The 57671-nt window shown below is 30.1% G+C and carries 60 protein-coding genes (1 of these 60 running past the window's edge); 22 read left to right on the forward strand and 38 right to left on the reverse strand.

The features are described 5' to 3' along the window. On the reverse strand, window positions 1-3550 hold a 3550-nt coding region (locus MHN29_RS06515; protein WP_235276251.1), incomplete at its 3' end, for an immunoglobulin-like domain-containing protein. A 184-nt stretch (window positions 3551-3734) separates the two neighbouring features. On the opposite strand from MHN29_RS06515, the gene MHN29_RS06520 reads away from it, so the two are divergent. Continuing rightward, window positions 3735-4382: a DUF937 domain-containing protein gene (locus tag MHN29_RS06520; protein ID WP_235273739.1), complete on the forward strand. Its 648-nt coding sequence runs from the start codon at window positions 3735-3737 to the stop codon at window positions 4380-4382. A gap of 58 nt (window positions 4383-4440) precedes the next feature. On the opposite strand, the gene MHN29_RS06525 is transcribed toward MHN29_RS06520, so the two are convergent. After that, window positions 4441-4866, reverse strand: coding sequence for a DUF3995 domain-containing protein (locus MHN29_RS06525; protein ID WP_235273740.1), 426 nt, complete (start codon window positions 4864-4866; stop codon window positions 4441-4443). Between the two features lie 50 nt (window positions 4867-4916). On the opposite strand from MHN29_RS06525, the gene hutI reads away from it, so the two are divergent. Both hutI and MHN29_RS06535 read left to right on the forward strand, forming a co-directional pair. Next, a complete protein-coding gene (gene hutI / locus MHN29_RS06530; RefSeq protein ID WP_235273741.1) occupies window positions 4917-6149 on the forward strand; it encodes an imidazolonepropionase in 1233 nt (410 codons plus the stop codon). 1 nt (window position 6150) lies between these two features. Next, window positions 6151-7158, forward strand: a complete 1008-nt coding sequence (locus MHN29_RS06535) for a formimidoylglutamase (protein WP_235273742.1) — start codon at window positions 6151-6153, stop codon at window positions 7156-7158. Between the two features lie 56 nt (window positions 7159-7214). Here the strand turns inward: MHN29_RS06535 and MHN29_RS06540 are convergent, their stop codons facing one another. From MHN29_RS06540 to MHN29_RS06575, 8 genes are read right to left on the reverse strand one after another with little or no spacing between them, the layout of a single operon-like run. Continuing rightward, entirely contained in the window at window positions 7215-7970 is a 756-nt protein-coding gene (locus MHN29_RS06540; RefSeq protein ID WP_235273743.1) for a LytTR family DNA-binding domain-containing protein, read from the reverse strand. Between the two features lie 9 nt (window positions 7971-7979). Further along, window positions 7980-8288, reverse strand: coding sequence for a 2TM domain-containing protein (locus MHN29_RS06545; RefSeq protein ID WP_150898881.1), 309 nt, complete (start codon window positions 8286-8288; stop codon window positions 7980-7982). Between the two features lie 6 nt (window positions 8289-8294). After that, window positions 8295-8606, reverse strand: a complete 312-nt coding sequence (locus MHN29_RS06550) for a 2TM domain-containing protein (protein ID WP_235273744.1) — start codon at window positions 8604-8606, stop codon at window positions 8295-8297. Then, a complete protein-coding gene (locus tag MHN29_RS06555) occupies window positions 8590-8919 on the reverse strand; it encodes a 2TM domain-containing protein (protein WP_235273745.1) in 330 nt (109 codons plus the stop codon). The genes MHN29_RS06550 and MHN29_RS06555 overlap by 17 nt, the downstream gene beginning before the upstream one ends. A 1-nt stretch (window position 8920) precedes the next feature. Beyond that, complete coding sequence (locus MHN29_RS06560; protein WP_235273746.1) at window positions 8921-9208, reverse strand: 2TM domain-containing protein; 288 nt, start codon at window positions 9206-9208, stop codon at window positions 8921-8923. 2 nt (window positions 9209-9210) lie between these two features. Beyond that, window positions 9211-9519 (reverse strand): 2TM domain-containing protein, encoded by a 309-nt coding sequence (locus MHN29_RS06565; RefSeq protein ID WP_235273747.1) that lies wholly within the window; start codon window positions 9517-9519, stop codon window positions 9211-9213. Next, the gene (locus tag MHN29_RS06570) at window positions 9500-10861 is read right to left on the reverse strand and encodes a 2TM domain-containing protein (RefSeq protein WP_235273748.1); all 1362 of its coding nucleotides are present in this window, start codon (window positions 10859-10861) and stop codon (window positions 9500-9502) included. The genes MHN29_RS06565 and MHN29_RS06570 overlap by 20 nt, the downstream gene beginning before the upstream one ends. 23 nt (window positions 10862-10884) lie before the next feature. Then, on the reverse strand, window positions 10885-11301 hold the full coding sequence (locus tag MHN29_RS06575) for a DUF2141 domain-containing protein (RefSeq protein WP_235273749.1): 417 nt from the start codon (window positions 11299-11301) through the stop codon (window positions 10885-10887). A 150-nt stretch (window positions 11302-11451) separates the two neighbouring features. Between MHN29_RS06575 and MHN29_RS06580 the strand changes: the two genes are divergently transcribed. Further along, window positions 11452-11946 carry an RNA polymerase sigma factor gene (locus tag MHN29_RS06580; RefSeq protein WP_235273750.1) on the forward strand — a complete coding sequence of 165 codons (495 nt, stop codon included), beginning with the start codon at window positions 11452-11454 and terminating at the stop codon, window positions 11944-11946. 6 nt (window positions 11947-11952) lie between these two features. After that, complete coding sequence (locus MHN29_RS06585) at window positions 11953-12603, forward strand: hypothetical protein (protein WP_235273751.1); 651 nt, start codon at window positions 11953-11955, stop codon at window positions 12601-12603. 35 nt (window positions 12604-12638) lie between these two features. On the opposite strand, the gene MHN29_RS06590 is transcribed toward MHN29_RS06585, so the two are convergent. Further along, complete coding sequence (locus MHN29_RS06590) at window positions 12639-13658, reverse strand: low specificity L-threonine aldolase (protein ID WP_235273752.1); 1020 nt, start codon at window positions 13656-13658, stop codon at window positions 12639-12641. Window positions 13659-13692: 34 nt separating this feature from the next. Here MHN29_RS06590 and prfB point away from each other — a divergent pair, with 34 nt between their 5' ends. The 3 genes from prfB to MHN29_RS06605 all read left to right on the forward strand — a co-directional run bounded on the left by prfB (window position 13693) and on the right by MHN29_RS06605 (window position 18070). Next, a complete protein-coding gene (prfB, locus tag MHN29_RS06595; RefSeq protein ID WP_150898890.1) occupies window positions 13693-14787 on the forward strand; it encodes a peptide chain release factor 2 in 1095 nt (364 codons plus the stop codon). Next, window positions 14787-15128 carry an arsenate reductase (glutaredoxin) gene (gene arsC / locus MHN29_RS06600; RefSeq protein ID WP_235273753.1) on the forward strand — a complete coding sequence of 114 codons (342 nt, stop codon included), beginning with the start codon at window positions 14787-14789 and terminating at the stop codon, window positions 15126-15128. Before prfB ends, arsC begins: the two co-directional genes overlap by 1 nt. A gap of 113 nt (window positions 15129-15241) precedes the next feature. Continuing rightward, window positions 15242-18070 carry a pitrilysin family protein gene (locus MHN29_RS06605; RefSeq protein ID WP_235273754.1) on the forward strand — a complete coding sequence of 943 codons (2829 nt, stop codon included), beginning with the start codon at window positions 15242-15244 and terminating at the stop codon, window positions 18068-18070. 47 nt (window positions 18071-18117) lie between these two features. Here MHN29_RS06605 and MHN29_RS06610 read toward each other — a convergent pair whose 3' ends face one another. The 4 genes from MHN29_RS06610 to recN all read right to left on the reverse strand — a co-directional run bounded on the left by MHN29_RS06610 (window position 18118) and on the right by recN (window position 22433). Next, complete coding sequence (locus MHN29_RS06610; RefSeq protein WP_235273755.1) at window positions 18118-19071, reverse strand: glycosyltransferase family 2 protein; 954 nt, start codon at window positions 19069-19071, stop codon at window positions 18118-18120. Next, the gene (locus tag MHN29_RS06615; protein WP_150898894.1) at window positions 19071-19850 is read right to left on the reverse strand and encodes a DUF3050 domain-containing protein; all 780 of its coding nucleotides are present in this window, start codon (window positions 19848-19850) and stop codon (window positions 19071-19073) included. Before MHN29_RS06615 ends, MHN29_RS06610 begins: the two co-directional genes overlap by 1 nt. A gap of 67 nt (window positions 19851-19917) precedes the next feature. Further along, window positions 19918-20730 (reverse strand): enoyl-ACP reductase, encoded by an 813-nt coding sequence (locus tag MHN29_RS06620; protein ID WP_150898895.1) that lies wholly within the window; start codon window positions 20728-20730, stop codon window positions 19918-19920. Between the two features lie 50 nt (window positions 20731-20780). Continuing rightward, window positions 20781-22433: a DNA repair protein RecN gene (gene recN, locus MHN29_RS06625; protein WP_235273756.1), complete on the reverse strand. Its 1653-nt coding sequence runs from the start codon at window positions 22431-22433 to the stop codon at window positions 20781-20783. A 287-nt stretch (window positions 22434-22720) separates the two neighbouring features. On the opposite strand from recN, the gene MHN29_RS06630 reads away from it, so the two are divergent. After that, window positions 22721-22930 carry a helix-turn-helix domain-containing protein gene (locus MHN29_RS06630; protein WP_235273757.1) on the forward strand — a complete coding sequence of 70 codons (210 nt, stop codon included), beginning with the start codon at window positions 22721-22723 and terminating at the stop codon, window positions 22928-22930. Between the two features lie 76 nt (window positions 22931-23006). Here the strand turns inward: MHN29_RS06630 and MHN29_RS06635 are convergent, their stop codons facing one another. The 8 genes from MHN29_RS06635 to MHN29_RS06670 form a co-directional block, all read right to left on the reverse strand. Further along, a complete protein-coding gene (locus MHN29_RS06635) occupies window positions 23007-23897 on the reverse strand; it encodes a DUF4835 family protein (RefSeq protein WP_150898905.1) in 891 nt (296 codons plus the stop codon). Further along, a complete protein-coding gene (gene coaBC / locus MHN29_RS06640; RefSeq protein ID WP_235274179.1) occupies window positions 23890-25101 on the reverse strand; it encodes a bifunctional phosphopantothenoylcysteine decarboxylase/phosphopantothenate--cysteine ligase CoaBC in 1212 nt (403 codons plus the stop codon). Before coaBC ends, MHN29_RS06635 begins: the two co-directional genes overlap by 8 nt. A gap of 1 nt (window position 25102) precedes the next feature. Next, on the reverse strand, window positions 25103-25423 hold the full coding sequence (locus tag MHN29_RS06645; protein WP_150898907.1) for a DNA-directed RNA polymerase subunit omega: 321 nt from the start codon (window positions 25421-25423) through the stop codon (window positions 25103-25105). A 3-nt stretch (window positions 25424-25426) separates the two neighbouring features. Beyond that, complete coding sequence (locus MHN29_RS06650; RefSeq protein ID WP_235273758.1) at window positions 25427-26248, reverse strand: outer membrane protein assembly factor BamD; 822 nt, start codon at window positions 26246-26248, stop codon at window positions 25427-25429. 121 nt (window positions 26249-26369) lie between these two features. Next, window positions 26370-26885 carry a ferritin gene (locus MHN29_RS06655; protein ID WP_235273759.1) on the reverse strand — a complete coding sequence of 172 codons (516 nt, stop codon included), beginning with the start codon at window positions 26883-26885 and terminating at the stop codon, window positions 26370-26372. A gap of 110 nt (window positions 26886-26995) precedes the next feature. Beyond that, on the reverse strand, window positions 26996-27871 hold the full coding sequence (gene dapA / locus MHN29_RS06660; protein ID WP_235273760.1) for a 4-hydroxy-tetrahydrodipicolinate synthase: 876 nt from the start codon (window positions 27869-27871) through the stop codon (window positions 26996-26998). Continuing rightward, window positions 27871-28383 carry a hypothetical protein gene (locus tag MHN29_RS06665; RefSeq protein WP_235273761.1) on the reverse strand — a complete coding sequence of 171 codons (513 nt, stop codon included), beginning with the start codon at window positions 28381-28383 and terminating at the stop codon, window positions 27871-27873. The genes dapA and MHN29_RS06665 overlap by 1 nt, the downstream gene beginning before the upstream one ends. Window positions 28384-28411: 28 nt before the next feature. Then, window positions 28412-29428, reverse strand: coding sequence for an esterase-like activity of phytase family protein (locus MHN29_RS06670; protein WP_235273762.1), 1017 nt, complete (start codon window positions 29426-29428; stop codon window positions 28412-28414). Between the two features lie 136 nt (window positions 29429-29564). On the opposite strand from MHN29_RS06670, the gene MHN29_RS06675 reads away from it, so the two are divergent. After that, the gene (locus MHN29_RS06675) at window positions 29565-29954 is read left to right on the forward strand and encodes a DoxX family membrane protein (protein ID WP_235273763.1); all 390 of its coding nucleotides are present in this window, start codon (window positions 29565-29567) and stop codon (window positions 29952-29954) included. A gap of 60 nt (window positions 29955-30014) precedes the next feature. Here the strand turns inward: MHN29_RS06675 and MHN29_RS06680 are convergent, their stop codons facing one another. From MHN29_RS06680 to MHN29_RS06725, 10 genes are all read right to left on the reverse strand, one after another. Next, window positions 30015-30356: a DUF1801 domain-containing protein gene (locus MHN29_RS06680; protein ID WP_235273764.1), complete on the reverse strand. Its 342-nt coding sequence runs from the start codon at window positions 30354-30356 to the stop codon at window positions 30015-30017. Continuing rightward, window positions 30357-30815, reverse strand: coding sequence for a GyrI-like domain-containing protein (locus MHN29_RS06685; protein ID WP_235273765.1), 459 nt, complete (start codon window positions 30813-30815; stop codon window positions 30357-30359). Between the two features lie 39 nt (window positions 30816-30854). Beyond that, the gene (locus MHN29_RS06690; RefSeq protein WP_235273766.1) at window positions 30855-31574 is read right to left on the reverse strand and encodes a YafY family protein; all 720 of its coding nucleotides are present in this window, start codon (window positions 31572-31574) and stop codon (window positions 30855-30857) included. Window positions 31575-31581: 7 nt separating this feature from the next. After that, on the reverse strand, window positions 31582-32238 hold the full coding sequence (locus MHN29_RS06695) for a lysoplasmalogenase (protein ID WP_235273767.1): 657 nt from the start codon (window positions 32236-32238) through the stop codon (window positions 31582-31584). 20 nt (window positions 32239-32258) lie between these two features. Then, window positions 32259-34256: an NAD-dependent DNA ligase LigA gene (ligA, locus tag MHN29_RS06700; RefSeq protein WP_235273768.1), complete on the reverse strand. Its 1998-nt coding sequence runs from the start codon at window positions 34254-34256 to the stop codon at window positions 32259-32261. Continuing rightward, entirely contained in the window at window positions 34256-34792 is a 537-nt protein-coding gene (locus tag MHN29_RS06705; RefSeq protein ID WP_235273769.1) for a hypothetical protein, read from the reverse strand. Before MHN29_RS06705 ends, ligA begins: the two co-directional genes overlap by 1 nt. Continuing rightward, window positions 34793-35371 carry a hypothetical protein gene (locus MHN29_RS06710; RefSeq protein WP_150898921.1) on the reverse strand — a complete coding sequence of 193 codons (579 nt, stop codon included), beginning with the start codon at window positions 35369-35371 and terminating at the stop codon, window positions 34793-34795. Between the two features lie 120 nt (window positions 35372-35491). Further along, window positions 35492-35875: a hypothetical protein gene (locus tag MHN29_RS06715; protein ID WP_235273770.1), complete on the reverse strand. Its 384-nt coding sequence runs from the start codon at window positions 35873-35875 to the stop codon at window positions 35492-35494. Window positions 35876-35968: 93 nt separating this feature from the next. Continuing rightward, window positions 35969-37411 (reverse strand): glyceraldehyde-3-phosphate dehydrogenase, encoded by a 1443-nt coding sequence (locus MHN29_RS06720; protein WP_235273771.1) that lies wholly within the window; start codon window positions 37409-37411, stop codon window positions 35969-35971. 135 nt (window positions 37412-37546) lie between these two features. Next, window positions 37547-38932 (reverse strand): trypsin-like peptidase domain-containing protein, encoded by a 1386-nt coding sequence (locus MHN29_RS06725; protein WP_235273772.1) that lies wholly within the window; start codon window positions 38930-38932, stop codon window positions 37547-37549. 133 nt (window positions 38933-39065) lie between these two features. On the opposite strand from MHN29_RS06725, the gene dapF reads away from it, so the two are divergent. The 3 genes from dapF to mltG are packed head-to-tail and all read left to right on the forward strand — an operon-like array spanning window position 39066 to window position 41384. Then, complete coding sequence (gene dapF / locus MHN29_RS06730) at window positions 39066-39839, forward strand: diaminopimelate epimerase (RefSeq protein ID WP_235273773.1); 774 nt, start codon at window positions 39066-39068, stop codon at window positions 39837-39839. After that, entirely contained in the window at window positions 39839-40363 is a 525-nt protein-coding gene (locus MHN29_RS06735; protein ID WP_235273774.1) for a GNAT family N-acetyltransferase, read from the forward strand. The genes dapF and MHN29_RS06735 overlap by 1 nt, the downstream gene beginning before the upstream one ends. Continuing rightward, complete coding sequence (gene mltG, locus MHN29_RS06740) at window positions 40356-41384, forward strand: endolytic transglycosylase MltG (RefSeq protein WP_235273775.1); 1029 nt, start codon at window positions 40356-40358, stop codon at window positions 41382-41384. The genes MHN29_RS06735 and mltG overlap by 8 nt, the downstream gene beginning before the upstream one ends. 849 nt (window positions 41385-42233) lie before the next feature. Here the strand turns inward: mltG and MHN29_RS06750 are convergent. Genes MHN29_RS06750 through dnaA form a run of 3 tightly spaced genes read right to left on the reverse strand, consistent with a single transcriptional unit; the run spans window position 42234 to window position 44827 of the window. Then, a complete protein-coding gene (locus tag MHN29_RS06750) occupies window positions 42234-42938 on the reverse strand; it encodes an SAM-dependent methyltransferase (RefSeq protein ID WP_235273776.1) in 705 nt (234 codons plus the stop codon). Further along, window positions 42938-43393 carry a low molecular weight protein-tyrosine-phosphatase gene (locus tag MHN29_RS06755; RefSeq protein WP_235273777.1) on the reverse strand — a complete coding sequence of 152 codons (456 nt, stop codon included), beginning with the start codon at window positions 43391-43393 and terminating at the stop codon, window positions 42938-42940. The genes MHN29_RS06750 and MHN29_RS06755 overlap by 1 nt, the downstream gene beginning before the upstream one ends. A 9-nt stretch (window positions 43394-43402) precedes the next feature. After that, window positions 43403-44827 carry a chromosomal replication initiator protein DnaA gene (dnaA, locus tag MHN29_RS06760; RefSeq protein WP_150898930.1) on the reverse strand — a complete coding sequence of 475 codons (1425 nt, stop codon included), beginning with the start codon at window positions 44825-44827 and terminating at the stop codon, window positions 43403-43405. A gap of 178 nt (window positions 44828-45005) precedes the next feature. On the opposite strand from dnaA, the gene MHN29_RS06765 reads away from it, so the two are divergent. From MHN29_RS06765 to MHN29_RS06790, 6 genes are all read left to right on the forward strand, one after another. Continuing rightward, window positions 45006-45419, forward strand: a complete 414-nt coding sequence (locus MHN29_RS06765; RefSeq protein ID WP_235273778.1) for a thioesterase family protein — start codon at window positions 45006-45008, stop codon at window positions 45417-45419. 10 nt (window positions 45420-45429) lie between these two features. Continuing rightward, window positions 45430-46002 carry a cob(I)yrinic acid a,c-diamide adenosyltransferase gene (locus tag MHN29_RS06770; RefSeq protein ID WP_235273779.1) on the forward strand — a complete coding sequence of 191 codons (573 nt, stop codon included), beginning with the start codon at window positions 45430-45432 and terminating at the stop codon, window positions 46000-46002. A 99-nt stretch (window positions 46003-46101) separates the two neighbouring features. Further along, window positions 46102-46323 carry a DUF2795 domain-containing protein gene (locus MHN29_RS06775; RefSeq protein WP_047789198.1) on the forward strand — a complete coding sequence of 74 codons (222 nt, stop codon included), beginning with the start codon at window positions 46102-46104 and terminating at the stop codon, window positions 46321-46323. Between the two features lie 124 nt (window positions 46324-46447). Continuing rightward, on the forward strand, window positions 46448-49798 hold the full coding sequence (secA, locus tag MHN29_RS06780; protein ID WP_235273780.1) for a preprotein translocase subunit SecA: 3351 nt from the start codon (window positions 46448-46450) through the stop codon (window positions 49796-49798). Between the two features lie 169 nt (window positions 49799-49967). Continuing rightward, window positions 49968-50840, forward strand: coding sequence for a UDP-2,3-diacylglucosamine diphosphatase (locus tag MHN29_RS06785; protein ID WP_235273781.1), 873 nt, complete (start codon window positions 49968-49970; stop codon window positions 50838-50840). A gap of 9 nt (window positions 50841-50849) precedes the next feature. Further along, window positions 50850-51866 carry a glycosyltransferase family protein gene (locus tag MHN29_RS06790; protein ID WP_235273782.1) on the forward strand — a complete coding sequence of 339 codons (1017 nt, stop codon included), beginning with the start codon at window positions 50850-50852 and terminating at the stop codon, window positions 51864-51866. Here the strand turns inward: MHN29_RS06790 and MHN29_RS06795 are convergent. Continuing rightward, window positions 51853-52518, reverse strand: a complete 666-nt coding sequence (locus tag MHN29_RS06795) for a uracil-DNA glycosylase (RefSeq protein WP_235273783.1) — start codon at window positions 52516-52518, stop codon at window positions 51853-51855. The two genes, MHN29_RS06790 and MHN29_RS06795, sit on opposite strands and share 14 nt — an antisense overlap. A gap of 37 nt (window positions 52519-52555) precedes the next feature. Between MHN29_RS06795 and MHN29_RS06800 the strand changes: the two genes are divergently transcribed. The 3 genes from MHN29_RS06800 to MHN29_RS06810 all read left to right on the forward strand — a co-directional run bounded on the left by MHN29_RS06800 (window position 52556) and on the right by MHN29_RS06810 (window position 56273). Continuing rightward, window positions 52556-54763, forward strand: coding sequence for a DNA mismatch repair protein MutS (locus MHN29_RS06800; protein ID WP_235273784.1), 2208 nt, complete (start codon window positions 52556-52558; stop codon window positions 54761-54763). Window positions 54764-54853: 90 nt separating this feature from the next. Further along, window positions 54854-55783, forward strand: coding sequence for an OmpA family protein (locus MHN29_RS06805; protein WP_235273785.1), 930 nt, complete (start codon window positions 54854-54856; stop codon window positions 55781-55783). 13 nt (window positions 55784-55796) lie between these two features. Then, on the forward strand, window positions 55797-56273 hold the full coding sequence (locus tag MHN29_RS06810; RefSeq protein WP_217701355.1) for a hypothetical protein: 477 nt from the start codon (window positions 55797-55799) through the stop codon (window positions 56271-56273). Between the two features lie 71 nt (window positions 56274-56344). Here the strand turns inward: MHN29_RS06810 and MHN29_RS06815 are convergent, their stop codons facing one another. Further along, window positions 56345-57671 carry the 3' portion of an acyl-CoA dehydrogenase family protein gene (locus tag MHN29_RS06815; RefSeq protein ID WP_235273786.1) on the reverse strand. The gene runs 458 nt beyond the window's last position, so 1327 of the gene's 1785 nt are visible here — the last part of the coding sequence; the start codon falls outside the window, past its right edge; its stop codon occupies window positions 56345-56347.

Consider the following 57671-nt stretch of genomic DNA (forward strand, 5'->3'; position numbering starts at 1 on the left):
CTCTAACTGTTCTAATGACTTCTATAGCATTATTCCCTGAACTATCAACTACATTATACCTTACTTGGTAATCTCCCAAAACTGATGTATCAACATTATTTACTGTTACAATTGCCCCTGTTAAATTTCCATCTATATTATCTATTGCTGTTGCTCCTGAATCATTATAAATGCTTCCTGCTTCAACTTCAACTAATACATTATTATTCAAGGTAATTACTGGAATCTGTGTATCAATAACTCTAACTGTTCTAATGACTTCTATAGCATTATTCCCTGAACTATCAACTACATTATACCTTACTTGGTAATCTCCCAAAACTGATGTATCAACATTATTTACTGTTACAATTGCCCCTGTTAAATTCCCATCTATATTATCTGTTGCTGTTGCTCCTGAATCATTATAAATACTTCCTGCTTCAACTTCAACTAATACATCATTATTCAAAGTAATTACTGGAATCTGTGTATCAATAACTCTAACTGTTCTAATGACTTCTATAGCATTATTCCCTGAGCTATCGACTACATTATATGTTACTTGATAATCTCCTAAAACTGATGTATCAACATTATTTACTGTTATAATTGCTCCTGTTAAATTTCCATCTATATTATCTATTGCTGTTGCTCCTAAATCATTATAAATGCTTCCTGCTTCAACTTCAACTAATACATTATTATTCAAGGTAATTACTGGAATCTGTGTATCAATAACCCTAACTATTCTAATGACTTCGATAGCATTATTCCCTGAACTATCGACTACATTATACCTTACTTGGTAATCTCCTAAAACTGATGTATCAACATTATTTACTGTTATAATTGCTCCTGTTAAATTCCCATCTATATTATCTATTGCTGTTGCTCCTGAATCATTATAAATACTTCCTGCTTCAACTTCAACTAATACATTACCTAATAAAGTAATTACAGGGATTTCGTTATCAACTACACTTGTAATATTAATTGCATAATCTTCTACTTCTCCTGCAAAAAAAGTTCCACAAGGACCAGTATTTCCCTCTACCATAGCCACTCGCATTTTTGCATATCCATCTGCTACAGTATTAGGAATCGTGAATTTTTCTGTAATACTATTATCTCTAATTCTGTCTGTTCTAATAACTCTTTCATTAGGGTCATTAAAATCACCATCTCTATTATAATCTATCCAAACTATGTATCTATATCTGGCAAAAAATGATCTTTTATTAGGTGTAATTTTAAGTTCTTGTTCTACTCCTTTCCTTAAATTAGTTGAAATATGATTGTAATTCGTGTAAATACTACTCCCTGATGAATTCGAAATAGTTCCTAACTCTAATTTTGAAATAAATCCTTCTCTTTCACTCTCACTCTCTAATGCACAATAATTATGAGTAGTTCTAAACCTTATTACATCTGTAAAGTCAGAATCTACATTACCCACTGCCCCTGTACATCTACTTTTAACCCTTACTTCATATTCTGTATTGGGTACTAAGTCAGTTAAACTCGTAGTATTAGATGTTATTGTTTTAATAAAAGAATCGCCTGTAGCAACTGATCTATATCTAACTCTAAATATTGCTCCTCCTATTTCGTCCCAATTAATTATAGCAGATGTTCCTTGAATATTAGATACATTAAAATTTGTAGGTTTGGATGCAACACAAATAACAGCTGGTTCTATAGAAAAATCTTTATTTGAGATATCAAAAAACACATTATTCGCTGCTTTTATCATTACTCTATTATTATTTCCTATTACATCTGGAACAATGATTCTTGCTCTACCATCATTTGCTACTCCAGTTGCTAACTCTATAGGATATGTATTTCCTCCGTCTGTTGAAAGTAATATATCTACATTAGCCTCATTTATTCCATTACCATCTGTTCCTGCAACATCCCATTCTATAATTTCAAAAGAACCTACATTCCACGTAATATTTTCACTATTTGGATAATTGACTACAAACGGCCCTGCAGCATCATTCACTCTAATTTCTGCATCATCACTATTGTTGGTACCTCTATTGTCTCTAACAGTTAACCTAAAATTATATGACCTTGAAACATTTGCTAAAGCTTCCCATTTCCAAGATATTTTTCCTTCCTTAATAGTAGAAAGGTTTGGGAAGTACCTTTTATTTTCTATAGTAGGTTCATACGACCTAAATGCTACTCCTCTAGTCCTAGTTGGAGAAGGATATGTACTTCCTCCTCTATTATCATCTATTTGCTCCCAACAATAGGTTAATATATCTCCAACATCAGCGTCATTTGCTTCTCCTGTTAATACAAAAGGGGTTCCTTTAGGAATTGTATAATTACCTCCAGCATTTACTACAGGAATATTATTACCTGTATTAACATCTACTTGGCACATTGTTCCTTTTACTACATTAGTAACTTGTCTTATCGACGCTGCATGAAAATACGGATCGCTATGTAATTGTACATTAGCATTTCCTCCAATACCTGCATACCCCATTATGGTAGAACCAGTTCCTGGTTCCATATGCACTCCTCTTCCTTCTGAGCCTCTATGTGACCATGTATGATTAGCTCCAAACTGATGACCTATTTCATGACTTACATAATCTATATCAAAATTATCACCTTCAGGGTTATTGTGTGATGAATAACCACTTCCTTTTCTTCCATCTTCACAAACACAACCAATGCAGCCAGCATTTCCATTATTACCTCCAGCTGTTAGTAAATGTCCTATATCATAATTATTCTCTCCTATTTCTGCTGTTAGTGTATCTTGTAAATCAGAATTATAATCCCATGCGTATGGGTCAGTATTTCTATCTAAATAAATTAGTCGATCATTATTAGCTATAAGCTGCATTCTTACATTAAAATCTTTTTCAAAAACTGCATTAACTCTAGTCATAGTAGCATTTATCGCAGCCATCGCCAATGCACGTGTTCCTCCATGATAATCTGTATATTCTCCAGTTACAGATACCGCCGCTCTGTATGTTCTTAAAATACCATCATTTGCATTTCTTCCATGAGTTTCATTCTTTTCTATTTTTTTATTTAGTTTATCTACCGTTTTACATTCAAAACTTTCTTTATTTCCTTTTCTATGATAAACTCTATAAACACTTTTTTTCTTTTTTACTGGTGTTATAAATATATCTTTAGCTCCATCTAGTAAAGTCATACTTTGCAATCCTTTAGGTGAAATACTAAAATAAACCTTATCTAATGGATTCTTTATGTTTATTCCTTTGTAAGATTTTATTTTTGGGTATTTTGCTGCCAATTTTGGATGCATTATATTATATTCATTTATTTTATAATAAAGAATATCTCCTTTAACATTAGGAAAACTGATTATTATATTACTTTTTCTTTTATTCTTGTTTAAAGTTTCTTTTAAATGTTTTTTAAATCCTTCTATGTTTAAATGGTAAAAAGATTCTTCATTATTATCAGATGTTCTTTTTACTACATCTATTTTATTCCAAAATATTTTATTTTGTGAGTAAGTGACTGTTGTTAAAAACAACAGAAAAAAGGGAAGTAATTTTATGTTCATATCAAACTTATTAAAGGGGGGGGGTTAATTTTGCTATTCTAAAACCAATAAATCATAGTTGTCCCTACTTTTTTTTCTTTTTTTTTAATTTCATAAAGAATAATTAAGAAAAGCATGTGACTTTTAATTTGTAACTTGTGTCTCAATTATTGAAAACTATTTACTAATCTTATTATAATAAAAAATGGCAGGAATTTTAGATTTATTAAACAGCGATTTAGGAAAAACAATTATATCTGGTGTAGCAGGTTCAACAGGTCAAGATACTAACAAAACTAGTAGCGTATTAACAATGGCTTTACCTGTATTAATGAAAGCAATGCAACGTAATTCAGCTACCTCTCAAGGAGCAGAGGGATTAATGGGAGCTTTAAATAAACACGATGGTGGTATTTTAGATAATTTAGGTGACTTATTCAAAGGAGGAGTTAATGCTGATGTTTTACAAGATGGTAGTAAAATTTTAGGACACGTGTTAGGAAGCAAGCAACAAGGTGTTGAACAAGTTATTGGACAAAAATCCGGAATGGATGCTGGCGCTGTTGGTGATATTTTAAAAACAGCTGCTCCTATCTTAATGGGAGTTTTAGGAAAACAATCTAGACAAAACAATGTAAGTAACTCTGGTGACCTTGGTGGTTTATTAGGAGGATTACTTGGTGGAAGTTCTGCTCAAAAAGAACAAAGCTTTTTAGAACAAATTTTAGATGCAGATGGAGATGGAAGTATTGTAGACGATGTTGCTGGAATGGTTTTGGGAGGCGGTAGTAGTCAACAAAAATCTGGTGGTTTACTTGGTGGGCTATTAGGTGGCATTTTCGGAAAAAAATAAACTTATTCCTCAATAATAACAAAAAGCGCAAAATATTAGTTTTGCGCTTTTTTTATATCTAATATACTTCTATTAATATAGCGATTACTCCTAAAAATAAACACAAAGGAGAAAAATATTTAGAATCGTTTTTTGCAAATTTTGTTTCAGTTACTTTCTTAAAAAAACCAACATACTTAAACTCTCCTACAGCACGTAATATAAAAGCACCAGAGACTATATATAATCCATACTTCAAAAACCATTTAGGAATCATTTCTATTTGAAAAAGATTTGCCTTAACAGCAAAGAGCATAGCAATAATTAATAAAAATACTCCAACAAATAAGCTATCAATCCATTTTGGCTTTAATACTACCTCTCCATTTAATTTTGTTGGTATTACTTGACTAAATCCCCATTTTCCTCCTACAAACCAATACAAATGAATTAGTGAAATAAATGTGAGTATTAAAAAGCTAATCAATCCTAAAAAATAAACCATAATTAATCGTTTTAGTGTAAATTTGTTTTAGCCAAATTTAAGAACAACATATGACAACATTATTGATAAATATCAAGGAATTAATTCAAGTGAGAGATCACTCTATAAAAAAAGTAAGCGGTAATGAAATGAAGAGTTTACCCACTATAAAAAATGCTTTTTTACTTTTAAAAGATGATAGAATTGTTGACTTTGGCTCTATGAATGAGTTATCTGTTTCTGCTGATGAAACTGTTGATTGTACTGGTAAAATGATACTTCCTACTTGGTGCGATTCTCATACACACATTGTATATGCAGGAAACAGAGAACAAGAGTTTGTTGATCGTATTAATGGTTTATCTTATGAAGAGATAGCTAATAACGGCGGAGGTATTTTAAATTCAGCAAAAAAGCTGCAAGAAACTTCTGAAGAAGAACTATATAAACAATCTTCTGTACGTTTAGAAGAAGTTATGAAACAAGGTACAGGTGCAGTTGAAATTAAATCTGGATATGGTTTAACTGTTGATGCTGAACTAAAAATGTTACGTGTTATAAAAAAATTAAGAGAAAATTATAACTTACCTATCAAAGCAACATTCTTAGGTGCTCATGCTTTTCCTTCTGAATATAAAGACAATAAAGAAGGATATATTGATTTAATTATTAATGAAATGCTTCCTAAAATAGCATCGGAAAATTTAGCTGAGTTTATAGACGCTTTTTGTGAAACTGGTTATTTCTCTGTTGAAGATACTGACAGAATTTTATCAGCTGGAAAACAATATGGTTTAACTCCAAAAGTACATGTAAATCAATTTACTACTATAGGTGGAGTTCAAGTAAGTGTTAAACACGACGCTTTATCTGTTGATCATTTAGAAGTTATGAATGCCGATGATATTGAAACATTAAAAGGTTCGGAAACAATGCCTGTTGCTTTACCTTCTTGTTCTTATTTTCTAAGTATTCCTTATACACCTGCTCGCGATATTATAAACGCTGGTTTACCATTAGCATTAGCTACAGACTTTAATCCTGGTTCTACTCCTTCTGGTAATATGAATTTTGTTGTAGCCACTGCATGTATTAAGATGAAGATGACTCCGGAAGAAGCTATTAATGCTGCTACTATAAATGGTGCTTATGCTATGAACCTTTCTGATGAAGTTGGGAGTATTACTAAAGGAAAAAAAGCAAACTTTATTATTACAAAAGAAATTTTAAGTTATGGAGCTATTCCTTATAATTTTGGATCAATATTAATTGACTCCGTTTTTATTAATGGAAAAGCTATTTAATATGTTACGTACATTTTCAGAACACGACATCAAAAATTTTGTTAGTCTTAGAAAAGGAGAAACTAAAATTGGTGAGTTAATACAAACCATATCTGATAATTCTAACATCATTGAAGAACTAAATAATTCATCTGCTAAATTTGTAATTCTTGGAGTACCTGAAGATATTGGTGTAAAAATGAATTATGGAAATGGTGGTGCTCATACAGCTTTTACTCCTGCTTTAAAAGCATTCTTAAGTACACAAGAAAATCAATTTATCAACGGAGAAAATATTTTTGTATTAGGATATTTAGACTATTTAGAAGATGTTTCTTACTTTGATAAAAGCGATCGAAATAAAGGTGATTTACTAGTAAAAGCTATTGATCAAAAACTTTCAGAAGTTATTAAATTGATTATTGAAGCTGATAAAATTCCAATTGTAATTGGCGGTGGACATAATAACTCTTACGGAAATTTAAAAGGTTTTTCTGAAGCGAAACAACAAGCTATTAATGTTATCAATTTAGATGCGCATACCGATTTACGTCAATTAGAAGAACGTCATAGTGGAAATGGATTTTCTTATGCTATAGAACGTAATTATCTAGATAAATACTTTATGTTCGGTTTGCATGAAAACTATACACCTCAGTATATTTTTGATTACATGCAAGACAAATCCAATATTGATTATAATACTTACGAAGAATTAGAGGTTTATAAAAGTCTTTCTTTTGAGAGTGAACTTGAACGTGCTTCAAATTTTATTCAAGACAAACCTTTTGGTATTGAAATAGACTTAGATTGTATTCAAAACTTTCCAAGTAGCGCTATGACTTCTAGTGGTTTTACTTCTTTACAAGCTAGACAATTTGTACATTTCTTTGCTAAAAACCCAAATGCTTCTTATATACATATTTGTGAAGGAGCACCTGCTGTAATGAATAATGAAACAGCTGCAGGACAAGTAGGTAAATTTATAAGTTATCTAATTTCCGACTTTATTAAAGCTAAAGGGAAATAACTCATCCTAAATTAAACTTAGTATTAGTCTGTTTTGCTCTAGTACTAAGTTTAAATTTAATCTATCCAATTTTTAAAATCTTTTACTCGCTCTCTACTAACGATTATTTCTGCTTCATTAAATGAATGTAGTACTAATTTTAAGCGTGAATTAGTATACGATATAATATCTTTTATAGCATTTATATGAATAATATAGGTTCTATTTACTCGAAAAAACTGCTCTGGATCCAGTTGTTCTTGCCAGTGTTCTAACGAGTGATCGATTAAATAATTTCTATTTGAATTCGTATGAATATAAGTTGATTTATTTTCTGAATAAAAGCACTCTATTTCATCTACATGTATAATTTTTATGTGTTGCCCTACTTTTATAGTAAAACGCTTTTTGAATTTCCTATCAACTGGATTGATTAATAACTTTCTAATATCATCAATATTAACTTGAACATCCGATTGCTTAGGCTGGTTTTCTTTAAATTTATCAACAGCAACTTTTAATTCGTCCTCATCAATTGGTTTTAATAAATAATCTATGGAGTTTAATTTAAACGCCTTTAACGCATATTCATCATAAGCCGTAGTAAAAATTATTGCCGATTTTACTTCTACTTCTTCAAAAATTTCGAATGATAAACCATCAGATAGTTGAATATCTAAAAAAATTAAATCAGGATGCTCATTCTTCTGAAACCAATTAATAGATTCTTCTACAGAATGCAACATTGTTTCTACTTCTATACCTAATTCAGCTAACATTCTATTTAACCTCCTAGCTGCTGGTTTTTCATCTTCAATTATTAATACTTTCATTATCAATTTTTAATTTTTATCCATGTATTCTTTAACTTTTCTTTCTTCCCACTCTTTATTAAAAAGTAAATCCTTTCCAAAAACACTAACTCCGTGTAATATTAAAATCACACCCCACCAAAAAAAGATTTTATAATTGCTAATATCTGTAAAAGCTTCTACAAAAGTGCTACCATAATCAATATCTTTAAAAATTCTATATCCTATGAAAACTAAATTTATTAAAATGTAGAATGTTAAATGCTTATAAAACTTTTTTATGTCTTCTACTCTTTTTCTAGCTTTTATATATTTATCCGATTGTTGTTTTGAGTCCATAGTTAGTTAATTTTCATTCATAATATCTTCTATCTTTTTCTTTTCCCAGTTTTCTATAATAGAAATCTTATTTTTAAATGCATAAATACCATGAATTAGGAGGCCAAATGCCCATAACAATGAATTTATCCAAATGTTAGCTCTTATCCATTTTAAAGTATTTTGATTAGAAATATGCTCTTCAAAAAAATTGAATATTGTATCTGAAAAAACAATAATTACAATCATCATTATGACAAACACCTGTAGGTGATTATAAAAATTCTTTTGCTTAGCTACTTTCTTCTGAGCCTGTAAATATTTATCTTCTTTTTTCATCGAACTCCTTTATATATTCTTCAATCTTCCTATTTTCCCAATCTTTATTAAAAAAGATATTTGTTCCGAATGTTCCTAGCCAATGAAAAAATAAACCTATTCCCCAAAAAAGCCAAGTTGCATACACTCCAAAATGAGTTATAGCATCTACAAAAGATTTATTCTCTTCTGTTATTAATCCTATAACGATAACTGTTGATATAAAAATATTTACCGCTATATACGCTGCTAAGTGCCAATAGAAACCTTTTATCTTTTCTACTTTCTTCTTAGCTAACATGTATTTATGTTCTTGTGTATAATCTCTTTCCATTTTATTTCTTTTTTTCTAAATATTCTTTGATTTTCTTATCCTCCCAATCTTTTCCAAATCCAAAAATTTCTTTTCCAAAAACAAGCATCCAATGAATAAATGTAGCAATACATATTCCTGCTACTGCAAACCAGAACCAGTGATAATAAGGAGAGAATATTAAATTTACTGCTACTATTATTATGATTGATAAAACATTCACAAAAAGATGAGCATAAAAGCCTTTAATTTCTTTAATTCTTTTTTTGGCTGCTAAGTATTGTTTTTCTTCAGTATATTTAGTGTCCATGATTACTTTTCTTCTTTTAAAAATTCTTTAATTTTTTGTTCTTCCCAATCTTTCCCAAATCCTATTCTTTCAAATCCAAAGACTCCCATCCAATGAAAAAATAATCCTGCTGACATCCCTATTATTGGATAATAAAACCAGTAATGATCAGGTACAAACTTTAAGTTGATAAAAATTAAGACTGGAATTATTAAAACTGTTACTATTAAATGAATATATAAACCTTTTATCTTTTCTACCTTCTTTTTTGCTCTAGCGTATCTGTATTGTTCAGTATGTTCTCTTTCCATCTTATCTATATTTTTCTTCATCTTTTAAAATCTCGTTGATCTTACGCTCCTCCCAATTTTTACCTAAGAATAAGTTGTAATTATTTACTTCTAAAAAATGGAAAACTAAACCTATTCCCCAACCAATCATTGGAAACCAAAACCACTGGAAACCTGAGTACGTCTTTAAATTGATAAATACTAAAAATGGTATTACTAAACAGTATGAAATTAAGTTCTGGTAAAATTCTTTTAACTTCTCTACCCTTTCAACTGCTTTTACATACTTACTATTTTCTAAATCACTTGTATTATAATTCATTGTATTTGATTTTGTTAACAGTGGTAAACTCACTGTAAATGTTTTATTATTATTTTTTATTTCAACAGCTCTGTTAGTTATTAAACCATAACGATCTGCTATATTCCTTAACCCTACTTTAGTACTTTTACCTATTGCTTCTTTAGGGTTTATATTATTTTGAATTTGTAAAAATCCATTCTCTTCAAATATTTTTATTTCTAGAGGTTTTGCTGAAGAAACTACATTATGTTTTACTGCATTCTCTAACAGCAACTGTAACGATAATGGAACTATTTTTAACTCTGGATTACTTATCTCACTTGGTATTGTAAATTTGACAGCATCTTCAAAACGCATTTGTAACAATTCCATATATGTTCTAGCAAATTGTAACTCTTCTTTTATTGGTACTAATTCTTTATTCCTTTGCTCTAAAACATATCGGTAAACTTTTGATAATTTAGTAGTAAACCTTTCAGCTTGTCTAGTATTTTCACCTATTAAAGAGGTTAATACATTTAAACTATTAAATAAAAAATGAGGGTCTAATTGACTTTTTAATGTTTCAAACTTCGCTGTTTCAGTCTTTGCTACTATTTCATGTTGTGTAGTTTCTTTATTTGCTGCTCTTTTCCACTCTAACATGAAACCTCTTGCATGTAAAAAAGCAGAAACTCCAAAAGAAAATTGTATCCAAAATAAGTGAATCCATAATAAAGGAGACTTAAAAAACAGTGCTATATCTCGACCTTGTATTATTATAAACAGTATATAATCTATTATTAAAATAGCTGGCACTGTATATAATATAGTAGCTATTATACCTACCCAAACACGAGTATTTGTTTTAGTAACCCAATCCCATCTCGTACTTAAATAATCATTTAAAAGTCCTTGCCCAAAACCTAATCCAAAAGAATATAAAGCAGATACACCTAACGACATTAGAAAACCTTTAACTGTATAACTCCCTCCTCCTATTAAGAAAAAGAATACTCCAAATATTAATGTAATTTTTAAAGCTAATAATATGCCTTTTTTTAATTCCTTTGGAGAGAATATTTCTGCTCTTGTTTTCATCTTTTGTTCTCTAAATATTGTGATTAAAATCTAATTTCTAAAGATACATTTTTATCATCAACTAAAAATTTGATTTGATCGTATTGTGGAGGTCCAAACCTATTTATATTATTAGTAGATACTCCATAATCTTCCATTGGCATACCGTTCGGTTCAAAGTCCATTTTATTGTTGTTATTCTTATCGTGGAAACAAATAAGTGCATACTCTCCTTCAGGTACATTTTCAAAAACTACGGTACTTTTTCCTTTAGTAATTTTTGACGTTTTTGCTAAAACTGGTTCTTTTCTAAAATTATCTTTAGTAAACAATGCATAACTTATTTTACCTTCATCAGTAGTGGCATTTGTTACAGTTGCTGTTACCGTTCTATTTTGGGCTGATATTTTTCCTACAATAAAAAATAAGCTCACTAAAAAAACTGTTGTAAAAAATTTCATCTCTTTTAATTTGTTGGTTAATACACTACAAATATCTAGAGGTGATGATGTTTTTGAAATTAAAAAAAACTCAATTGTATTTTTTTTAGGATGAACTGTAACAATTTGTATTTTTGAGCTACTTATAATTTATCAACTAGACTAAACTTAGTGGAAAAGAAACTAGAAAATAAATTTTTATCTGATTTTGAAGCAAATCAAAACATTGTACATAAGGTATGTAGGATATACACTACCAATCAAGATGCACACAATGATTTATTTCAAGAGATAACAATTCAGCTATGGAAAAACTATAGTAAGTTTAGAGGTGATGCTAAATTTAGTACTTGGATGTATCGAGTAGCTTTAAATACTGCTATTTCTTTGTACAGAAAATCTACCAGAACTGTAAAAACTCAAGACATTACCGACTACACTTTTAAAATTAAGGCTGAAGATTATGATGAGACTGAAGAATTACAACTGAAAGCATTATATAATGCTATTAGAAAACTAAACGATATTGATAAAGCTCTTATCTTTTTGTATTTAGAAGACAAACCTTACAAAGAAATATCAGAAACATTAGGTATTAGTGAAGTAAATGCAAGAGTAAAAATGAACAGAGCTAAAGAAAAATTAAAAAAAACATTAAACCCATAGTAATAAATGGATTTAGATAAGTATAAAAAAGCATGGGATAATCAACCAGAAGAAACCGATAGAGTTTCTAAAGTTGATATCTACAAGATGGCACACTCCAAATCGTCATCTATTGTTAAGTGGATTTTTATTATTGGAATTTTGGAGCTCTTATTTTGGGCTGGATTGAATATATTTTTCGTAGGTTCATCCTACACAGAAGTATACGAACAACTACATTTAAATAGCTTTGTAAAAGCAAGTGTATACCTTCATTATTTTGTTATAGTTGTATTTCTCTATTTTTTCTATAAAAATTATAAATCAATTTCTATTTCCGATACAACAAAAGTTCTACTTCAGAAAATATTAAAAACACGAAAAACAGTAAAATACTATGTATACTTTAATCTTTTGTATGTAGTTTTTGCAAATGTTTTTCTTCTTTGTTTTGTATTCTCAGATTTAGATCTGTTAATAGACTACTACCATAGTCAAGGAATTGCAACACCTGACAATAAACAACACCTATTAATTTCATTAATTATAGCTACTGTTTTCTTATTAGGTTTTATGGTACTTATTCTTTGGCTATTCTACAGAATAATCTACGGAGTTTTATTAAGAAAGTTAAATAAAAACTATAAAGAGTTATCTAAACTCGAAGATTTAAACTAATAAAAAAGAGGAAGTAAAAAACTTCCTCTTTTTTATTAGAATGATTTTAATTCATTTAGCAAAATAGCTAACATCTCATCTGTGAAATCAAGATGAGTAACAATTCGTAATTTGCCTTCTCCCATAGAAATTAACAAAATACCTTTTTGCTTCATTTTTTCAATAAAATCCATTGAATCAATCGTATCATTTACATAAAAGATTACAATATTGGTTTCAATAGGTTCTACTTTTTTTACATACGAACAATTTTCTAAAACCTCTCCTATTGCCTTTGCTCTTGAATGATCATCAGCTAAACGATCTACTAAATTGTCTAATGCATAAATTCCAGCTGCTGCTAAAAAACCTGCTTGTCGCATTCCTCCTCCAAATAACTTACGTACTCGTAACGCTTTTTCTATATGCTCTTTACTTCCTACTAAAACTGACCCCACCGGTGCTCCTAATCCTTTTGATAAACAAATAGAAATTGTATCAAACAATTCACCATATTGTTGAGGAGTTTCATTTTTAGCAACTAATGCATTGAATAAACGAGCACCATCTAAATGATATGCTAAATTATGATCTCTGGTTACTTTACCTATTTTTACTAATTCTTCAAAGTCCCAGCATGCACCACCTCCTTTATTAGTTGTATTTTCAATACATACTAATCGATTAAAAGGAACATGAATATCAGCTCTACCAGATACAGCATTTTCTAATTGTTCAGCTGTAAACATTCCTCTATCACCATCAATTAAATATGAAGTTACTCCTGAATTAAAAGCTGCTCCACCACCTTCGTAATTATATACATGTGCCCATTTATCGCAAAACATTCTATCACCAGGTTGCGTATGTATCTTTATTGCCGCTTGATTTGCCATGGTTCCTGATGGGAAAAATAAAGCTGCTTCCATTCCAAATAATTTGGCAACTTTATCTTGTAATAAATTTACAGTAGGATCAGCACCAAACACATCATCGCCAACTTCAGCATTCATAATTGCTTTTAGCATTCCTTCGGTTGGTTTTGTTACTGTATCGCTTATTAAGTTTATTTCCATTTTTAACTACGATTTTTAAATGTATTTTTGCATTATGATTACACACGAACAGTTAAAAAATGTTACTGAACGAATCGGCAAGTTAAAAGGTTATTTAGAAATTGACAAGAAGTTAATTGAAATTAACAATGAAGAAGAAAAAACTGCGGATCCTGACTTTTGGAACAATCCGAAAGAAGCTGAGATATTAATGAAATCCCTTCGTTTTAAAAAGAAATGGGTAAATGATTATAATTCAATTGTTACAATGAATGAAGATCTTACTGTTTTATACGATTTTTATAAAGAAGGAGATGTTGAAGAAGCTGAAGTTGTTGAACAATTTGAAAAAACCGCTACTTACTTAGAAGATATTGAATTTAAAAATATGCTATCTGATGAAGGAGATAGTTTAAGTGCTACCATACAAATAACAGCAGGTGCTGGAGGAACTGAAAGTTGTGATTGGACCGAAATGTTATTTCGTATGTATACCATGTGGGCAGAAAAACAAGGTTTTAAATTAAAAACTTTAAACTATCAGGCTGGAGATACTGCTGGTATTAAAACAGTAACAATTGAAGTTGAGGGTGATTATGCTTTCGGATGGTTAAAAGGTGAAAACGGTGTACATCGTTTAGTTAGAATTTCTCCTTTTGATAGCAATGCCAAGCGTCATACATCTTTTGCTTCTGTATATGTGTATCCTGTTGCTGATGATTCTATAGAAATTGAAATAAACCCTGCTGACATTGAAATTACAACTGCACGTTCAAGTGGTGCTGGTGGACAAAATGTAAACAAAGTAGAAACTAAAGTTCAATTACACCATAAACCAACTGGAATTCAAATTCAATGTTCTAATTCACGCTCTCAACACGATAATAGAGCTACTGCTTTACAAATGCTTAAATCACAATTATATGAGATTGAGTTACAAAAACGTTTAGCAGCTCGTGCCGATATTGAAGCCAATAAGATGAAAAATGAATGGGGTAGCCAAATACGTAACTATGTAATGCATCCGTACAAACTTGTAAAAGATGTGCGTACAGCTCATGAAACTGGAAATGTTGATGCTGTAATGGATGGAAATATCAATCCTTTTTTAAAGGCTTATTTAATGTTAAATGGACAAAAAGAAAAATAATGATAAAAATATACCATAACAATAGATGTAGTAAATCTCGTAACGGTTTACAAATTTTGGAAGAATCTGGAAAAGAATTTGAAGTAGTAAAATACTTAGATAATATTCCTAGCAAAGAAGAATTAACAGAAGTGATTAGCTTACTTAACATATCTCCTATTGAATTAGTTCGAAAAAACGAAAAAATTTGGAAAGAAGAATTTAAAGGAAAAGATTTATCTGATGCAGAAATTATAGATGCAATGATAGCTAACCCTAAACTTATAGAACGCCCTATAGTTGTTAATGGAAACAAAGCAGTAATTGGACGTCCACCAGAAAATATTTTAGATATAATTTAAAAAAAAGCTCTCAAAAAATTGAGAGCTTTTTTTAACACTAATTAACAACTAAACTTTTAGTTTCTAGTTTTATCATAGTATATTAGCAATTCAATCAATTTATAGATAATACTATGAGAAAAATTTTATGGGGGCTATCCCTCGCTTTAATGGCCTCTTCTGGCTATAGCCAAATTGCCAAAGAAAGAAAGCAACAGCTTTCTAAAAAGGAAAAAATCCGTTCTATGAAAATTCCAACTGATCCTTCAGTTAAGATAGGTAAGCTATCAAACGGAATTACATATTACATTAAACAAAACCCTAAACCAGCTAACAAAGTTGAATTACGTTTAGCTGTTAACGCCGGATCTATTCTTGAAGATAATGATCAATTAGGTTTAGCTCACTTTATGGAGCACATGAACTTTAATGGTACCAAAAACTTTAAGAAAAATGAATTAGTAGATTATTTACAATCTATTGGTGTAAAATTTGGTGCACACTTAAATGCTTATACTGGTTTTGATGAAACAGTATATATTTTACCTATTCCAAGTGATGATGAAACTAAGTTAGAAAAAGGTTTTCAAATTCTTGAAGACTGGGCACACGGAGCATTATTAGAAGGAAAAGACATTGATGAAGAGCGCGGTGTTGTTTTAGAAGAATACCGTTCTCGTAGAGGTGCAGACAGCCGTATGTTAGAAAAATACTTACCTAAAGTAATGCATGGTTCTAAATATGCTCAAAGATTACCTATTGGAACAAAAGAAAGCATCGAAAACTTTAAACATGAAAGTATTCGTCGTTTTCATAAAGATTGGTACCGTCCAGATTTAATGGCTGTTGTTGCTGTTGGAGATGTTGACGTAAAAATCTTAGAAGAAAAAATTAAATCACACTTCGGAAAAATCCCTGCGGCTAAAAACCCAAGAAAAAGAGAGGTTGCTCCTTTAAAGAATCATAAAGAGACTTTTATCGCTATTGAGGCTGATAAAGAAGCTCCTTTTTCTAGAGTACAGTTAATGTATAAAGATTACGATGAAGCTAAACCTGAAGTTACTGTTGGTGACTATAGAAACTCTTTAGTAAAATCTTTATTTGCTCAAATGTTAAACAATCGTTTAGACGAATTACGTAACAGCGAAAAACCACCTTTTGTTTATGGATTTAGTTACCATGGAGGTACTTGGGCTAGAGGTAAAAATGCTTACCAATCTATGGCTGGAACTAGTGCTGATGGTCAATTAAAAGGATTACAAGCTTTATTAGACGAAAGTGAGCGTGTAAAGAGATATGGATTTAAACAAGGTGAATTAGATAGAGCTAAAAAGAATGTAGTTGCTCGTATTGAAAAAGCTTTTAAAGACAAAGATAAAAGAGAGTCTAACAGAATTGTTGGTGAATACGTAAGTAACTATTTAGACAAAGAACCAATCCCTAGTGTTGATTGGGAATACAAAGCTCACCAAATGTTATTACCTTCAGTTCAACTTGATGAAGTTAACAACATTATTAAAAACTTTTTACATGATGATAATCGTGTAGTTGTTATTACTGGACCTAAAAAGGTAGTAACTGAACAACAAGTTTTAGACGCTTTAAACAACGTAAAAACAAAAGATTTAAAGCCTTATGAAGATAAAGCTGTAGCTACTTCTTTAATTACTAAAGCTCCAACTGCTGGAACAATTGTTAAAACAACTGAAAACAAAAAATTAGGTACTAAAACATTTGTATTAAGCAACGGTGCTAAAGTTACTTTCAAAAAGACTGATTTTAAAAACGACGAAATTTTATTTGATGCATTTAGTTTTGGAGGTACTTCTTTATACTCAGATGAAGAGTTAAAAGCTACTTCCTTTGCTAATGGAGCATTATCACAAGCTGGAATTAACAACTACTCTAAAAATGACTTATCTAAGATGATGTCTGGTAAAATTGTACGTGTTAATCCATATATTGGTGGATTAAGTGAAGGATTCAGAGGTTCTGCTTCTCCTAAAAACTTAGAAGAGCTTTTCCAAATGGTTCATTTATATTTCACTTCTTTAAATAAAGATGAAAAAGCGTTTAAATCATATGTTAACAAGCAAAAAGGATTCTTAGGAAACTTATTAGCTAGTCCAAATTTCTTCTTTCAAAAAGAAATGTCTGAATTTATGAATGAAGGAAATACTCGTTATACTGGTTTCCCAACACCTGAAAAATATGAAAAAGCTGATTATAATTTAGCTTATGAGAAATACCAAGAGCGTTTTGCTGATGCTGGTGATTTTAACTTCTATTTTGTAGGTAATGTTGATGAAAATAAACTTGCAGAGTTCTCTAAGAAATACATAGCTAGTTTACCTGGTAAAAACTCTAATGAATCATACAAAGTAAGTTCTTTCAGACCTTTATCAGGATCACACTCGAAAACTGTATTGAAAGGTAAAGATCCAAAAAGTAACGTAAGTATTACTTACCAAGGTAAAGCAAAATACAATAAGAAAGATGCTTTAGCTTTTACTAGTTTAGGAGAAATTGTAGGTATTAAATTAACTGAAAAATTACGTGAAAAAGAAGGAGGAGTTTATTCTTCTAGAACTAGAGGGCGTATTTCAAAAATGCCATACGGATGGTATCGTTTTAATATTTCATTCCCTTGTGCTCCAGAAAATGTTGAGAAATTAAAAACAATTTCTGTTGATCAAGTTGCTGACATTGTTAAAAATGGTCCTACTGAAGAAGATTTAATGAAAACTAAAAAAGCAATGATTGCTGATCATAAAGAAGATCTTAAGAAAAATCGTTTTTGGTTAAGAACAATTAAAAATGTTGACTACCAAAAGAATGACGATTCTGATGCTACATCTTTTGAAGATCGCGTAAATGCTTTAACTAAAAAAGATATTCAGAAAGTTGCTAAAAAATATTTAACCAATGGTTATATTTTAGGAGTATTAAATCCTGAAAAATAATATTGATTAGTAGATAAATAAAAAAGCTCTCAAGAAATTGGGAGCTTTTATTTTTTTATAAATTGAGATTGAAGAAATCCCAAACCATATCCATAAAACTGTGTAAGTGTAGTTATAATACTAAAAAAAGCTACTTTAAGGCTTTTATTTTGAAATAATGAATCAATGAATAGAAAAGTAAAATAAACTCCATAAAAAGCTAAAAACTGGCATATTCCAAATAAGGCTGCTATAATAGCAATATCTAATCCAATAATGAATAAACTTGGAAACCAAAAAGTGATTTTAGCTGTTTCTGGGTATTTTTTATTCAAGATAGGCCTTGCTGTTCCAAAAGAAAAAGTTTGCTTAAAAAATTGTTTAATAGTACTTCTTCTCTTATGATACACATAAGCTGTTTCTATTAATTGAGTTTCAAAACCTCCTTCCCATAATCGAAAACTTAAATCGATATCTTCTCCAGTTTTCATTTTAGAAAAACCTTTGGTTGTTAGAAAAGCTTTTTTTGACAATCCAAAATTAAAACTCCTTGGTTGAAATTTCCCAACTCCTTTTTTCTTTCCTCTAATTCCTCCTGTTGTTAAAATAGAAGTCATTGAATAGTTTATTGCTTTTTGAAGTGTTGTAAAGCTTTCATGTGCAGCATCTGGTCCTCCAAAAGCATCAGTATATTTTTCTTCTAATCTTTGATGAACTTCAGATAAATACTGCTGAGGAACAATCACATCAGAATCAAGTATAATAAAATAGTTTCCAGAAGCTTTTTTCATTCCGTAATTTCTACTAGCTCCTGCCCCACTATTCTCTTTAAAAAAATAATGAAGATTTAATTTCTCTTTATAGCTATCAACTATAGTCTCAGAAGAATTATCAGATCCATCTTCTATAATAAGAACTTCAAAATTATGCTGAAAATCTTGTTTAGTAAGACTTTCTAATAATTCATCAATTTCTTTTGGCCGATTATATACCGGAACTATTATAGAAAACTTTAATTCCATTATACTAAAACACTTTCATTTATTTGTTTAGTAATACCTTTCCAAAGATTGATTCTTTTTGCTAAAGATTCTTTTGCATAGTACAATACATCATCCCACTTTTGTTGGTCTGTACCACATAATTCTTCAATCATTTTTAATGATAAAGGTCCATGTTCATCTCCATCTAATTCAATATGTCTATTCAAGTAATAAGTAAGTTTACTATAATTTGAACTTTCCTTTTCTTCAGTATTTTTTACTATTTCTAAAAACATATCTGGTATTACATCTTCCCTACCAAATGTAAAACTTGAAGCTATAATATGAGGTTGAGAAGTTGCTATTACTTCAAAAGTAAAGTTTATAAACTCTTTTACTTCATCAATAGCGTTTACACTTTGTAAGGCTTCTTGAATATTTTCACCATCAATAAGTTTTGATATAAATTTAGCTATTTGAGAAGTATCTGCTCCAGCTTGTCTCATAGCATCAATATACATCTCGAAATGACTCTTAGGCTCTCCTAACTCATTTACATCTGTCTCTTCTCCTAATACAATTTCATTTATAAATTGAGCTGTAGTCGAGTTTGCTACTGGAAGCCATGGTAAATTAACACAAGTTAAATTTTGTTGCAATGCTTTTAACAACGACATAAAATCCCAAACTGCAAATACGTGAGATTCCATAAATGTTTTTACATCTTCAATATCTTTTAACGATGTATATAAATCATGTGTTTTTAACTCTTGTCTTAATGATTCAAGCTCCTTCTCAATGTGTAAAATTGTGTTCATAACTGTATATATCAATAAAAAATGCAAATCTAACGATTTGCATTTTATTTTTTTCTTTATCTAAAAATTACTCTTCTGTAAATTTTTCCATTACTGCATCACTCACTCCCATGTTAGAGAATCCTCCATCATGAAATAAGTTTTGTAGCGTTACTTTCTTTGTTAAATCTGAGAATAATGAAATTGTATAATCAGCACACTCTAAAGCAGTAGCATTTCCTAATGGAGACATTTTTTCTGCATAAGAAATAAATCCATCAAAACCTTTAACTCCTTGTCCAGCTGTTGTTGGTGTAGGTGACTGTGAAATTGTATTTACACGTACTTTATGATCTCTTCCAAAGAAGTATCCAAAACTACGAGCAATAGACTCTAAATAAGCTTTATTATCAGCCATATCATTATAATCAGGAAATACTCTCTGTGCAGCCATATAGGTTAATGCAACAATACTTCCCCATTCGTTCATAGCTTGCTTATTGTATAAAACGTTCATTACTTTGTGAAATGACACAGCTGAAACGTCCCATCCTTTTGTTGTAAAGTCATATTTAGAATCAGTATAATGACGTCCTTTACGTACATTTACCGACATTCCTATAGAGTGTAATACAAAATCTATTTTTCCACCTAAAATTTCCATAGACTTTTCAACTAAGTTTGTTAAATCTTCCATAGAAGTAGCATCTGCAGGAATAATTTCAGATCCAGTTTTTGCTGCTAACTCTTTAATTTGCCCCATACGCATTGCTATAGGTGCATTGGTTAAAACAAATTCCGCTCCTTCTTCATGAGCACGCTCCGCAACTTTCCAAGCAATAGAATTTTCATCTAATGCTCCAAAAATAATTCCTTTTTTACCTTTTAATAAGTTATACATATTATTTTATATTTTTAAATATAGTTGTTCGTTTGTTCAGCAAATATACCTTAATTTAATAATTCTTTGGCGTGGGTTAAGGCGCTTTCTGAAATATCTTTTCCACTTAACATCTCTGCTATTTCCACAATACGCTCTTCTTCAGATAGTACTTTTAAGTTAGAAGTGGTAACTCCTTTTTCTTCTCCTTTAAATACTTTATAATGTCTTGCTCCTTTTGCTGCTATTTGTGGTAAGTGTGTTATTGTAATTACCTGCATGTTGGCTCCCATATCTTCCATAATTTTTGCAATTTTGTTAGATACTTCACCAGATACTCCAGTATCAATTTCATCAAAAATAATGGTTGGTAATTGTATATTTTTTGATAATATTTTTTTAATCGATAGCATAATTCTAGAAAGTTCACCCCCAGATGCTACTTTTTTAAGCTCTCCAAAATTCCCTCCTTTGTTTGCCGAAAATAAGAAGGCTAAATTATCTTTTCCGTTTGATAAATAAGCTTCAGAATCGGTTAACTCTATCGAAAAACGAGCATTTGGCATTCCTAACTCTGCTAATAAAAACTCTAACTCCTTTTGTAATTTAGGAATCGCTTTATTTCTAGATTTTGTAATCATGGCTGCTACTTCATCGAGCTTTTTAGCAACCTCATTAATTTCTGATTTTTTTGCTTCTAGTAAACCTCCTGCATCTTCAACTTGAGCTACTTTTTCCGACAACGATTCATAAATAGCTAATAATTCTTTTATTGAATCTACCGAATGCTTTTTTTGTAAATTATAAATTAATTGCAATCTATCATTTAATTCCTCTATCTCATTAGGATTAAACTCAACATCTTCATTCGCTGTTTCTAATTCAGAAATAACATCGTCTAATTCTATCTTTACACTAGAGATTCTATTAGATAGTTCTTCATAATTTTTAGAAAAAGAGCTAATTTTCTGTAAGTTATTTTCTAATGAATGAAGTAAACTCTGAATTCCTATTTCTTCGTTGATAGAAGTTTGTAAAGCTTCTGATAAATTTAATTTTATCTCTTCAATATTATTTAATTTATCAAGCTTTTCTTCTAAAACTTTCTGCTCACCTTCTTTTAATTCAGCCTCTTCAAGTTCTTTAAATAAGTGTAAGTTATATTCGTATTGTTCTTTAGACTTTTCAGTTTCTTCTTGAAGTGTTTTTAATTCTTTTTTAAGAGAATTATACTTTACCATTCCTCTTTGGTAGGATGCTACTTTTGCTTGATTCTTAGCCAAAGCATCAATTACAGAGAACTGAAAACCTACATCAGATAATTCCATAGTCTGATGCTGTGAATGAATATCTATCAATCTTCCTTTTAAAGAAGTTAATACCGATAAAGTAACTGGCGTATCATTTACAAATGCTCTTGATTTTCCTGAAGGTAAAATCTCTCTTCTTATAATAGTCTCCGCTTCATAATCAAGATCTAACTTCTTAAATAAGTTTTGTAAAGAATAACCTTCTACATCAAACTGTGCTTCTATTACACATTTCTTTTCTGTATTCTTTAAGGATGATAAATCGGCACGATTTCCCATTACCAAGCCTAAAGCTCCTAATAAAATGGATTTTCCAGCTCCTGTTTCACCTGTTATTATTGATAAACCTTTTGTATAATCAATCGATAATTGATTGATTAACGCGTAATTATGTATAGATAAATGTGTTAACAAATCTTACTTTTTAGAAAAAATAAAAGTAAGGATTTTGAGGGAATTAAAAATTCATTTTTATAGAAAGAATAATATAGGATTTCAATAAAGCCTTACTTATTTAATTAATAACTCTATTGTTTTATAGCTTGTAGTTTTAAATTACAACCTTAAGTTTTGATTTTCTTAAAATTCACTTTTTAAACTGTTTTTATAAACTTTAATTTAATAAATTTGTTAGGCTATATTCTCCCAACTTATACAAACTAATTATTTATTGTCTTGATATATAAGACATATTGAAAAGTATGGATGAGAATATTAAAATTATTACAGAAAATATACGCTTAGAACGTTTAAGAAAAGGGATCTCTCAAGATAAGATGGCTAATCTACTTCAAATTAGTCAAAATGCTTACAGTAAGATAGAAAGTGGCAAAACAACCTTAACCATTATTCGCTTGCATCAGATAGCTAAAGTATTAGAAATATCATTTGAAAAACTATTTTTAGGATAAATAACATCACAAAAAAAGCTATAATGATTATTATTACATTATAGCTTTTATAGTACTCTTGATTTGTACTAAATTTTTATTCTATTTTTCTCCACTTATCTTTATAAGTTGGTGCTACTTTTTCTAGAACGCTTCTCATTTCTTGAACTTTTCTAGTTGGTTTACCATCTGAAAAGATTCTTGCTATTTCATCTCCTTTAGCATCTAAGAAAACACGAATCATATAATTCCCAATAGCTACATTATGCAACTTATCTAAGTTTATAACACTCGATTCTATAACTTCTTTTGCTCCATCAGGGCTATCAGCAAAATTATCAAAACCTTTTCTATGGTAATCGTAATAAATAGTACGCAAAGGAGTAAAATTTGACGATAATAAATTATCTATCAATGCAAACCTATTTTGTTTTCCTACTTGATTTTGCCAACCTGTTTCTCCATTTGATTGAGCTTGCAACATTACATTTTCAGCTTGTTGCAAATAATTGGTTCCTCCTTTTAATGCAAAGGTATCTGCATCAACTCCTAAAATAACGTATACATAAAATGCAATTGTAGATATTAAATTTGATTCATAAACATTAGGGTTAAAGTTTAATGGATCGAATTCATTATAACGAAAATTAAAATTGGTATCGTTAATATTTAAAATTGGCGATGCATATGTTGAATTATAAACTGGTCGCGTAGATTGTATTTGTAAGCTAGCTTTAAAATTATTTCCGCTTTGCTCGTCTACTATAATTGTAAATGCACAATTAATACGTTCCTGTTGTTTAAATTTTTTATTTGTCCATTGCTTATCATTAATAAATTCTGTTAATGCTTTTTGCAATGTTTCATAAACTTGTTTATTACTACTCTGAACCTTATCTGCATTAATAGTTACTAATGCATTTAATTCTTGTGATTGAATTGTAAAAACTGATGATAAAATAAAAATTAAAAAAAGAAACTTACGCATTTAGTTTATGTATTATTTCGTTAATTATATCTTTTGATACTTCTTTCTTCGATTTTAAATCAAATGATTTCTCGTTAAAATCGGCATCAATTATAGTAATCTTATTAGTATCGGTAGCAAAACCAGCACCTTTATCTTGTAACGAATTTAATACAATTAAATCTAAGTTTTTACGTGCAATTTTACTTTTTGCATTTTCTACTTCATTATTTGTCTCTAATGCAAATCCTACCAACAATTGATTTTCTTTTATCTCACCTAGTGATTTTAAAATATCTTTTGTTGGTTCTAACTCAATTGTTAACGCTGTTTCTTTCTTTTTTATTTTCTGAGTAGCTATATTTTTTGGTCTATAATCTGCAACAGCTGCTGATAAAATAGCAATATCTACCTCTTTATAGTATTTATGACAAGCCTCATACATGTCTTGTGCCGACTTTACATCTATTCTATGAATAAAAGAATGGTTTACCTTTTGATGTGAAGGGCCGGATACTAAATAAACTTCTGCACCTAGATTAGCTGCTGTTTTAGCTACTTCAAACCCCATTTTTCCTGAGGAATGATTTCCTATAAAACGAACTGGATCAATAGCCTCATAGGTTGGTCCAGCTGTTAACAATACTTTTTTTCCTCGGAGTGGTAATTTTGAAACAATATCATTTTCTATAAACGATACTATATCCTCTGGTTCAGCCATACGTCCCTCTCCTACAAGTCCACTAGCTAACTCACCTGAAGCTGCTGGTATTAATATATTACCAAAACTTTCCAAGCTATTTATACTGTCTTTTGTTGATGGATGTTGATACATATCTAAATCCATTGCAGGTGCAAAATATACTGGACATTTTGCCGACAAATAAGTTGCTAATAACAAATTATCGCAAGTACCATTAGTCATTTTTGATAAAGTATTTGCAGTTGCTGGAGCAATTATCATTAAATCTGCCCACAATCCTAAATCGACGTGATTATTCCAAAGTTCATTTTCATCTTCTTTTTCATAAAAAGTTGAATGAACCGGGTTTTTAGATAATGTAGATAATGTAAGAGGAGTAATAAAATCCTTAGACGCAGGAGTCATTACTACTTTGACTTCTGCGCCTGATTTTATAAATAAACGAACTAAGTTCGCTGTTTTGTATGCAGCTATACCAGCGGTAACGCCAAGTAAAACTTTTTTACCGCTTAATACAGACATATTATTCTGAGTCTGGAGTTCTGTGATATACTCTATCATTTAACCACTCTTCCACTGCTATTGCGTGTGGCTTTGGTAAACGCTCGTAAAACTTAGAAACTTCAATTTGTTCTTTATTCTCAAAAATTTCTTCTAAACTATCGTTATAAGTAGCAAATTCGTCTAACTTATCTACCAATTCTTTCTTTAAATCAGAATTGATTTGTGCAGCTCTCTTAGCTATAATTGAAATAGCTTCATAGATATTATCAGTTGGAGCTTCGATAGCTTCTTTATCATAAGTTATAGTACTTAATGCTGCTTTCGTTTCTTTATAATCCATTTTCTAACTTTTAACTAATTGTTCTTGTTCTTTATTTAATGTAGATAACATTATATCAGATTCTTTCATGAATTTAGATTCAGGAAAGCTCTTCTTTAATTTTTCGTAAGCTTTAATAGCCGCCTTAATTCTTTCTGCTTTTCTACGTGCTGTACTTTTTAAAACAAAATCATGAGCAGCTTTTAAACGATAGAATAAAGCTTCTTCTTTATATTTTGTTCCTAAATAATCTGACAACAAATTATCAAAAGCAACTATTGCTGCTCTATAATTTCTTGAGTCATAATCTGCCGTACGATAATATGTTTTTGCTATTTCAAAAGCTTTCTTTTCTAATTTACCACGTAATTCAGCATAATATTTATTAGCCTCTGCTAATTTTTCTGAGTCAGGATAATTATCTATAAAATCTTGAAAAGATTCTAAAGCTTTCTTTGTATCTGTAGGGTCTAAACTAAAACTTGGTGCAGCTTTGTAATAACTCAAAGCAGATAAAAATGCAGCTTCTTGTCTTTTTGAACTTTTAGGATAATTCCTTGAAAATCTTTTAAAATAATAACCTGCAGAAGTATAATCTTTTACGTTAAAGCTTGACTGAGCAACCATAAATTGTATACGTTCCATTTGTGGTTTTCCTCTATAAGACGGAGTAACTTTTTCAAATAAACGTAAGGCTTTACTGTACTTTTGCGCTTCGTACATTTTCACAGCCATTTTATATTGTTCTTCTACAGTTCCTTTATTCAACACTTTTTGATATTCTCCGCAAGAAGATAATACTAAAAGCATTACAAATAAATACGCTAAATTTTTAATTTTTTGCATCTGGCAAAATTAGTGATTATTTATGGATTATTAAAACGATTTTTTACTCTAAATAGAGCATTGCAATAAACTATAAAATCTGTTATAAAAAATCCAAAGATTTCCTAAATGTTTGTTAATCTTACTCTGCTGTGTTATCAGCACCTTGAACAACTATTTGCTTAACATCATTATCAAACAAATACAACCCTCCTTTATCGTCTCCAATTAAATTAATTTTGTCTAAAATAGTTCTTGCTAATGCTTCTTCTTCTATTTGCTCAGAAACATACCATTGTAGGAAGTTATGCGTTGCATAATCTCTTTCTTCTAATGTAATATGCACTAAGTCGTTTATTGACTTTGACACCATTACTTCGTGATCAAATAATGTTTGAAACATGTCTTTAAATGAACCAAACTCAATTGGAGGAGCTGCTAAGGCAGATACTTGAGCATGCCCACCTCTTTCATTTACAAACTTTACCAATTTCAACATATGCATACGCTCCTCATCTGAATGAGCGTACATAAATTGAGCAACTCCTTCAAATCCTTGAATTTCTGCCCAACATGCCATTGATAAGTATACTTGTGATGATTCTGCTTCTATTTTTATTTGCTGGTTTAAAGCTTTTTCGATTTTTTTTGATAACATATTTACTCTCTATTCTATTTAACTAGATCTTTCTTTATACAAAGATGCTAAAAAAAGACTACAATTAAACAATTGTAGTCTTAGTTATATTGAATTTTTCTTTAAACAAATTATAGATTATCTATAAAGTCTGAAATTTTAGTTTGTAACTCTTCTGTAGCAGTAACCAAAGGTAAACGCACTTTATCTAAACAAATTCCTTGTTTTTCTAATACTGCTTTTATTCCTGCTGGATTATTTTCTTCAAAAATATAATTTACGATATCCATTAATTTATAATGAATTTCATAACCTTCTTTATTTTTACCTTCTAAACCTAATTGAATCATTCTAGAGAATTCTTTAGGTAATCCTTGACCTATTACAGATATTACTCCCGATCCTCCTGCTAATACAACACCTAATGCTAAATCATCATCACCAGAAATGATTAAAAAGTCTTCAGGCTTATTTTTTAATAATTCTAGATATTGTTGTTGATTATTTCCTGCTTCTTTTACCGCTATAATATTTTCAAAATCATTCGCTAAACGTAACGTAGTTGCTGGCTCCATATTTTTTGCTGTCCTACCTGGTACATTATATAAAATAATAGGCTTAGGGCTAGCTAATGAAATTGCTTTATAATGCTGATAAAAACCTTCTTGCGTAGGTTTACTGTAGTAAGGTGCTACTGATAAAATTGCATCTATTTCTGATAAATCTAACGATTTTAACTCATCTACAACTACTTGAGTATTATTTCCACCTACTCCTAACACTAAAGGTAATCGTCCTTTGTTTTCTTCAACTATTACCTTTATAATTTCTTCCTTTTCTTGTTTTGTTATAGTACCGCTTTCTCCGGTTGTTCCATTAATAACCAAATAATTAATTCCGTTATCAATATTAAAGTTTACTAACCTTCTAAGTGCATCAAAATCTACACTTAAATCTTCGTTAAAAGGAGTAACTAATGCAACTCCAGTACCAACAAATTTTTGCATTATATTTTATTTAAAATCGTTAAATATTTTTTTAGTTCCTGATTTAAAATTGCTTCATTTTGTCCTTCATCTGATATAACAATATCATATAATCTATCGTCAATATTTGCAAAACCTGCTTTTAAATCGGCTTGTGACAACAAAGTTACCATATTCGTATATAAATTAGGAGTCTTTGTATAATTAATAAGTAAATCATACTCTTTTTTAACGAACTCTTTTAAATTGTCTGATTTTAAACTCGCATTAAAGCCAAAATCATTGTCTGAAAAAAACAATGGAGATTCTTCATCTTTTTTAGAATACTCTCTAAATATTAGTACTGTAATATTTTCTTTTTTAAAGGGTAATTTACTTGTTAAATTAGATATCATCACATTAACCAGAGACTCATTATCTAATAAAATAGCAACCTTTTTTATTAAATTACTTTTATGGTTTTTATGTATATTCTTGTCTACAAAACCGTTATAAGCCTTCTGAATCGATTTATATTTGAATTTACTTATCATTTTGAAAAATTGCGAATGCTAATGTACATTATTTATCTACTACTTCTAGTAATAAAAATTGATTTAGTTGTTTTCCATATACTTGAAAATTATCATCTGCAACTAAAATTAATGATTGATTACCATTAGACAATTTAGGTCCTAAAGTAATACCTTCAATATTATCTATAAATCCTTGTCCCAACTGATCTTTAGCATTGTTGAAATCGAAAAGTAATTCTTTTTTTAAAGGCACATATTTTTCATTTTTCAACGATGACATACTTAGAGTATTTGTTGATTCTTTTATTATTGTAGCTTTGAAAATTCTAATCGTGTTTCCAAAACTTCCATAACCACTTTGGTATATCCTTTCAACAATAAAAAAACTATTTTCAGCATACTCTAAAATAGCAGTAGCTCCATTTAAATTTATTTTTCCTTTCGCCGGTTTATCAATTTTTTCTAGCTGATATGCAAACTGTTTAGTTGCTTTTTGAGTTACATTGTCAAAATAAGTAATTCTAATAGGTGATTTTGTTTCATGAAATGTTGGTTCTTCTCCATCTGCTTCTAATGGTGCTTCCATTGCTGTCCAAAACCCTTTGTTATCAAAACTTTTTGATGAACTTTCAAAAGCTCCGTTATGCTTTGGCCTTGCTTTAGAATTTGCTTCAAAGTAATTTGGTATTGCTATTTCTTCTTCAAATTCACCTTGCATATTTGTTGTAAATATCGATGGGTTTTTCCCTCTTCTAATAGAGCCTTCACTAACTAAACTAAACTGATTATTGTATACGAAAACAGATTCTAAATCCAACACATTATTCTTATAAAAAGAACTTGTGGTATCTTTTATTTCAATTGTTTTTTTGAATTCTACTGATTTTATTGAATCTTTTTCAATAAGTATATCTCCAACTAAAATTCTTGGATTTCTGGCATCATCAACTACCATATAATACTCATTATTATAATAATCTATTCCTGAAATTCCTCCAACAATTGCATTTTCAAACTGTAAAGAATCTTTAACAATAAATTCGTTCAAAAATTTTAATGACATTTTTTCGGTTTTGCATCCTGTTAATACCGAAAACCCTAGTAGGTAAAATATAATTTTTCTCATAAAGCAAAAATAGTACTTTATGTATATGTAAGGAATAAAAAAGAGCTCGTCTAAAACAACAAAACCAATAATAATGAAAAAATATTTACCACTTATTTTAAAACTGATAGCTGCTATTATTATGCTTCAAACTTTGTTTTTTAAATTCTCTGGTGCTCAAGAAAGTATAGATTTATTTACTAAACTAGCTGGAGAAAATGAAGCTAGTATGAGAATAGGAACCGGAGTTTTAGAGTTAATAGCTTCAATTTTATTATTTATACCTAAAAGAACTTGGTTAGGAGCTATTTTAACTGTAGGTCTTATGGGTGGTGCTATTATGGGACATTTAACAAAATTAGGCATTGAGCACAATAATGATGGAGGTGCTTTGTTTATTTGTGCTGTTATAACACTAATAGCTGGTATTATTTTATTAATCATAAATAGAAAAGACATTCCTTTTATAGGAAACAAATTATAATTTCCTTTTTTGAATTTGTTAACTGAAAAGCGAGTTTAGAAAATTCTAAACTCGCTTTTTTTAATATAATTTCATTGCCATATCAAAAATTTGATGAATCTTTTCTATGGGAATATCTTCAGTTGGATTTATTAATAACAACTTTACAAAAGTTCTATTTCCTTGAATCAAGTCTAGATGTTCTATTTTAACTCCATTTCCTATAGCTATATACGGGAATTGAGTTTTTCTATCTACCCACAAATAACAAAATATTTTATTCTTTAACATAAAACAAGGTAACCGATACTTCCATTGTTCTTTTAAATCTGGATGATAACTTTGGATAATACTTTTTAACGCCAACAAACAACCTTTAACCGGTTCTTCTTTATCGAAATAAAAGTTATCTAAATTTGTCATTTATTGAATAGCTATAAATATTTCTGCTTCTCCTTTTGTTGGGTCTTGAGCTTTGCTCCCGTAGACTTCAAAATCGGATGTATAAGTTCTTTTAATATCCGAATTCCATATTTTCATCCATTCATCAACAACTGCTGTTTTTGTTAAATCACCCTTTGCTACAAACTTTTCATAACTAGATGCTTCAATTTTTTTACCAATCATTCCATCAGGGATATTTTCTAAATTTTCTACTTCATACCCTAAAATCATTGTATAAGGCTTTGTATGATCTTTTTCATAGTCTGTATAAACAGCATAACTTTCATCTCCTACCCTATTTGAAAGCTTGTTTATAACCCCTTCTGCCATAAATCGTTGCCATAATGCAGGAATATCTTGCATTGCTTTTCCATTTTCATTTGTAGTTCTTATTGAAATTCCAACTACATAAAATGCTTCTTTTTTTAATGTGTTCATTGTTATATTTTTTAATGTTTACACAAAAATAAAAGCAGCTTATGACAAAGGTTTGTCAGGGGTATCAGAATATTTTTGAATATACATCTTAAAATAGTCTTCCAAAGTCATATTATGAGATTCAAAGTATTCTCCAGTTACAACAACTTTTTGTATACAATCTATTCGAAATGCTCTAAATTCATTACGCAACCTACAAAAAGCAATTAACAACCAATTTAAATTGGTACTATACATGGCAAACGGTTCAACAAATCTTTTGGTTGTTTTATTTTGAAGTGAATGATATTCTATTTCTAACAACTGAAAATTTGTAATTGCTGTTTGTAACTGCATCAAATAATTACTCGATTGTTCTTTTTCTTGATTGAATCGAAATACAATTCTTTTTGAAAGCAAATCTGCTTTATCCTTTTGTGAATATTTTAAAACAGCTTTTATTTTAGTAATTGCATTTGAATAGTTTTCTACAAATGAGGTATCCTTGTTTTTTATGATTAATTGTTCTGCTGTTATTAAAGCATTTGCTTCTTCTTCCGAAAACATAACTGGTGGTAACTGATATCCTTCCTGTAAAAAATATCCTTTTCCTTCCTCAGTAACAATAGGCACTCCTGAATTTTCTAAAGTTCTAATATCTCTATAAATAGTACGGATACTTACATGGAACTTTTCTGCCAACTCTCTTGCTGTTATCAATCGTTTAGATTGTAACATAGTTACCAATTGTGTTAACCGAGAAAGTCTTGGCTTTTCCATTTTAAAATTACTGTTTTTTAGCTATCATAGCTTTTACTATTAAGTATTGAGACACCACATATAGTACTATAATAGCTATTACGAATAATTTTTTGGGTGTATAGAAATTATTTAAAGCAATTAAACTATCAGAGGCAATAAATAAAATTGCTCCTAATAATAACCAGGTATTTTCTGTTGATTTTTCTTGTTGATAATTTAATAAAGCACTCGTTCCAAATGCTGAAATTGCCACACCATACACTATTACTGGTAACAATATCTCTCCTAAGTTATCAATAATTAAGAATAATACTCCTCCAAATAATGCAATAAAAATAATTGCTGCTTTTAGTATCTTATTTATAGATGGCTTTTTTAAAAGCTGAGATGTCATTTTGATATACATTATATGTGCTATTAAAAATGCCCCTAGTCCAAACACAAAATAATTTGCTTCATCTAACAAAAATACATCTCCCCAAAAAGAGAAAAACAAAGCGGAAATTAGCCAAAAATTAGGCTTTTTTACTGAAACCAAATACACTATTGCTAGTGTTGTCATTAATAATGGTTTAAAAATTATTTCTAAACTTTTAGTTTCTGTTATTACTGCATATACATCTGTTATGGCTACTAACAAAAATAATATTGATGTAATAGCGATTTTGGTTTGTTTGGTCATCTATTTTTTGAGTTTTTGTATTAATTAATCATATCAATAAAATCTTGTTCTGAAATAATTGGAATTCCTAAATTTTCTGCTTTTGTTAGCTTGCTAGGCCCCATATTATCTCCTGCTACTATATATGTTGTTTTTTTAGAAATTGATGAACTTACCTTACCTCCGTTATCTTCAATTGCTTTTTTCAATTCATTTCGGCTCATCTGATGAAAAACTCCTGAAACTACAAACACTTTTCCTTGTAATTTATCGGTTTGATTTTCTAAACTTTCTGCTGAAACTTCCAATTGCACTCCATAAACTTTTAAGCGATCTATCAACTGAATATTTTCTAAATCGTTAGAAAAATCAATAATACTTTGAGCTATTCTATCTCCTATTTCATCAACAGCGACTAGCGTTTCAAAATCGGCAACCATTAAATTATCTATAGACTTAAAATGCTTTGCTAATTTTTTTGCTACTGTTTCTCCTACAAACCGAATTCCTAGTGCAAATAATACTTTTTCAAATGGAATTTCTTTCGACTTCTCTATTCCAGCTACCATATTTTGAGCTGACTTTTCTGCCATTCTCTCTAAAGGAATTACTTGCTCAACCTTTAAATCATATAAATCGGCATAATTCTGAATCAATCCTTCTTTTCGTAATAAATCAACAGTTTCTCCTCCTAAACCATCAATATCCATCGCTTTTCTACTGATATAATGCTGAATTCTTCCAGTTATTTGTGGTGCACAACCAAACTCATTTGGACAATAATGCTTGGCATCACCTTCTGTTCTTATCAATTCGGTATCGCATTCAGGACAATTTGTAGCGTATTTGGTAGGTTCTGAATCTGCTGGTCTTTTTGATAAATCTACCTTAATAATTTTAGGAATAATTTCCCCTCCTTTTTCTACAAAAACAGTATCATTTATTCGAATATCTAGTTTTTCTATCTGATCAGCATTATGCAATGAAGCTCTTTTAACAATTGTTCCCGCTAATTCTACAGGCTCTAAATTTGCTACTGGAGTAATAGCTCCTGTTCTTCCTACTTGATAAGTAATTTCATTTAAAACTGTAGAAACCTGTTCTGCTTTAAACTTATATGCTATAGCCCAACGTGGTGCTTTTGCTGTATATCCTAACTCTTCTTGCTGTTGTAAATTATTTACTTTGATTACAACTCCATCTGTTTCATAAGGTAAATCATGTCGCTTTTCATCCCAGTGATTAACAAACTCAAAAACTTCATCTATAGATTTTGCCAATGCAATTGTTTTTGGAACTTTAAATCCAACTTTCCTTGCATTTTCTAAACTTTCAAAATGTGTTTTATACTTACGCTCATCGGTAACTACTTGATATAATAAACAATCTAACGGACGTTTTGCTACTTCAGCACTATCTTGCAATTTCAAACTTCCACTGGCAGTATTTCTCGGATTCCTATAAGCTTCTTCTCCTTTTGCTAAACGCTCTTCATTCATTTTATTAAACCCATCGAGTGGTAAAATAATTTCTCCTCGCATTTCAAAATCAGAAACAAAATCACCTTTTGGTTTCAGTGGAATTGATTTTATGGTACGAATATTAGTGGTTACATTATCTCCTTGAAAACCATCTCCGCGAGTTACTGCTTTTACAAACTCTCCTTTTTCAAAAGTTAAATTTATAGAAGCTCCATCATATTTTAATTCACAGGTATACTCAATATCTTCTGTTCCTAAAATCTTTTGAATTCGTTTTTCCCAGTCTAACAAGTCTTCTTTTGAATAAGAATTATCTAAAGAATACATTCTGTTCTTATGAGTAACCGTTTCAAAGTTTTTAGTAATTCCTCCTCCAACTCTTTGTGTTGGTGAATTCGCATCAAAAAACTGTGGATTTTCTTCCTCTAGCTTTTCAAGTTCTTTTAATTTTATATCAAACTCATAATCAGATATTGTTGCATTATCCAACACATAATAATTATGATTATGCTCTCTTAACTCCTCTCGTAATTGTTGTATTTTTTGTTCAGTTGTCATTAATTTGGATTAAAGTTCTCCATTGAGATTAAAATACTTTTCAGTAAATCCGATTTTTTGGTCTTCTCTTTTAAAAACACTAAATCTGGTCCATAAGAATTATAAATCCCTAAAAATCCGTATTTCTCATTAAATAAAATTGGCCGAGTTTGATCACTACCATTTGCTTCTTGCCAATAAAAATTAAACTTATTTTTAGTCTCTTTAACTAAAAACTCTTCTTCTTTTTTTGTAAAAAACTGTGGGCCAAAATTTAAAGTTTTTTCTTTTTTATTAAACCTAAGAATGATGTTCTTTCTTCTATCATCAAGATTTTCATAGAAATAAACAGTATATTTCCCCTTACTTTTTATTGATAAGTTATAGTTTTCAGTTCTTTTTTTATCAAGAGACGTAAAAAAATACAGTACTCTTTTTTCTTTTACTTCTCTTATTTCTTGCTTATTAATACTTGATAAAACTTTATCAGTTCTATTTCCACTCTGCTCACAAGAATAAAATAAAAAAACTAATACAAAGAAAGAAACTACTTTCATTTATTTCCTAACTGTACCTGTTAAAAAACTAGGTCCTTTTGGCAATGGATTACCAGCTGTACGTCTGAAAGAAACTACTTGCCCTACATGCCAAATTGCATCTGCTATCGGGCCGTTTAATTGATTCCAAAATGGATACTCTTGTACTTTTCCATTCCCTCTATTTATCTTCATTACATATTTTGAAAGATCATTAGATGTTCTCAAAATATCACTTGATTTTTTAAAGTTTTCTAATGTTAGTTTACGCATCTCAGCAAACGTTAACGAACCTTCTTTTGGAAACTTCATTTCTGTTTCTTCAACAGCACTTAAAGTCATTATTGACAACACTAAAATATGATCAAGGGTATCAAACATATTTCTAGCCTCTTTACTTGGCTTGTATTGTAAATCTTTTTCTTTTAACCCTTCAGTAGCCCAATAATAACGAAACCCTAATCCATCTATCATTCTACTTGCTACAGTTCCTTCTGTGTATTCTTTAGGTGCTTGAGGAATCTCATAATAAGGTAGTTCTTGTGAATTCATAGTTTTTGTAATTAATAAAAATAATAGTGTTGTTATTAGTGTTCTCATATACGTAGTTTAGTTGCTAAATTAAGGAAAAGATTTTTAGATTTTAACTCCATAAAAACATCTTATAAACAAAAAAAGCTGAAGTCTAAACTTCAGCTTTTTTTGTTTATAAGATTAATATTACTTACTCAATTTCATTGAATAAGCAATATCACCATCGGTTGCAGAAAATAAAAGTTCTGTTTCGCTTAAAACTTCAATTTTTAAATCTGTTTCTTGGCTTTCTTCTTCTAAAATTACTTTATGCTCTTTATTCAATTTCCAATGACCATTCTTTTCATGGCTACTCATAACCACTTGATAATTTCCATCGGCATGAAAAACCATCCAACTGTCTTTTTGAGAAAATTTTTGAACTTCATTACCAATTTGAACGGTTTCTACAAACCATTTACCTGAAGTTAAAAATTCTTTTTCGTTAATTTCTTTAGAGTTGGTTTCTTGAGAATAAGAAACAGAAGCGAAGCTAAGTAGCAACACAAAAAGTGCGATTACTTTTTTCATTTTTAGGGGTTTTAGGGGATTAATCTACCCAAAAATAAAAAAAAAGCCGAAACAAACAAATGTTTCGGCTTTTATTATTGATTTCTTAATATTCTAATAATATGTATAACGACGAACTTTAGCTATGTGTTTAGCTAAACGCATTACTTGATGAGAATACCCATATTCATTATCATACCATATATATATTACGATTGTATCTCCATCTGCAATTGTAGCTTTACTATCAAAAATTGATGGTGCAGTTGTTCCTACAATATCAGAAGAAACTAATTCATTACTTAATGAATATTGAATTTGCTCTACTAAATCTCCTTCTAATGCATACTGTTTCATAATAGCATTTACTGCTTCAACAGTTGTGTTAGAATTTAACTGTAAATTTAAAATTGCTAACGATCCGTTTGGCACTGGTACACGAATAGCACTTGAAGTTAATTTTCCTTCTAATGCCGGTAAAGCTTTTGCTACTGCTTTCCCCGCTCCAGTTTCTGTAATTACCATATTTAAAGCAGCTGCTCTACCTCTACGGTATTTTTTATGCATATTATCTACTAAGTTCTGATCGTTAGTATATGCATGTATTGTTTCTAAATGCCCTTTCTTAATTCCGAAATTATCTTCTAAAACTTTTAAGATTGGTGTAATTGCATTTGTTGTACAAGATGCTGCTGAGAAAATATCTACATTATCAGGATTGTTTTCTTTATGGTTTACACCATGTACAATATTAGGAATTCCTTTTCCTGGCGCTGTTAACAATACTTTACTTGCTCCATTAGGCACTAAGTGTCTTGCTAAAGCTTTATCGTCTCTAAAAGCACCTGTATTATCAATAATTAAAGCATCGTTAATTCCATAAGCTGTATAGTCGATATCTTCTGGTTTAGCAGCAGAAATCATATACACAGTAGTTCCGTTAATAATTAATGCGTTATTATCAGCATCAACTTGAACAGTTCCTAAGAAATCTCCATGAACAGAATCAATACTTAATAAAGAAGCTCTTTTTTCTAATACCGCTTCGTTAATTTCACCACGAGTAACTACAGCTCTTAATCTTAACTGAGAACCTTTACCCATTTTAGTCATTAACTCACGAGCTAATAAACGTCCAATACGTCCAAAACCATATAATACTACATCTTTTGGCTGAATACTTTCTGCTCCAGTAGCATCACTTAATTGACTTTGTACAAATGAAACTTTGTCAGCACTCTCATCATCTTGTAAATGATACTCATAAGCTAATTTACCAATATCTAATTTTGATGGTGGTAAATCGATTGACTGAATTGCTTTTGCTATTTCTAAAGCATCGCTAATAGAAATTGGTTTTGCTACGAATTCTTTTGCGTAATCAATTAAATTTAAAACTTCACTAGCTCTTTTATCTACTAATGGATTTCTAAATAAAACTAATTCGATAGACTTATCGTACCATAAATCGTTAACGATGTTAATAAACTCAACCGTAGCTCTTCGAACTTGCGCTTGACTTACTACTTCTTTTTCGTAATTTGTTATTGTTGACATAGTTGTGTGTTAACTAAAATTTTTAAATTTTGCTGCAAAAATACTTATTTCAAACGATTTCGTAAACGTTTATAAATAAAAAATCTCGTTAAAATTATTTAACGAGATTTTGTTTATTTTAATAACATATAAAGCTTAATACCTAAATCTTTCTATTTCTCCTGAAGGACTAATCATTTCGATAAGAAATCTTCTATTAGTATTACTATCTAATATTCTAACTGCTTCAGCGGCTGAAGAAATCTTTTTTCCATTAATTTTTGTTAAGATATAGCCTTTTCCTATGCCATATTCTTTAAAGTCTCTATTCTGTGTTCTCTTAATTTTTGCTCCTCCGTCAATATCAAACTTCTTCTTATCTTTAGAGTTTACATCTTCAAACTCAGTTCCTAAATATCTACTTACAGGCAATTTAATTAACTTAGTTAACTTCACAACTTTAGTTAATTCTTCTCCACCTCTATCTACCGTTACATTGACATATTCTCCTGGACGTTTTGCCGTTAATAAACCTTTCAAATCTGAAAATTTCGATATCTTAACATCGTTCACTTTTTTTATTATATCTCCTTCATTAATTCCAGCTTTTTTTGCTCCACCATTTTCAAACACTTCTCCTACAATTACACCTTCAACTTCCTCTGAATTTTCTACATCAGGTCTAAAACCTATCAATGCTTGTTGAACCATTCCATATTCTAACAAATCATCTACTATTTTCTTTGCAATATTAGATGGTACAGCGAAAGAATATCCTATAAAAGAACCAGTTTTAGAAGTTATTGCTGTGTTAATCCCCACCAATTCTCCTCTTGTATTCACTAAGGCTCCTCCACTATTTCCTGGATTTACAGCAGCATCAGTTTGTATAAAAGCTTCCACATTTCTATTACCTTTTAAATCTCTTCCTTTTGCACTTACAATTCCAGCTGTTACTGTTGATGTTAAATTGTATGGGTTTCCAACCGCTAATACCCATTCTCCTATTTTTGCATTATCTGAATTTCCAAATGGTAAATTAGGCAAATCCTCATCTGTTTCTACTTTTAATAAAGCAATATCATTATCTTTATCAGCACCTACTAATTCAGCCTTTAATTTCTTACGGTTATTTAATGTTATTTCAATCTCACTCGCTCCTTCAATTACATGATTGTTTGTTACAATATATCCATCTGGAGAAATTATTACTCCACTTCCTGTTCCTACTTGTTGGTATTTTTTAGTTCCACTTCCATTTCCATAAAACAATTCTGCCCATGGATTTTGTTGCGTTCTAATTGCTGTATTTTTTACGTGTACTACCGCATTTACCGTTTTTTCAGCCGCTTCTGTAAAATCAGTTGGTTTAGACGATGAATTAATTACGGTTGGTGTATAACTCGCTTTTACTGTTTGTAAAGTTGGTTCTACAGTTTTTTCAACTATTACTTGAGGTTTCTCAATGGCTATTTTATATCCTGCAAGTGCAACAACTCCACCAAAAAACGCTATCCCTAAGGTTCTAAATACTTTTTTCATATTCTTACAAAATTTAATATCTCAAATATACTATTTTAACATTTTCGCCAAATCTGTTTAACTTCTTTTTAACTGATTTTAACCGCTATTTAACACTGCCGCTCAACAAAGAAAATATGTATCTTTGCCTCGTATGAAGATGACATTTTACAAATATCAAGGAACAGGAAATGACTTTATTATAGTCGATAATAGAACAAAAACCTTTCCAAAAAATAACGTTGACATTATTACTAAATTATGTGACAGACATTTTGGAATTGGTGCAGATGGTGTGATTCTTTTAGAAAATGATACTACTACAGATTTTAGAATGATTTATTTTAATGCCGATGGTAGTGAAACAATGTGTGGTAATGGTGGAAGATGTGCCGTTGCTTTTGCAAAACAGTTAAACATTATTGATTCTAAAACAACTTTTACTGCTTTTGATGGTAAGCACTATGCTGAAATAAATAATGGACTGGTTTCACTTCATATGATAGATGTTAATGAAGTTATCATAAAAGACACCTATACATTTGCGAACACTGGTACTCAACATCATGTAGAAATAGTAGATGACTTAGATAACTTTCCTGTTTTTGAAAAAGGGAAAGACATTCGTTATAATATATATGGTGAAACTGGTAGTAATGTTAATTTTGTTGAACAACTTACCACCGATACTTTTAGAGTTAGAACCTATGAAAAAGGTGTGGAAGACGAAACCTTAGCTTGTGGTACTGGCGTTACTGCTGTTGCTATTGCTATGCATGCTACTAAAAAAACAACTGAAACCTCAATTAACCTTCCTGTTGAAGGTGGTTTATTAAAAGTTCATTTTGAAGAAAACAATGGTAATTATTCTAATATATTTTTAGAAGGACCAGCTGTTTGTGTATTCAAAGGTGAAATAGAATTATAATGAATACTTTAAAAGGTACACATATAAACTTAAGAGCTCTTGAGCCTGAAGATTTGGAGTTTTTGTTTCAAATTGAAAACAATGAAACTTTTTGGGAAGTGAGTCATACACAAGCACCGTTTTCTAAATACCTTTTAAAACAATATTTAGAAAATGCTCATTTAGATATTTTTGAAGCAAAACAACTACGTTTAGTTATTGAAGATCAAGCTTCACTAAAACCTATGGGAATGATTGATCTTTTTGATTTTAATCCTTTACACAAAAGAGCAGGAATAGGTATCTTGATTCACCCTGACTTTCAAAAAAACGGATTTGCTTCAGAAGCTCTTCAACTTTTAATTAATTATAGTTTTACACATTTGCAACTACATCAATTGTATGCTAATATTACATTTGATAACACTAACAGTATAGCTCTTTTTTCGAAACATAACTTTCAGAAAATTGGTATCAAAAAAGATTGGATTTTAAACAAAGGAATTTATAAAGACGAAATTTTATTTCAATTAATCAATGAATAAAAAAATAATATACGGAGCAATTGCCATCTTATTTGTAGTTGGTGGAATTATTGGTTTTAACTTTTACCAAAAAATATTTGGAAACGCAGTAAAAAAAGATGGAGCCATTTATATTGGTTCCAACTACCACCTAATGGATGTAAAAAAGCTTTTGACCGAATACATTAATAAACCTGAAAACTTTATTTGGGTTGCCGAAAAGAAAAAGTTTACCAAACCTAAAGGCGGTAAATACATTCTTAAAAAAGGAATGAACATGAATGATGTTGTAAACTTATTAAGAAGTGGTAATCAAACTCCTGTAAAAGTTTCTTTCAACAATCAAGATACTTTAGAAAAATTATCTGGAAGAATTGCGCAGCAAATTGAAACCGATTCTATTTCTTTGTTACAGGCTATGACAGATGAAACGTTCTTAGCTAAAAACGGATTCAACAAACAAACTGCTTTAGAAATCTACATTCCAAATAGCTATCAATTTTACTGGAATACTTCGGCAAATAAGTTTCGTGATAAAATGTTCCGTGAATACAAACGTTTCTGGAACCAATCAAGACTAGATAAAGCTAAAAAACTAAACTTAACTAAAAGTGAAGTTATAGCACTTGCTTCAATTGTACAAAAGGAAACAGCTCAAAAAAGTGAGCGTCCTATTGTAGCTGGATTGTACCTTAATCGATTAAAAGATAATTGGCCATTACAAGCCGACCCTACTCTTATATACGCTATAAAGCAATTAAAAGGTCAGGATTTTGTTGTAAAACGTGTATTAAATAAAGACAAAGAAATAAAATCTCCCTACAATACTTATATGCATACAGGACTTCCACCGTCTTTAATTGCAATGCCTGATGTTTCTTCTATAGATGCTGTTTTAAACTATAAAAAACACAATTATTATTACATGTGTGCAAGTACAGAAAAAATTGGTTTTCACGATTTTGCAAAGTCATTAGCACAACACAACAGAAACGCTGCTAAGTATCAAAAATGGATTAGTCAAAGAGGTATAAGACGATAATTTTAACAAAAAATTATTTTCACAAAAAAATCTTAAATTCTAAAGATAAATCAACAAAACAGGTTTTTTCTTATTTTATTCACATAAATAAAACAGAAATATTTTTGTTTTGATAATCCATAAAAACACCTAACGCACTGAAATATAATTAGTTACAAGAAATAGTTGTATATTTGCACCGCTGAACAGAAAGTAACTAATTATCAGATATTTAATATTTGTTTTTATCGGTTTTGTATTATTTGCTAGTTTTACAACACCAGGGGAAAAAAAAGAAAAAGAGATTACTACCACTACTACACCAATAGTCGAATATCGAACTACTGGTGTTAACATACCTTTTTTATTAAAAGATTTTGTTGGTTTTAAAGAAGCATTAGCTTTTAAAGAATCTCAAGGAAGGTACCGAGTTATTAATAAGCTTGGTTACTTAGGTAAGTATCAATTCGGAAAAGAAACCTTAAAAAGGTTTAGAATCTACAACACTAATCAGTTTTTAAAAAATCCAGAATTACAAGAGAAAGCTTTTATAGCTTACTGTAAAGTAAACAAATGGATTCTTAGAAAAGACATTAGAAGAAGTGTCGGAAAAACTATTAATGGTGTAAAAATAACCGAGTCTGGTATTTTAGCCGCAGCACATTTAAGTGGTGCAGGTAATGTTAAAAAGTATTTACGCTCAAATGGAGTGTTTCAATTCAATGATGCATTTGGTACTTCTATACAATCGTATATGAAGAAGTTTGCTGGTTATGATGTTTCAAACATTACAGCAAATAAAAAGCCCACTGTATAAACCAAAATTAATTAATGTTATAAAAAAAGACATCTTTATAAGATGTCTTTTTTTTATTTATGAATTATAAATATCGTAGGTCGTTTGTGTAAATCTGGTTTTATATTTTTCCATTGTTTTGCCGTATGAGTTTTAATATATTCAGATGGTAATGTTATATCACAAGCCACACAAATACGAGTATCTGGCGATAAGGTAGCACGTAAATCGTCTAACATTTTTTCATTTCTATAAGGCGTTTCAATAAAAATTTGAGATTGATTTTTATCCCTAGAAAGCTTCTCTAAATCTTTAATCGCTCTCTTTCTATCTGATTTGTCTATAGGCAAATATCCATTAAAAGCAAAATTTTGTCCATTCATTCCAGACCCCATCATTGCTAATAAAATAGATGAAGGTCCTACCAATGGTACTACTTGCACTCCTTTTTCATGTGCTAATTTTACAATTGTAGCTCCAGGATCAGCAACAGCAGGAACTCCTGCTTCAGACAACAACCCTATAGAAACTCCCTTATCACAAATATCTAAATAATTTTGTGTTTCAAAATCATCAGAATACTTATCTAATAACATTAGTTGTAATGAAGACTGAGCTTTTGTAGGCGTAATTCTTTTTACAAATCTTCTTGCTGATTTTTCATTTTCAACAATAAAATAATCAAGATGTTCAATTATTTTTTTTACTGATAAAGGCATTACCTCTAAAGGCTCCGTATCTCCTAATGTAGTAGGAATTAAGTATAACTTCCCTTTCATTATTTCTCTAATTTTGATGCAACAATACTACATGCTTCATCTAACATTCTATATACATTTTCAAAGCCTTGATCTCCTCCGTAGTATGGATCAGGCACACTCCTATTCTCATTAGGATATAACTCATTCATAATCATTTTTACTTTCTGAACTTCATTATAATCATCAGTCATAGAAACGATGTTATTATAATTACTCTCATCCATAGCGTAGATTAAATCAAAATCTTTAAAGTCTGATTTAACAAACTTTCTCGATCGTTGATTGGTAATATCAATACCATATTTCTTTGCTACTTCAATTGATCTTCTATCAGGTAACTCGCCTACATGATATCCAGCAGTACCAGCAGAATCAACAAAAAATGATTGTGACGATAATTTAGATTGTAAAATACCTTCGGCTAAAGGAGAACGACAAATATTCCCTAAACAAACCATCAGTATTTTTTTCATAAAATCGTATTACAAAGTTAATTTCTTTCTTAAATCTTCTACGTATTTCTTAAACTGTTTATCCGTCTCAGTTAAGTTATCAACTGTTTTACAAGCATGTAATACAGTAGCGTGATCTCTCTTCCCTATTTGACTTCCAATACTAGCTAAAGAAGACTTAGTCATACGCTTTGCAAAATACATTGCTAATTGACGCGCTTGAACTATATGTCTTTTACGTGTTTTGGATTGTAAAGTAGCAACATCCATATCAAAATATTTAGATACTACTTTTTGGATATAATCTATAGAAAGCTCTTTCTTAGTATTCTTTACAAACTTATCTACAATTTGTTTCGCTAACTCAATTGTAAATTCTTTTCTATTAAAAGACGCTTGTGCAATCATAGAAATAATAACACCTTCTAATTCACGAACATTCGATTTAATATTCTTTGCAATATATTCAACTATTTCTTCAGGCATTTCTACTCCATCTCTATATAACTTATTCTGAAGTATAGAAATACGAGTTTCAAAATCTGGAGATTGAAGTTCAGCTGATAACCCCCATTTGAAACGAGATAATAATCGCTGCTCAATATCTTGCATATCAACAGGCGCTTTATCAGAAGTTAAAATTACCTGTTTACCATTTTGATGTAAATGATTGAATATATGGAAAAACACATCCTGTGTCCCTGCTTTTCCTGAAAGGAATTGCACATCATCAATAATTAATACATCAATCATTTGATAGAAATGAATAAAATCATTTCTAGTATTTGATTTTACCGAATCGATAAACTGTTGTGTAAATTTCTCAGAAGAAATATATAAAACTGTTTTATCTGGGTATTTATCTTTTATTTCAACACCAATAGCGTGACCTAAATGCGTTTTACCTAAACCAACTCCACCATATATTAATAATGGATTAAATGAAGTTCCTCCAGGTTTATTAGCAACTGCCATACTGGCAGAACGAGCTAACCTATTAGAATCACCCTCTACAAAATTTGCAAAATTATAGTTTGGATTTAATTGAGATTCTATCTTAACTTTTTGTAATCCAGGAATTATAAAAGGATTCTTTAATTCTCTTTTAGACTCTAACGGCATTGTTACCTTTTGAGGTTTCAATGGGTTACGATTAGAACTTGGAATTTTAACTGTTTGTGGACTATTACTACTGTACGTATTTTCCATACGAACATCATAAATCAGTTTGGCATCATTTCCTAATTCACGAACTAGAGCAACTCTTAATAACTTAATATAATGTTCCTCTAACCATTCATAAAAAAATTTACTTGGCACTTGTACCGTAAGCGCTTCCCCAGCCAATTTTATAGGCTTAATAGGTTCGAACCAAGTTTTGTATGCTTGGGGTTTAATATTATCTTTTATAAAAGATAAACATTCCATCCAAACTGAATCAGCAGTTTTTGTCATTTGAGTTAAAAACTATTTTAAAGTTGTTAAATTTTTATTCAGATCTATTGGGGACTCCAGACTCTCCGTCTGGCTGAACAAAAGTGTGAATAAAATTCAGTATAAAAAAATCAAATTGCTATTGATTTTTAATTATTTTTTCCGTAACGTTATTTATAATTAAAATACAAAAAACATTTTGAAAAAACATAAAACTTCGGTTCGAGTACGATATGCAGAAACCGATCAAATGGGCGTTGTTTACCATGGTAATTATGCGCAATTTTTTGAAATTGGCCGAACCGAGTGGCTACGCTCTTTAGGCGTTACATACAAATATATGGAAAAAACAGGTGTGATGCTTCCAGTAATTTCATTATCTTGTAAATTTAAAAAATCAGCCTTATATGATGATGAATTAACTATTAGTACATTTATCAAAAAAACACCTTCTATCAAAATAGAATTTGACTATGAAATCACGAATCAAAAAGGTGAGTTAATATGTACAGGTAATACTATTTTGGCTTTTATTGATATGAAAACAAAAAAGCCAATTCGTTGTCCAGAATATATTATGGAAAAGTTAAATAAATACGAACACGAATATTAAAAAATAATTAATGAAAATATACACTAAAACAGGCGACAAAGGTTCTACTTCTCTTTTTGGAGGAACTCGAGTTCCTAAACACCATTTAAGAATAGAAAGTTATGGTACCGTAGACGAACTTAATTCTTACATTGGATTAATAAGAGATCAAGATATAGATACATTATCAAAAAGTACACTTAATAAAATCCAAAGTGATTTATTTACTTTAGGAGCTATGTTAGCTACACCTCCAGAAAAAGAAACTTTAAAAAGTGGAAAAGAACGATTAAATATTTATAAAATCTCTAATGATTCTATCCAGTTTTTAGAAAATGAAATTGATTTAATGAATAAAACGTTACCTCAAATGACTCATTTCATTTTACCTGGAGGGCATCAAACTGTGTCATTTTGTCACATAGCACGATGTGTATGTCGTAGAGCCGAGCGCTTATCAGTAGCTCTAAACGAAGAAGAAACCATTAATGACAGTATTTTAATGTATTTAAACAGACTTTCTGACTATCTTTTTGTACTGGCACGAAAGTTGACCCAAGATTTAAAAGCGGAAGAAATTAAATGGATTCCGGAAAAATTTTAACTAAGTTCTTTTTTTATTGATATAACATTTTTTAAAAAAAACTTGACTTTTTACAAAAAAAAATTATTTTTGCGAAAATCTTAATAAACAGATAAAGAAATGTATTGGACACTTGAACTAGCATCATATTTAGCAGATGCACCTTGGCCTGCAACTAAAGACGAATTAATCGATTACGCTATTCGTACAGGAGCACCCTTAGAAGTGGTAGAAAATTTACAGGATATTGAAGATGAAGGTGAGGCATACGATTCTATAATTGAAATTTGGCCAGATTATCCGACTGAAGAAGATTATCTTTGGAACGAAGACGAATACTAAAAATACAACCATAAAAAGTCTCTATTAGAGGCTTTTTTTTTGCTTACTTTTAAGCACATAAATTATAAACATACAGCAGTAGATTAAAAACATATTTAATCTATTATAAAACAATATTTTACAAATGAGCGTTTTAAATTCGATTCTAAAACTATTTGTTGGTGATAAACAACAAAAAGACTTAAAGTCTCTACAACCGATCGTTGAAAAAGTACGATCTTTTGAGAGTTCATTAAACAATTTATCTAATGATGACCTTCGGGCTAAAACAATCGAATTTAAATCTAAAATAAAGGAAGCTACTAAATCATTCAACGATTCTATAGCTACCTTGGAAGAAGAAGCTTTAAATGCAGACATTGATCGTCAAGAAGAAATTTATGCAGAAATTGACAAATTAAAAGACGAAGCTTATGAAGCTTCAGAAGCTGTATTATTAGACATCATGCCTGAAGCTTTTGCGCTTGTAAAAGAAACAGCTAGACGTTTTACTAAAAATGAAGAACTAGAAGTTACTGCAACTGCTTTTGATAGAGAATTATCTGCAACTAGAGAGCACGTAAGTCTAGAAGACGATAAAGCTTACTGGGCTAATTCATGGGATGCAGCTGGTAAAGAAGTTACTTGGGATATGATTCATTATGATGTGCAATTAATCGGTGGTTCTGTTTTACACCAAGGTAAAATTGCAGAAATGATGACTGGGGAAGGAAAAACATTAGTATCTACCCTACCAGTATACTTAAACGCTTTAACGGGTAACGGAGTTCACGTAGTAACTGTAAATGACTACTTAGCCAAACGTGACCGTGCTTGGATGGCTCCTATATTTGAGTTCCATGGATTATCTACAGACTGTATTGATTTCCACCAACCAAATTCTGAAGCTCGTAGAAAAGCATATAACGCAGACATCACTTATGGTACAAATAACGAATTTGGGTTCGATTATTTACGTGATAATATGGCTAGCTCTAAAGAAGATTTAGTTCAAAGAGCTCCTAACTATGCAATTATTGATGAAGTTGACTCTGTTTTAGTTGATGATGCTCGTACTCCTTTAATTATTTCTGGACCAGTTCCTCAAGGAGATCGTCATGAATTTAACGAATTAAAACCTTTAGTTGCCGATTTAGTTTCTCTTCAAAACAAGTATTTAGTTGGTGTATTAGCTGAAGCTAAAGCTTTATTAAAAGAAGGTGATACTAAAGAAGGAGGATTCTTATTATTAAGAGTTTACAGAGGTTTACCAAAAAACAAAGCTTTAATCAAGTTCTTATCTCAAGAAGGAATTAAACAAATCCTTCAAAAGACAGAAAACTTCTACATGCAAGATAACAATAAACTAATGCCAGAAGTAGATGCTGAGTTATGGTTTACTGTTGAAGAAAAAAACAATCAAATTGATTTAACCGATAAAGGTATTGCTCACTTATCAGAAAAAACTCAAAACAATACTTTCTTTGTTTTACCTGATATTAGTGTAAAAGTTGGAGAAATTGACAATAGTGATGTTACTCCAGAAGAAAAAGCAAACCAAAAAGAAGAATTATACAGAGATTTTAGTGTAAAGAGTGAGCGTATTCATACTATGAATCAACTTTTAAAAGCATATACTGTTTTTGAAAAAGATGTTGAATATGTAGTTATGGATAACAAGGTAATGATTGTAGATGAGCAAACAGGTCGTATTATGGACGGTCGTCGTTACTCAGATGGATTACACCAAGCAATTGAAGCAAAAGAAAATGTAAAAATTGAAGATGCTACTCAAACTTTTGCTACTGTTACACTACAAAACTATTTCAGAATGTACCGTAAGTTATCTGGAATGACAGGTACAGCAATTACGGAAGCTGGTGAGTTCTGGGAAATCTATAAATTAGATGTAGTTGAAATCCCTACTAATAAACCAATTGCTCGTGATGATAAACAAGATTTAGTTTACAAAACAACGAGAGAAAAATACAATGCTGTAATTGAAGATGTTGTTGGATTATCTAAACAAGGACGTCCAGTTTTAATTGGAACAACATCAGTAGAAATTTCAGAATTATTAGGTAGAATGTTACAAATGCGTAAGATTCCTCACAATATATTAAATGCAAAATTACACAAACGTGAAGCAGATGTAGTTGCTGAAGCTGGTAAACCAGGAGTTGTAACAATTGCAACTAACATGGCTGGTCGTGGTACAGATATTAAATTATCAGACGAAGTAAAAGCAGCTGGAGGTTTAGCTATTATTGGTACAGAACGCCATGATTCTCGTCGTGTTGACCGTCAGTTACGTGGTCGTGCAGGACGTCAAGGAGACGTTGGTTCTTCTCAATTCTATGTTGCCTTAGACGATAACTTAATGCGTTTATTTGGTTCTGATAGAATTGCTAAAATGATGGATAGAATGGGATTAAAAGAAGGTGAAGTAATTCAACATTCTATGATCACCAAATCTATTGAAAGAGCACAAAAGAAAGTAGAAGAAAATAACTTTGGTATTCGTAAACGTTTATTAGAATATGATGATATTATGAATGCTCAACGTGAATTTGTTTATAAACGTCGTCGTCATGCATTAGATGGACAACGCTTACAGATTGATATTGCAAACATGATTTATGATACTTGCGATTCAATTGTAAAACAAAACAAAATGAATAGCGATTATCAAAACTTTGAGTTTGAATTAATTCGTTTTTCATCAATGACTTCTCCTTTCTCTGAAGAAGAGTTTAATAAATTATCAGAACAAGAATTAACAGATAAGTTATACGTTATTGTTTCTGATCATTATAAAAATGATACTGAAAGACACGCACACAATGCTTTCCCTGTAATTAAAAATGTTTTTGAAACTGAAGGTGATCGTTACGAACGTATTGTAGTTCCTTTTACGGATGGTACTAAAACATTACAAGTAGTTACTAACTTAAAAGAAGCATACGAGTCTGAAGGAAAATCATTAGTAAACGATTTTGAAAAGAACATTACTTTATCAATTATAGATGAAAACTGGAAAGATCATTTACGTAAAATGGACGAGTTAAAACAAACTGTTCAAAATGCTACGTATGAGCAAAAAGACCCATTATTAGTTTATAAGTTTGAAGCTTTTGAGTTATTCCAAGAAACTATAGATAAAGTAAATAAAGAAGTATTATCTTTCTTATTCAAAGGTCAATTACCAAGTCAAGATGCATCACAAGTATCTGAAGCTCGTGAACAAAAACGTGAGCAATTAGATACTCGTAAAGATGAAGTTCAAAACTCAACTCAACAAGCAATGAGTAGAGCTAGAAATCAGCAAACTCAAGAGCAACAAGTTGTAGAAACTATTGTTCGTGAGCAACCAAAAATCGGTAGAAACGAAAGAGTTACTATCAAAAATGTAATGACTGGTGAAGAGAAAGAAGTAAAGTATAAACAAGCACTTCCTTTACTAGAACAAGGAACTTGGGTATTACATAACAGATAATATTTTTAGAACACACTATAAAAAAGCTCGGACATTCCGAGCTTTTTACTTTTACATAACTTTCTCATTACAGATTAATTACTTTCTAATTACCAACACTTTACAATTAGTTTAACATTCAAAAACATTTGAAAAGTACATTTGTTTAAACGCAATAGTACATTTCAGAATGAAGAAAAATAAAAAACGTAAACTAGATGTTGTTGTTATTTCCGATGTTCATTTAGGTACTTATGGTTGTAGAGCTACCGAACTTCATAATTATTTAAAAACAATCACCCCTAAGATTCTAATCTTAAATGGAGACATCATAGACATTTGGCAATTTAAAAAGCGTTATTTTCCTAAACCACACATGAAGATTATAAAACAATTAATGTCTTTTATAACTTCAGGTACTAAAGTTTACTACATTACAGGAAACCACGATGAAATGCTTCGAAAGTTTAAAGGTTTTAGACTTGGAAGCTTTGAAATAGTTAATAAAGTAGTTTTAGATCTTGACGGCAAAAAAGGATGGTTTTTCCATGGAGATGTTTTTGATGTAACAATGCAGCACTCAAAATGGTTAGCAAAATTAGGTAGCATTGGTTACGATACCTTAATCATTATAAATACTGCTGTTAATTGGTTTAGCAAACAATTAGGATACGGCAGGTTGTCTTTTTCAAAAAAAATAAAAAACAGTGTTAAAAGCGCTGTAAAATTCATAAATAATTTTGAAGAAACAGCTTCAGACATAGCCATTTCTAAAGGATATGATTATGTTATTTGTGGACATATTCACCACCCAGAAATTAAACACATTGAAAACGAAAATGGCTACACAACATATTTAAACTCTGGCGACTGGATAGAAAATTTATCTGCTTTAGAATATCATAATAAATCCTGGTCATTATATGAATATGAAAAAGATGAGCTTGTACAAAACCAACATATGAATCTACAAGTAAACGACGCTGAATTTATTGCTTCTGAAAGTAGCAACAGTATGTTGTTTGAAGAACTTTTAAAAGAATTCAACATTGAAAAACACTAAGAGGTAATTATGAAAATTTTATACGCTTTTCAAGGAACAGGTAACGGACATGCTAGTAGAGCAATAGAAATAATTCCATATTTACAACAAAAAGCAGATGTAGATATCCTAATTAGTGGCTACCAATGTGAACTTCAACTTCCTTTTGAAGTAAAATATAAATACTACGGATTGAGTTTTATATTCGGAAAAAAAGGTGGTATTGATTTCTGGAACACTTTAAAAAAAGCTAAGTTTAAAAGCCTATATTCAGAAATTAAATCTGTCCCTTTAGATAACTATGATTTAGTAATCAATGATTTTGAACCTGTTACAGCTTGGGCTGCAATATTTAAAAACATTCCAATCATATCCTTAAGTCATCAAAATGCAGTATTAGACAAAAACGCACCTAAATATGGAACATATAGATTTGAACGATTAATTTTAAAATACTATGCTCCGGCTAAAGTAAAATTTGGTTTTCATTTTAGCACATACTCGTCAGCTACCTTCCCTCCTATAATTCGAAAAAAAATAAGATATAGCAACGTAACTAAGAAAGGTCATTATACAGTTTATCTTCCAGCATATGGAGATAAAAAAATTATAAAAGTATTATCTCAAATAGAAGACGTTAAATGGGAAGTGTTTTCTAAACACACTAAAAAACACATTTTTAAAAATAATATTATTATAAAACCCATTAACGGAAACGACTTTATAAAAAGCATTAGCTCTTCTAAAGGAGTTATTTGTGGCGCGGGTTTTGAAACTCCAGCAGAGGCTTTATTTTTAAGAAAAAAGCTACTTGTTATCCCAATGAAAAACCAATACGAACAACAATGTAATGCCTTAGCATTAAAACAAATTGGAGTACCTGTATTGAAAAAATTCAATAAAAAACAATTACCAAAAATATCTAAATGGGTAAATTCTAAAAAAATTGTAGAAGTAAATTATCCAGATGTTACAGAAGATATTCTTGAAGCCTTAATTTTACCTTATTACAATCAAACAATTTTACCACAAATTACCATTGTATAGTAACTAAATTTAAATCTTTTAAAATGTCATTCGTTTTAGAAAAATGTTTATTTCCAAACCAATAACCTCTATTTGCACTTAAAGGGGAAGGATGTCCTGATGTTAACACATGATGTTTTTTAGTATCAATTAACTTCACCTTCTTTTTAGCAAAACCTCCCCAAAGTAAAAAAACCACATCTTTTTTCTCGTCAGAAACTTTTCTAATTACTGCATCTGTAAACTCTTCCCATCCTTGTTTTTGATGACTTCCAGCTTCTGATTCTCTTACTGTCAAAGTAGCATTCAACAATAAAACACCTTGCTTTGCCCAACGAGATAAATCACCTGATTTAGGATAAGGAATTCTTAAGTCAGTTTCAATTTCTTTAAATATATTAATTAATGATGGTGGATGCTGAATTTGATCATGTACCGAAAAACACAAACCATTTGCTTGTCCTTTTCCATGATAAGGATCTTGTCCTAAGATAACAACTTTCAAATCATCCAATGAACAAGCATCAAATGCAGCAAAAACTTCTGAACCTTTAGGATAACATACTCTTGTACTGTATTCGTTCTTAACAAACGATGTTAAGTTTTTGAAATAATCTTTTTCAAATTCAGACTGTAAAATATTTTTCCAACTATCTGCTATTTTTACTTGCATTCTTTCCTATTTTTGCTTTGGTTTCAAATATACTATTTTGGCTAAAAATATTTCAGAAAAGACACTTCAAGATTTAGAATTTACAACAGTTTTAGAACAAGTTGCGGAATACAGTATTTCAAATTTAGGTAAGGAAAAAACCTTACAAATACAGCCTATTTCAAATAAAAGAAAATTATTTTTCGAACTAAACCTTGTAAATGAATATCTTTCTTCTTTTGAAAATGAAAATAGGGTTCCAAATCATTATTTTGAAGATATTACTGAAGAAACCAAACGTTTAGCTATAGAAAACAGTTTTTTAGAAACAGAAGCTTTTTTAAAAGTAGCAACAGTTTCTGATACTGTAAACGAACAAAAAAAGTTTCTAAAAAAATTTGAAACCTACTACCCTACTCTTTTTACTTTAAGTGAAAATATTGAGTTTACTACTTTTGTTTCCGACAGTATCAAAAAAATAATTACTTCTTATGGTGAAGTCGCAGATAACGCCTCACCTGTTTTAAAACAAATAAGAAAAGATATTAATAGTGTTCGTGGAAAAATTTCAGAAAGTTTTTCTAGAGCGCTAAGTAGAAACTTGACCAGTGGTTATTTAGACGATATTAAAGAAACAATTATTGACAACCAACGTGTTTTAGCGGTTACTGCTATGCATCGTAGAAAAGTTAAAGGAAGTTTACTAGGTTCATCTAAATCAGGAAGCATCGTTTATATTGCTCCACAAGCCACTTTAGCTTATAGTAGAGAGCTACAAAATTTAGTATACGAAGAGAAACAAGAAATTGTAAAAATATTAAGAGCTTTAGCAGACGAAATTCGTCCTTATACTTCTTTACTAAACGAGTATGTAGACTTTCTAACTCATTTAGATGTGGTGGCTTCTAAAGCTAAATATGCACATAGTATTAATGGTTTACTTCCAAAAATTACGAAAGAGAAAAAAGTATTTTTAAAAGATGCTTTTCACCCTGTTTTATGGAAGAAAAATAATGAACAAAACATTAAAACTATTTCACAAACCATTAGGCTAGACGAAAAACAACAAATAATTGTTATTTCTGGTCCGAATGCTGGTGGAAAAAGTATCACATTAAAAACAATTGGACTTCTTCAACTTATGTTACAAAGTGGATTATTAATCCCTGTACATGAACGAAGTGAAACAACTCTTTTTAATACTATATTAACTGATATTGGTGATAATCAATCTATAGAAAACCAATTAAGTACATATAGCTATCGATTAAAAAACATGCGTTATTTTTTAAAAAAATGTAACGACAACACTTTATTTTTAATTGATGAATTTGGTACTGGATCTGATCCTGAGTTAGGTGGTGCTTTGGCTGAAATTTTCTTAGAAGAATTTTATGAGAATAAAGCTTTTGGTATTATCACCACTCACTATGCTAATTTGAAGGTATTAGCCAACGAATTAGACAATGTTACTAATGCTAACATGCAATTTGACGAACGTACTTTAGAACCGCTTTACAAACTGTTTATAGGACAAGCTGGTAGTTCTTTTACTTTTGAAGTTGCTCAAAAAAATGGAATTCCTTTTAGTTTAATTAATCGAGCAAAAAAGCGTGTTGAAACTGAGAAAGTTCGTTTAGATAAAACCATTTCAAAACTTCAAAAAGAACGTAATCGTTTACAAAAAACTTCAGATAGCTTAGTAAAACAAAAAACAAAAGGAAAAGAACATATTGAAAGCCTACAAGAAAAAGAACAAAAGTTACAAGATAAACTTTCTGGTTTTCAAGAATTATATGATAACAACCAACGAATGCTTTCTCTTGGAAGAAAGATTAACGAACTTTTAAATAAGTACTTCCAAACCAACAACAAAAAAGAACTTTCTGCTAACTTTTTTAAATGGGTAATGGCTGAAAAAACAAAGCACATAAAGAAAAATCCTCCTAAAAAGAAAACAAAACAAGAAAAGAAAAAGGATTTAGAGCTTGTTAAAAAGCAAAAAGAAATTATTACTAAAGTAGAGAAAGAAGTTTTACAAAAGGTTGTAAAAGTTAGAGAAGAAAAGAAAAAAATAGCTGAAAAAGTTGCTAAAGAAAAAGCAGCTTATGTTTTTAAAGTGAATGACAGAGTACGTTTGACAGACGGAAATTCGGTAGGAACAATTGATAAAATTGAAAAGAAAAATGTTTTTATCAATTACGGTTTATTTACTACAAAAGCTAAAATTGAACAGTTAGAATTAGTAGAAAAAGCTAAGAAATAACTTTCTCTTTTACATAGAAATACCTCTTATTTCATTTGTTAAAAAGTTTTTTATACATTTATAGGGTTAATTAACTATCCCCTTAAAACTATGAGAAACTTTTTAAAAGCTTTTCTCTTATTTCTGTGTTGGGCTACAACAGCCTTATTAATACATAATCATACTTTAAATGATAATGTAGAAGAAAATGTTGCGAATAACGTAAAAATAGAGAAAAAACCTCTTGTTACTAATAAAACCACAACTTCCCAGAATAAAGAGAAAGACACAACTCAAATTCATCAAGAAAAGCAGAAAGAACCTCTAAAAAAGGTAATTTCGACACTTCCTTTCAATGATAAGTTTATCACTAGCTCTCATAATATTCGAGTTCTTTTTCCTAAAAAATTTTACTACTTCAAAGATTCAATCTTTAATTTCTTAAATAACAATCCTCTAAAAGAAATTACAATTAAAGCAACTTATTTAAAAAACGAATTACTTAACAATAATTCTAATTTTGGAAACGAGAGAGCCTTATATTTAAAGAAGAAACTTGTTCAGTATGGAGTTAATCCAAAAAGAATTAATATTGAAAGTATCGTTGACGAATATGAATATGACCCAGAAGGTTTTTATGCAGAAGGAATTACTATCGCTTTTAACACTATGCCTAGCAACAAAATAGCAAACATAGAAAAAGAGATAACCAACAAGACACTATACTCTTATTTTGGTAATAATTCTTTTAAGCCAGACAGAACCTTATATTCTTACACAAAAGAGGTAAAAAACTACTTACTTAAACACCCAAATAAAAAAATCACAATTATTGGTCACACCGACAATTTTGGTGAAGAAGAAGCTAATAATTGGATTGGCTTAGAACGTGCCAAAAACGTTTCTGATTACTTTGTTAAACAAGGTATCGATAAAACAATAATCAATTCTACTTCTAAAGGAGAAACTGCTCCTATTGCTGATAATAGCACTAGAGAAGGCAGAGCTAAAAACAGAAGAATTGAAATTTTAATCAACTAACTCCCCGTTAAAAATGACTTTATTTATCACTAATCAAACAATGCATCTTTTAGAACTATTCTTTTGGATGCTTGGTGCCTTTTTAATAGGCTACATATTTTCTTGGTTTTACTATAAAAACAAATATGAATCAGAACTAACAGAAAGTACTCAAACCATTTCAGAGTTAAGAGACGAAATGCAATCTACCATAAGAGCAAAGAAAACGGTTGAACGTGGTGGTATAGAAATAAAACAACCTAAACAGCTTAACTTAAAAGCTATTGGCGAAGCTTCAGAAGACGAAAAAGACGATTTAACACAAATTAAAGGTGTGGGTACCTTTATTGAAACCAAACTTAACAGTATTGGAATTTACACCTACAAACAAATCACTAATTTAACTTTGGAAGATATAGAAACTGTTACCGATTTGATTCAGTTTTTCCCTGGTAGGATTGTTAGAGATGACTGGAAAGGTCAAGCCAAAAATCTTTTAAATAAATCATAAAAAAATAAAATCTCGAGACCAAAAGGCCTCGAGATTTTCAACTATAACTAACAACAAAATTCTTTTATAGTTTAATTCAAACTATAAACCCCTTTTGTGTCTTGTACAAATAAACAAACGGTTCTTCGTTCATTTTTTATATTGTAATGTGGTAAGTGATCATACTTTTTGAAAGCTGAATTAATAATTTCAGCATCTTTTTCATTATCAAAACTTGCCACAAGATTTTTAATTGAATTTTCTACTGAATTAAACGAATCAAAACCTACTATTTTTAAGATAGCATAATGAATTGAAGCATCTAGTTTACCTATCTTTTGTAACTTCTTTATTCTTAGCAACACACTCTCTAAAGCATATACATTAATAAGTAAATCGGCTATATGCATTGATATTTCTTGCTCTTCAGCTAACTCAGCCATGAATGTTTGCATGCATACTCCTGATGTAATTACTGTTAAATCTTTTAAGTTCTGAACTACTTGCTCATATTGTTCAATTACATCAGCAGAAAATGATTCGATAGGGTTTGATAAACCAGAAGTTATTTGAGTGTAAGGAGAAAAGAAGTCTAACTCCCCTTTCATTCCTTTTTTCAAAAACTCTTTTATAATTACTAAACGATTTATCTCATTTGTTCCTTCAAAAATCCTACTTATACGAGCGCTTCTATATAAATGTTCAACTGGAGACTCAGCAGAAAATCCCATTCCTCCATAAATCTGAACACTTTCATCTACAATAGTATCTTGTACTTCTGATCCATAAACTTTAGCTATAGCACATTCAATACTATATTCTTTTAAAGCTTCTATTTTAGCATTAGAAAAAACCATTCCATTTCCAACTAATTCATCAGTAAGCATATCAATATCATTAGCTACTCGATATACAATTGCTTCGTTTACGAAAATATTCGTTGTTATTTTAGATATTTTTTCTCTAATAGCACCAAACTCTATTATCGATTTTTTAAACTGTTCTCTTTGTAAAGCATACTCTACAGAATGTAATAATGCTTTCTTACCAATACCAATACATGAAGCTCCTAATTTAATTCTCCCTGTATTTAATGTGTTTAAAGCTATTTTTAAACCTTTATTTCTTTCTCCTAAAAGATGAGTAGCTGGAACCACTGTTTTTTCCAAAAACACCTGTCTTGTACTCCATCCAGATAACCCCATTTTCTTTTCTTCTGGGCCTAAACTGATACCTCCAAAATCCTTATCAACAACAAAAGTTGAAAGATTTTTATCATCTTCAATCTTAGCAAACACTATAAAAATATCAGCAATACCAGCATTAGAAATCCATGCTTTTTGACCACTAATCACATAATCTCCATTTTCATTAATCGTAGCCAAGGTTTTTCCTGAGTTGGCATCACTTCCTGCATTT

The organism is Tenacibaculum sp. Cn5-46 (assembly GCF_022347705.1).
Taxonomy (GTDB): Bacteria; Bacteroidota; Bacteroidia; order Flavobacteriales; family Flavobacteriaceae; genus Polaribacter; species Polaribacter aiptasiae.

What these genes read in the sequence shown, in the direction of transcription:
- MHN29_RS06620 (WP_150898895.1), bottom strand. Translation starts at nt 20,730, where the DNA reads ATGTATAACTTATTAAAAGGTAAAAAAGGAATTATTTTTGGAGCATTA.
- MHN29_RS06545 (WP_150898881.1), bottom strand. Translation starts at nt 8,288, where the DNA reads ATGGACTCAAAACAACAATCGGATAAATATATAAAAGCTAGAAAAAGA.
- MHN29_RS06565 (WP_235273747.1), bottom strand. Translation starts at nt 9,519, where the DNA reads ATGAAGAAAAATATAGATAAGATGGAAAGAGAACATACTGAACAATAC.
- MHN29_RS06695 (WP_235273767.1), bottom strand. Translation starts at nt 32,238, where the DNA reads ATGACCAAACAAACCAAAATCGCTATTACATCAATATTATTTTTGTTA.
- MHN29_RS06540 (WP_235273743.1), bottom strand. Translation starts at nt 7,970, where the DNA reads ATGAAAGTATTAATAATTGAAGATGAAAAACCAGCAGCTAGGAGGTTA.
- MHN29_RS06805 (WP_235273785.1), top strand. Translation starts at nt 54,854, where the DNA reads ATGAGAAACTTTTTAAAAGCTTTTCTCTTATTTCTGTGTTGGGCTACA.
- mltG (WP_235273775.1), top strand. Translation starts at nt 40,356, where the DNA reads ATGAATAAAAAAATAATATACGGAGCAATTGCCATCTTATTTGTAGTT.
- MHN29_RS06680 (WP_235273764.1), bottom strand. Translation starts at nt 30,356, where the DNA reads ATGACAAATTTAGATAACTTTTATTTCGATAAAGAAGAACCGGTTAAA.
- MHN29_RS06755 (WP_235273777.1), bottom strand. Translation starts at nt 43,393, where the DNA reads ATGAAAAAAATACTGATGGTTTGTTTAGGGAATATTTGTCGTTCTCCT.
- hutI (WP_235273741.1), top strand. Translation starts at nt 4,917, where the DNA reads ATGACAACATTATTGATAAATATCAAGGAATTAATTCAAGTGAGAGAT.
- MHN29_RS06520 (WP_235273739.1), top strand. Translation starts at nt 3,735, where the DNA reads ATGGCAGGAATTTTAGATTTATTAAACAGCGATTTAGGAAAAACAATT.
- dapF (WP_235273773.1), top strand. Translation starts at nt 39,066, where the DNA reads ATGAAGATGACATTTTACAAATATCAAGGAACAGGAAATGACTTTATT.
- MHN29_RS06610 (WP_235273755.1), bottom strand. Translation starts at nt 19,071, where the DNA reads ATGGAATTAAAGTTTTCTATAATAGTTCCGGTATATAATCGGCCAAAA.
- MHN29_RS06615 (WP_150898894.1), bottom strand. Translation starts at nt 19,850, where the DNA reads ATGAACACAATTTTACACATTGAGAAGGAGCTTGAATCATTAAGACAA.
- MHN29_RS06735 (WP_235273774.1), top strand. Translation starts at nt 39,839, where the DNA reads ATGAATACTTTAAAAGGTACACATATAAACTTAAGAGCTCTTGAGCCT.
- MHN29_RS06590 (WP_235273752.1), bottom strand. Translation starts at nt 13,658, where the DNA reads ATGGAAATAAACTTAATAAGCGATACAGTAACAAAACCAACCGAAGGA.
- MHN29_RS06665 (WP_235273761.1), bottom strand. Translation starts at nt 28,383, where the DNA reads ATGATAAGTAAATTCAAATATAAATCGATTCAGAAGGCTTATAACGGT.
- MHN29_RS06715 (WP_235273770.1), bottom strand. Translation starts at nt 35,875, where the DNA reads ATGAAAAAAGTAATCGCACTTTTTGTGTTGCTACTTAGCTTCGCTTCT.
- MHN29_RS06670 (WP_235273762.1), bottom strand. Translation starts at nt 29,428, where the DNA reads ATGTCATTAAAATTTTTGAACGAATTTATTGTTAAAGATTCTTTACAG.
- ligA (WP_235273768.1), bottom strand. Translation starts at nt 34,256, where the DNA reads ATGACAACTGAACAAAAAATACAACAATTACGAGAGGAGTTAAGAGAG.
- MHN29_RS06585 (WP_235273751.1), top strand. Translation starts at nt 11,953, where the DNA reads ATGGATTTAGATAAGTATAAAAAAGCATGGGATAATCAACCAGAAGAA.
- MHN29_RS06710 (WP_150898921.1), bottom strand. Translation starts at nt 35,371, where the DNA reads ATGAGAACACTAATAACAACACTATTATTTTTATTAATTACAAAAACT.
- MHN29_RS06720 (WP_235273771.1), bottom strand. Translation starts at nt 37,411, where the DNA reads ATGTCAACAATAACAAATTACGAAAAAGAAGTAGTAAGTCAAGCGCAA.
- arsC (WP_235273753.1), top strand. Translation starts at nt 14,787, where the DNA reads ATGATAAAAATATACCATAACAATAGATGTAGTAAATCTCGTAACGGT.
- MHN29_RS06635 (WP_150898905.1), bottom strand. Translation starts at nt 23,897, where the DNA reads ATGCGTAAGTTTCTTTTTTTAATTTTTATTTTATCATCAGTTTTTACA.
- MHN29_RS06810 (WP_217701355.1), top strand. Translation starts at nt 55,797, where the DNA reads ATGACTTTATTTATCACTAATCAAACAATGCATCTTTTAGAACTATTC.
- MHN29_RS06535 (WP_235273742.1), top strand. Translation starts at nt 6,151, where the DNA reads ATGTTACGTACATTTTCAGAACACGACATCAAAAATTTTGTTAGTCTT.
- MHN29_RS06725 (WP_235273772.1), bottom strand. Translation starts at nt 38,932, where the DNA reads ATGAAAAAAGTATTTAGAACCTTAGGGATAGCGTTTTTTGGTGGAGTT.
- MHN29_RS06550 (WP_235273744.1), bottom strand. Translation starts at nt 8,606, where the DNA reads ATGAAAAAAGAAGATAAATATTTACAGGCTCAGAAGAAAGTAGCTAAG.
- secA (WP_235273780.1), top strand. Translation starts at nt 46,448, where the DNA reads ATGAGCGTTTTAAATTCGATTCTAAAACTATTTGTTGGTGATAAACAA.
- dnaA (WP_150898930.1), bottom strand. Translation starts at nt 44,827, where the DNA reads ATGACAAAAACTGCTGATTCAGTTTGGATGGAATGTTTATCTTTTATA.
- MHN29_RS06795 (WP_235273783.1), bottom strand. Translation starts at nt 52,518, where the DNA reads ATGCAAGTAAAAATAGCAGATAGTTGGAAAAATATTTTACAGTCTGAA.
- MHN29_RS06525 (WP_235273740.1), bottom strand. Translation starts at nt 4,866, where the DNA reads ATGGTTTATTTTTTAGGATTGATTAGCTTTTTAATACTCACATTTATT.
- MHN29_RS06630 (WP_235273757.1), top strand. Translation starts at nt 22,721, where the DNA reads ATGGATGAGAATATTAAAATTATTACAGAAAATATACGCTTAGAACGT.
- MHN29_RS06770 (WP_235273779.1), top strand. Translation starts at nt 45,430, where the DNA reads ATGAAAATATACACTAAAACAGGCGACAAAGGTTCTACTTCTCTTTTT.
- MHN29_RS06645 (WP_150898907.1), bottom strand. Translation starts at nt 25,423, where the DNA reads ATGGATTATAAAGAAACGAAAGCAGCATTAAGTACTATAACTTATGAT.
- MHN29_RS06560 (WP_235273746.1), bottom strand. Translation starts at nt 9,208, where the DNA reads ATGGACACTAAATATACTGAAGAAAAACAATACTTAGCAGCCAAAAAA.
- MHN29_RS06785 (WP_235273781.1), top strand. Translation starts at nt 49,968, where the DNA reads ATGAAGAAAAATAAAAAACGTAAACTAGATGTTGTTGTTATTTCCGAT.
- MHN29_RS06555 (WP_235273745.1), bottom strand. Translation starts at nt 8,919, where the DNA reads ATGGAAAGAGATTATACACAAGAACATAAATACATGTTAGCTAAGAAG.
- MHN29_RS06605 (WP_235273754.1), top strand. Translation starts at nt 15,242, where the DNA reads ATGAGAAAAATTTTATGGGGGCTATCCCTCGCTTTAATGGCCTCTTCT.
- prfB (WP_150898890.1), top strand. Translation starts at nt 13,693, where the DNA reads ATGATTACACACGAACAGTTAAAAAATGTTACTGAACGAATCGGCAAG.
- MHN29_RS06675 (WP_235273763.1), top strand. Translation starts at nt 29,565, where the DNA reads ATGAAAAAATATTTACCACTTATTTTAAAACTGATAGCTGCTATTATT.
- MHN29_RS06650 (WP_235273758.1), bottom strand. Translation starts at nt 26,248, where the DNA reads ATGCAAAAAATTAAAAATTTAGCGTATTTATTTGTAATGCTTTTAGTA.
- MHN29_RS06570 (WP_235273748.1), bottom strand. Translation starts at nt 10,861, where the DNA reads ATGAAAACAAGAGCAGAAATATTCTCTCCAAAGGAATTAAAAAAAGGC.
- MHN29_RS06750 (WP_235273776.1), bottom strand. Translation starts at nt 42,938, where the DNA reads ATGAAAGGGAAGTTATACTTAATTCCTACTACATTAGGAGATACGGAG.
- coaBC (WP_235274179.1), bottom strand. Translation starts at nt 25,101, where the DNA reads ATGTCTGTATTAAGCGGTAAAAAAGTTTTACTTGGCGTTACCGCTGGT.
- MHN29_RS06775 (WP_047789198.1), top strand. Translation starts at nt 46,102, where the DNA reads ATGTATTGGACACTTGAACTAGCATCATATTTAGCAGATGCACCTTGG.
- MHN29_RS06655 (WP_235273759.1), bottom strand. Translation starts at nt 26,885, where the DNA reads ATGTTATCAAAAAAAATCGAAAAAGCTTTAAACCAGCAAATAAAAATA.
- MHN29_RS06790 (WP_235273782.1), top strand. Translation starts at nt 50,850, where the DNA reads ATGAAAATTTTATACGCTTTTCAAGGAACAGGTAACGGACATGCTAGT.
- dapA (WP_235273760.1), bottom strand. Translation starts at nt 27,871, where the DNA reads ATGCAAAAATTTGTTGGTACTGGAGTTGCATTAGTTACTCCTTTTAAC.
- MHN29_RS06575 (WP_235273749.1), bottom strand. Translation starts at nt 11,301, where the DNA reads ATGAAATTTTTTACAACAGTTTTTTTAGTGAGCTTATTTTTTATTGTA.
- MHN29_RS06705 (WP_235273769.1), bottom strand. Translation starts at nt 34,792, where the DNA reads ATGAAAGTAGTTTCTTTCTTTGTATTAGTTTTTTTATTTTATTCTTGT.
- MHN29_RS06690 (WP_235273766.1), bottom strand. Translation starts at nt 31,574, where the DNA reads ATGGAAAAGCCAAGACTTTCTCGGTTAACACAATTGGTAACTATGTTA.
- MHN29_RS06685 (WP_235273765.1), bottom strand. Translation starts at nt 30,815, where the DNA reads ATGAACACATTAAAAAAAGAAGCATTTTATGTAGTTGGAATTTCAATA.